Consider the following 55801-nt stretch of genomic DNA (forward strand, 5'->3'; position numbering starts at 1 on the left):
AACACGACCACCCTGTATACGCCCAACTGCTGCGCGAAGCTGCGCCGGAACTGGAAGTGCTGACCAGCGGTGATTCCGCGGAACTGGCCCGACAGGCCGCCGAGTGTCCGGTCTGGCTCGGCCAGCCTGACCTGCTGGCGACCTTGCTGCGTCAGGGCCATCAACCGCAATGGCTGCAATCGACCTGGGCGGGCATCACGCCACTGCTGGCCGATGGCCTGCCACGCCACTATCGTCTGACCCGCGCTGTGGGGATATTCGGTCAGGTCATGGCCGAGTACGTGCTCACCTACATGCTCGGTCATGAACGGGAGGTGCTGGCACGGCTGGTCAGCCAGGTCGAGCGCAAGTGGGACAGTCGCCATGGTCAGAGCCTGGCGGGACGCAAGGTACTGATCGTCGGCACTGGTGATATCGGGCAGACGGTGGCGCAGTTCCTCGTACCCTTTGGTGTCGAGTTGTATGGCGTCGCCAGTGAGGCCCGTGAGCAGGCACCGTTTGTCGAAGTCGGTTCGCTGGCCGACCTGCCACGTTTGGTCGGTCAAGTGGACTACGTGGTCAATTTGCTGCCAAATACCCCGAACACTCACGATATCTACAATGCGGCGCTGTTCAAGCAATTCAAGCCGACCGGGTTGTTCATCAACGTCGGGCGCGGTGTGGCAGTGGTCGATGCGGATCTGGTGGAAGCCTTGAAAGAAGGCCATCTGGCGGGCGCCGTGATTGACGTCTGCCGCCAGGAGCCACTGCCGCAGCGCCATCCGTTCTGGACAGCCTGGGGCTTGCTGCTGACCGGCCACAGTTCGGCGCCGACTTCGCCATCCTTGATGGTGAAGCTGTTTATCGAGAACCTGCGGGCCTATCAGGCAGGTGAGGCGTTGCGCGGGGAAGTGGATTTCGATCGCGGGTATTAAATCCGCCATGACCCCTGTAGGAGCGAGCCTGCTCGCGATGGTGTGTCAGTCGACACCAATGTGGCTGACACTCCATCGCGAGCAGGCTCGCTCCTACAGTAGATCTATGATGTGGATTAAAGGGTGAAATCACCTTCAGCAGCCAGCTCGCTCAGCGGACGGCGCGGGCTTGGTTCTTCGCGGGCTTGCAGGTACTCGGCCAGGGTAGCTTTGTCACCCAGTTTGCCAATTGCGACGGCAGCATGCAGTGCATAGCCCTCGGGGACGTTCAGCTCCTTGCGGGTCAGTTCCTGATCGAAACCGGCCATGCCGTGGGTGTGCCAGCCGCTGATGCTCGCTTGCAGCGCCAGGTGGCCCCAGGCCGAACCGGTGTCGAAGGTGTGCCACAGGGCCGGGGTTTCTTCGCTGGCGCCGGGCGCCGTGAAGGTAGTCTTCGAGATCACGATTACCAGGGCCGAGGCGTGTTGCGCCCAGCTGCGGTTGAATTCGTTCAGCAGGCCCAGGTAACGCTCCCAGTTCGGCGTGTCGCGACGCGCGTAAAGAAAGCGCCAGGGTTGCGAGTTGTAGGCCGACGGCGCCCAGCGTGCGGCTTCGAAGAAACTCAGCAGGGTTTCTTCGGGGATGGTTTCACCGGTGAAAGCGCGAGGTGACCAGCGGTCGGTGAATTGAGGGTGGATGGCGTAATCGGCAACGCGTGGGTTTGCACTCATCAAGAGATTCCTTGCTACGTTTGAAAGTGAGGGACGTCTGAAACCTGCGGGCACAGTTGGGCTGGGCGATAAGGTTCCTCGAGAGCCGTGGCGGATCACCGTAATGCAACGCGGTCGGCGTTAATGGCAGGCAGGTCTGGCTCCTTGCGACTGGCAAAGCTACTTGTCGACGCAAAAACTGACAAGCCCCCGATCTACCGGCAGTCGCCAGTGCTTGGCCCGCAGAGCTGCGGGCACTAGACTGGCGGCCTTTTCACCACCTGATGTTGATGCTTGAGCCATGGCCGCCAAAGTCGAACCGTTCTGGATACGCAAAACCCTCGATCAACTCGATCAAGAGGAGTGGGAATCGCTGTGCGACGGTTGCGGCCTGTGCTGTCTGCAAAAACTTGAAGATGAAGACGACAACAGCGTCTATTACACGCGTATCGCCTGCAAACTGCTGGACCTGAAAACCTGCCAGTGCAGCGATTACCCGAACCGTCGCGACTCGGTGCCGGACTGCATCCAGCTCACACCGGGCAAGGCTGACGAATTCAAATGGCTGCCGCCAACCTGCGGCTATCGCCTGGTCAGCGAGGGCAAGGACTTGCCGTTGTGGCATCACCTGGTGTGCGGGGATCGCGATGCGGTGCATCACGAACGCATTTCCCAGTCCGGGCGCATGCTCGCCGAAGGCAGCGTCCCCGAAGATGATTGGGAAGACCATCTGATTTTCCGCGCGGGTTAAGTTTCAACAAGGAGTGTGTATGGCTGTGGGATGGCGGCGGGCGCTGGTCGTTGGGCTTCTGACCCTGAGCTCACCCGTGTGGGCGGCGAAGAAGGTTGATCTGGATTACCACGTGCGCTTGATACCGCAAAGTGACCAGGCTGAAGTACGCCTTACGCTGGCGCAAGGATCGGCGGTCCGTAGCCTGGATTTCGACCTGGGCGACGGCAGTCATTACAGCGATTTCAAGGCCGACGGCCAGTGGCAGCTGACACCGGGTACACAGACCCGCGGTGTCTGGCACCCGGCCACAGACAAGGCCAGCCTGACCTACCGTGTACGCATCAGCCACGGCCGCAAGAGCGGCAGCTTCGACACCCGAATGACCCCGACCTGGGCATTGCTGCGCGGTGACGATCTGGTGCCTGCCGCCAAACTCGATCAGCAGGACGGCATCGAACTGGTGTCACGCCTGGAATTCGAGCTGCCCAACGGCTGGAAAAGCGTCGAAACCGCCTGGCCGCGAATCGGCAAGAACAAGTTCCGCATCGACAACGTCTCCCGATTGTTCGACCGGCCTACCGGTTGGATGCTCGCCGGCCATCTTGGCAGCCGTCGCACCCGGCTGGGAGAAACCGAAGTCACCGTGGCCTCGCCCCAAGGTCAGGGTATGCGGCGTATGGATGTGTTGACCCTGCTGACGTTTGTCTGGCCACAAGTACAAGCCGTGTTCCCTCGCCATCCCACCAAGCTGTTGATTGTCGGCGCCAGCGATCCGATGTGGCGCGGCAGTCTCGCCGCGCACGAGTCGATCTACTTGAACAGTCGCTTGCCACTGGTCAGCGAAAACGGCAGCAGTGCGCTGGTGCGAGAGTTGGCACAGCTGTTCGGACGGATCAACGACGGTCAGCGCAGTGACTGGATCAGCGAAGGTTTTGCCGAGTACTACGCCATCGAACTGGTGCGCCGCGCCGGTGGCATGAGTGACGAGCGTTACCAGAGTTTGCAGGGACGCTTGGCGAAGGACGGTCAGGCCGTCACCACCTTGCGCGGCGAGCAGATCAACCCGGCACAGATTTCAAAAGCGGTGGTGCTGTTGCAGGAGCTGGATCGCGAGATTCGCCTGAAGACCCGCAACAAGCGTTCACTGGATGATGTGCTGCGGGCAGCGATGCGGCTGGAAAGTGTGGATACCAAGGAGTTTGTGCAGCTCAGTGAGAGCGTGATTGGCGACTCCTCCAGGGTCCTTGATACCGAGTTGATTCAGTAACATCGCCATCGCTGGCAAGCCAGCTCCCACAGTAATTGGTGTGATCAATAATGCTGTGTGCACCACATTACCTGTGGGAGCGGGCTTGCCCGCGAAGGGGCCATCAGACTCGCTGTACGATCCGGATCAGACCCCGGCTTTCGGCGACTTCAACGAATCATTACCTGTCACCGTCGCGGTTTTGGTCGCCGCCTCGGCATTGGCCTTCAATTGTTTCAAGTCTTCACTGGCTCGCTGGATTTTCGCCCGCACGTTATCCATGTCCTGGCGGCTTTTTTCCAGCAGGCTTTTCACCGAGCTATGACCGGTGATGCCGCGGGCCAGGGCCACGCCGCCGATGGCCACCTGGATCAAGCCGAAGAGGCCGCCACGACGCAGGCCCTTGCCCACCATCACCACGCCACCAGCCAGGGAACCGATGCGCTCCCAACCTTGAACGTTGTGGTCGGTAGGGGTCTGGAACGGGGTGGATTCGATGCGTTCTACGCGTTTGAGTTCGCTCATGATACGTCTCCAGGCGGGAAGGGCTGTTCGGTCATGGATAGTTAAGCTGACTGCCGCAGCGGCCAGCTTGTTCCATCGGATGTTCGGCAACTCAGCGGAATTTCGGCCCCGAACGGGTATTGAGGCCCTTGGCCATGCGGTCGTACAGCACGACGTTGACCGTGGCGGCCAGGTTCATGCAGCCGGTGGTCGGGATGTAGACCACGTCTTCGCACCAGTCACGGATCTCTTTATCCAGTGAGCCGTCTTCCGGGCCGAAGATGTACAGCGCGCGGTCCGGGTGGGTGTATTCGGGCAACGGGCGGGCGCCGTCGACCAGCTCCACGGCGACCGGAACACAGTTCAGCGGCAGGATTTTCTTCAGGTCGTCGATGCCGATCAGCGGGATGTCGTAATGGACGCGCTTGGTATCGGTGACGAAATCGGCGGCGCGCTCATAGCGCTTGCCGGTGTAGAACACCGATGCCACGCCGTAGCAACCAGCGGCGCGCATCACCGAACCGACGTTCTCCGGTGATTTGGGGTTATACAAACCAATGCAGCTGTACCGTTTGTCTGCCACGAGCGGGGTGCCTTTCGGGAAAAAAGCGCGATTATACGGGGATTGGCAGGCCGTGGTCAGTTTGGAGATTGGCGGTGTCCGGGTGATCGCTATCGCTGGCAAGTCGAATCGTCGCACCGCAGCTCCCACAGGGGCTGAGGTGTATACAGAACGCGTGATCACCCCAATCACTGTGGGAGCTGCGGTGCGACGATTCGACTTGCCAGCGATGAGGCCGGGACTGTCGCCGAAAATTATTCTTCTTTCTTCATCAACCCGGCCAGCGCCGCAAACGGATTATGCGTCGCCTTGGCAATTTTCGGGGTGCTCAACGAGCCCTCACCGAAATACTGCTGGTCGGTATAACGCGAGTGTTCGTTATCGTGGCAGTACAAGCACAACAGCTCCCAGTTCGAACCATCCTGCGGATTGTTGTCGTGGTTGTGGTCGCGGTGGTGCACGGTCAGCTCACTGAGACGTTTGCCGGAAAACTCACGGGCGCAACGGCCACACACGTGCGGGTACATTTTCAGGGCCTTGTCGCGGTAGCCCATTTCCTTGTCACGCTGGTTGTCGGCGAGGATGCGGTCCAGCTTCGAGGTGTTGGTTGGGGTGGACGAACTCATGGGTTCACCTTTGTAGAAAGACTAATGACGGTATAGGTGGAGTTTAGCTCAGCCCTTGAGCTTCTCGGCAATCCAGATGGTGTGGCGAGTGCCCTTGTTGCCGTGGGCGAAGACCTGCACTTCCTCGGCCTTGAATCCGGCTTTTTTCAGTTTGTCGGAAAACTGCCGGTCGGCGCTGGCAGACCACACCGCCAATACACCTTTGGGCCGCAGGGCCTTGGCGCAGGCGCTCAGGCCGCCGGCGGAGTAGAGCCAGCTATTGGCCTTCTGGGTCAGGCCTTCGGGGCCGTTATCGACGTCGAGCATGATCGCATCGAAACCTTGTGGTTCGGCTTGCAGTACTTTGGCCACATCTTCCATGCGGATGACGGTGCGTGGGTCAAGCAACGGGTTTCCGGCCTTCTCGCCCAACGGCCCGCGATTCCATTCCACCACACCCGGAACCAATTCGGCGACCACCACTTCAGCCGTCTTGCCCAGGTGCTTGAGCGCCGAGGCGAGGGTGAAGCCCATGCCCAGGCCACCGATCAATACCCGCGAATTCGGGCGCCCGGCGACCTTGCGGCAAGGGATCTCGGCCAGGGCGTCCTCGGAGCCGTGCATGCGTGTATTCATCAGTTGTCCGCCGTCACCGCCCTGGATCTTGATGACGAAATCTTCGCCGTACTCGAACAGGCACAGGGCACCGCCGTTCTCGGGAATAGGGGTGGTGTCGAGCAGGACGAAACGTTTCATGGGGCTCACTTGAGGAAAAAATGGCAGCAGAGGGGAAGGCAAACGGACGCCGTTGGGAGTAGCCTGCAAATGACAACAAGGCCAACGGAGCCATTGATGAAGCGCACCATTCTAACGGTCATTACCCTGGCCGCGCTTTCGATTACTGCAGTGCAGGCCCAGCCGATGCAAATCACGCCCGTCAGTCCAGCGCCGACGCCCGGTTCGCCTGGCACCGCAACGCCCACGCCCTACCCGCAAATCTCCCCCGCGCCGGTGCCCAAGGTCGGCCCTGGCAGCAGCGGTCCGCCGTTGGTCCCTATCGAGATGCCGAACCCGCCGACCAAGGATCAGCCGGTGCCGGGGATCGAGCAAAATCCGCCGAAGGTCAAGTCGCCAGGCGGTTAAACCTGCTGCGCAAGCAGTTGCCCATCGGCCATGCGCAGGCGCTTGGACAGGGACACGGCGAGGGCACGGATGATCTTGCCGGCGATTTTCGGTGCATCGTTGAGCATCTTTTCCAGGGAATCCTTGCCCAGGTTGAGCAACTGACAGTCACTCGCCGCCACGCAACTGGCCGAGCGACGCTCGCCGTCGAGTACAGCCATTTCGCCGAACGAGCGGCCACTGCGCAACGTGGCAATGGTCACTTGCTGCCCGTCGCTGGTGGTCTTTTGCACAGCCACCTGACCGGTGTGAATGATGCACATGAAACTGCCGGCATCGCCCTCATGGAAAATCTCTTCACCCTGGGCGATGGTGCTGATGCTGAAATAGCCCGAGGCCGCGGCGAAGTCCACCGGCAGCAGCTGGTTGAACAGGCCGCAATCCATCAGCCAGTCGCGAATTTCATTGTTCAAAAAGGTCGGTTCTGACATGTCGTGCGGTCTTTGTTGTTGTGTCTGTTTTCCGGGTTTGACATTGCCCTGTAGGAGCAAAGCTTGCTCGCGATGGCGGCATGTCAGTCAACATTGATGTTGAATGTTGCGGCCTCATCGCGAGCAAGCTTTGCTCCCACGGGGGCAGTGTTGTTTTCGGCGTTGAGGTACGGATTTAAGACCGGCACTTCAGGCCGAGTTCCTCAGGCAACACCCAAAACCTTGAACAAAAATGCATATTCGAGCGCTACGTCACGCAATCCCTGGTATCGACCGCTCATCCCGCCGTGTCCGGCGCCCAGCTCGGTCTTGAGCAGCAGGGGATTGGTGTCGGTTTTGGTCGCGCGTAATTTGGCCACCCATTTGGCCGCTTCCCAATACTGGACGCGGCTGTCGTTGTAGCCGGCAATCACCAGGGTCGCCGGATATGCCTGTGCGCAGACGTTTTCGTACGGGGCGTAGGCCTTGATCCGATCATAGACGTCCGGTTCCTGCGGGTTGCCCCACTCGTCGTATTCGGTGACGGTCAATGGCAGCTCCGGGTCGAGCATGGTGTTGAGCACATCGACGAACGGCACTTCGGCTATCGCGGCACCGAACAGTTCCGGCCGTTGATTGAGCACAGCCCCGATCAACAAACCACCGGCACTGCCACCGCTGATTGCCAATTGTGGCGCGGTGGTGAACCCGTTGGCGATCAAGTGCTCGGCACAGGCGATGAAGTCGCTGAACGTGTTTTGCTTGTGCTCCTGCTTGCCGGCGCGATACCAGGCCTCACCCAGCTCACCACCACCGCGCACGTGGGCGATGGCAAACGCCATGCCGCGATCGAGCAGGCTCAGGCGCGCGTGGGAGAACCACGGGTCGAGGCTTTCGCCATAGGCGCCGTAGCCGTACAGATAAAGGGGCGTTGGTTGACCCAGTGCTTCGCGTTTGACGACAAGGCTGATGGGAATTTTCGTACCGTCGGGCGCTGTAGCCCAAAGGCGCTGGCTGACGTAGGCATCGGCGTCGAACGGGCCGAGAACCGGGGTTTCCTTAAGCACTTTCTGCTCGCCATTGACCAGTTCCAGCTGGCGGATCTGCGCCGGGCGGTTCAGGGCTTCGTAGCGCAGGCGAATCCGTTCGCTGACGAATTCCAGACTGTTCTGCACATGCAGGCTGTAAGCCGCGTCTGGCAGTTGCACCCGGTAGCTCGGCAAGTCCCGGGGGTAGACTTCAATGATCGGCAAACCACCTTCACGCAGGCTCAAGGTCATGGCGCCGGCATTCAGGCTCATGCCGTCGATCATCACCGAGTCGCTATGGGGGATCAGGTTTTGCCAGGTCGATTCGATGGGGGCTACGCCAGTATCGATTGCGGTGTACAGGGCGAAGTTGATGCCGTCGCGGTTGGTGCGGATGAACCAGGCCCATTGGCCGTCGAGCGCGCCGTGGTCGACGTCGTACTCATGGTCTTCAACCCGGGGCGCGATGCAGGTAAAGGCCTGCTGCGGCTGGTTGGCGTCCAGCACCCAGACTTCGCTGGTGGTCTTGCTGCCCAGGGACAGCAGCAATTGCTGCTCGGAACTGGAACGGTAGCAATGCATGAAAAAGCGGCCGTCCGGCTCATGGAACACTTCTTCGGCCGCCGTGCCGTCCAGGCAGTAGCGGAATAGCTTGTGCGGGCGATGGGTGTCGTCCAGTTCGCCGAAAAACAGGGTCAGGCTGTCATTGGCCCACGTCATGCTGCCGTCGCAGTCCTGGAACTCCAGTTCGCTGACGCGACCGTCGGACAATTCCTTCACGAACAGTGTGTAGATCTCATCGCCCGAGGAATCGATGCTGTAGGCCAGGCGCTGGTGGTCCGGGCTGATGCTGAATGCGCCGAGAGAGAAGAAGCCGCCGTTGGCCAGCACGTTCGGGTCCAGCAGCAGTTGTTCCCGGCTTTCATCGAGGGTCAGGCTGTCATCGATCGGGCGCGGGCAGCGGTAGTGCCGGGCGTATTCGTCGCCCGCCGTGGTGCGGGTGTAATACAGGTACGGTCCCCAGGGGGAGGGCAGGGACAGGTCGGTTTCGAGAATCCGGCCCTTGATCTCTTCGAACAGGGTTTCCCGCAGCCCGGCCTGATCGGCGGTTTGCGCATCCTGATAGCGGTTTTCAGCCTTCAGGTAGTCGAGCACCGCATCGGTGTCGCGTTCCTGCAGCCAGGCATACGGGTCAGTACCCTCGTCCTTGCGGGCGATCGGGGCGTCGGAAGCGTTGGCGGATAGGGGCATGAAGGACTCTCGATAAATGTACGAAATAGGGGCTGCCACCTGCGGGAGCGCGCCTGCTCGCCAAGAGGCCGGCACATTCACTGTCAATGTTGACTGGCCCACCGCTTTCGCGAGCAGGCTCGCTCCCACATGGATTGCGCTTGGGGCAAGCCTGATGTGCGAAAAGCCGTTATCATAAGCGCCTCTTTGCCTGCCTTGCCATGGACACCATGACCGAGAACGACTATCTGATCGCTTGGGGCCTCTACGCCTTTGCCGCTTTGGGCTGCCTGTTGGTGTGGATGCGCATCACCCGCTGGATGTGGCGTTGGCTGCGCGAGCCGCTGCGGTTGCTGGTGGCGGTGCTGCTCTTCAGCCCGACCATCATTGACCCGGTGAAGGAAAAGGTCGCCCCGGCCATTGCCATTACCGCCCTGGACCTGTTGTTCAAGGTCGGCAACAACGCGTGGCGGGCGATTTCCGACCTGTTCATGTACGGCATGATCGCTTTCGGCATTTACCTGGTGTTCGTGGTGATCCGCTTCCCGATCGAACGCGCCTCCAGGGCACGCAAGGAGCAGGCTGCTGCTGCCAAAGCCGCGGCCCTCGCCGATGAGCCGGAAGAGGTGCATCCGTTCGGGGGGGCCGGGGATGATCGTTATGGTCGTCCACCGGTGCCAAGCAACCCCCAGCGTATGCGGGTCGAACCGCGTTTGTAACTTTTGCCCCTGGCTTGAAGCGAGAGTCCGAGCATGTGTGAGTTATTGGGCATGAGCGCCAATGTCCCGACCGATATCGTGTTCAGCTTCACCGGGCTGATGCAGCGTGGCGGGCGTACCGGTCCGCACCGGGATGGTTGGGGCATCGCTTTTTACGAAGGCCGGGGTTTGCGCCTGTTCCAGGACCCGGCGGCGAGTTGCGAGTCGGAAGTCGCGAACCTGGTGCAGCGCTACCCGATCAAGAGCGAAGTGGTGATCGGCCACATCCGCCAGGCCAACGTCGGCAAAGTCTGCTTATCCAACACGCATCCGTTCGTCCGTGAGTTGTGGGGCCGCAACTGGTGTTTTGCCCATAACGGCCAGTTGGCGGACTTCCAGCCGACTTTCAGCTTCTACCGTCCCGTGGGCGATACCGACAGCGAAGCGGCGTTCTGCGACTTGCTCAATCGCGTACGTGCCGCGTTCCCCGAGCCGGTCGAGGTCGAAGACCTGTTGCCGGACCTGGTGGCCGCCTGCGCCGAGTACCGCAGCAAAGGCGTATTCAATTGCCTGCTCAGCGACGGCGACTGGCTGTTCTGCTATTGCTCGACCAAGCTGGCGCAAATCACCCGTCGCGCACCCTTCGGCCCGGCGCGCTTGAAAGATGTCGATGTGATCGTCGATTTCCAGGCCGAAACCACGCCCAACGACGTGGTCACGGTCATCGCCACCGAACCCTTGACCGAAAACGAAACCTGGACCCGCTACGAACCGGGCCAATGGAGCCTGTGGCGACGCGGTGAATGCGTCAGCCAGGGCGTGACCGAATAAGGATCTGCTCCCCATGTTGCTCAGTTATCTACGGCTGGTGTTGTTCGCGGCGGGCCTGTTGATCGGTGTCCAGGTGCCGGGGTTCATCAACGATTACGCCAAGCGGGTCGAGGCGCATCTGATTGAAGCGCAGGCCGGCTTGAGTGGTTTTCAAGGCACGGCCAATCAGTTCTTCAAGGGTGATATGCAGGCACTGGTGGCCCATTACCGCGCCAGCGAAGACCCGATCTTTCGCAGTGACGCCGACAGCCTGAGCAACCTGCTGACCCGTCAGCTGGCGCTGGACAAGCAGTTCCAGGCGATGCAGGGCCCGTGGTACATCCGTTTCCTGCAAGTGGTGCTGGCGGCCGATCCGGACATTCGCCAGGAAACCTGGAATGGCTACAGCTACCAGATCCTGTTGACGCCGCAAGCGATGATCTGGGGCATGAGCGGCGCGTTGCTGTTGTCGTTTGGCCTGGAATGCCTGTTCCGCCTGATCGACTGGGTTGTGCTCGGCGGCAAGCGCCTGCGCCAGAGCCGGCCGATCGAAGAGCGGGATTTGCGCGGTCTTTAAGAACACCCTTTGTAGGAGCTGGCAAGCCAGCTCCTACAGGGTCGTCAACGATTCAGGACGATGTAGTTTTCGCCAACTCTGCGCGCATATTCCTCCAGCACCTGCTGGCACAACGCAACAATCTCCTCGACCCATTCCGCACCCACTCGCCACGACACCACCACCTGTAAATTCGGCGGACGTTGATCGATGGCCAGCAAGGTCAATTCCCCGCGCGCCAGTTCCTCGGCTACCAGTACCGGTGGCAAGGCGCCGATGCCGAAACCATCGCGCAACAACCGGGTAATCGCCGACACCGAATTCACGCAGTTCAGCCTTGGCGCCATGACGCCGTTGGCCTGCATCAGGGCAAGCACTTCCTGATGCGGATGGGAGTTTTTCGAGTAGGTGATGATCCGCTCATTGGCCAGATCGGCGACGCCTGAAAACTCACGGTTGTACAGCGAGTTGCTGGCGACGATCCAGCCCATGGGATGGCTGGCCAGTTCCAGGCTGCGCACGCTTTCCTGGCGCAACAGATCGGTTTGCAGGATGACGTCGAGAAAGCCCTTTTGCAGCTGATCGCAGAGGTTGAGCGACGTATCGGCCACCAACTCGATTTCCACCAAGGGGTAGTGATCGGTCATCTGCGCCACCAACGGGCTGAGCCAGGTGTGGATCACCGTGTCCATCACCCCGATACGCACACGCCCGGCCTTGCTGGAGCGGGTTTCGATCGACTGCTTGAGCGCTTGCATGGTGTCCATCATCTGCTCGGCGTAGTCGAGCACTTTCAGGCCTTCCGGCGTCAGGCTCACCCCCCGCGAATCGCGCAGGAACAGCTTCACCCCGAGCTCGCCTTCGAGCACGGCGATGCGGCTGGAAATCGACGCCTGGGTGGTAAAGAGCTTGTCGGCGGTCAGGCGGAAACTCTTGAGCCGGGCGACCCAGACGAAGGTCTCGAGAAACTTCAGGTTCATGGGATAAAGATTTCTTATGTCTAAGGCGGGTTTTTATTAGTTGGACGCGGCAGGGCGGTGCGCCCAAGAATCAGGCCATCCGGTTCCCACGATAGGCGTCGTCGGGGCTCAGAACAATACCAATAAAATCAGCGCGGAGATTTGCCATGAGTGCGCCCGACACCCCCTTGATTGCGAAAGCCACGGCTCGCCCGGGGCCTTTCGACTGGTATCGCAATATCAATCAGCAGGAACGCCGCACCTTCTGGAGCTGCAAGATCGGCTATGGCCTGGATGGCATGGACACCCAGATGCTCAGTTTCGTGGTGCCGACCCTGATTGCCATGTGGGGCATCAGCACCGGCCAGGCCGGGCTGATTCACACCAGTACGCTGATCGCTTCGGCCATCGGTGGCTGGGTGGCGGGCATTCTCTCCGATCGCATCGGTCGCGTACGCACCTTGCAACTGACGGTGCTGTGGTTCGCCTTCTTCACCTTCGTCTGCGGTTTTGCGCAAAACTACGAGCAACTGTTGGTCGCGCGCACCCTGATGGGCTTCGGTTTCGGCGGCGAATGGACGGCCGGTGCGGTGCTGATCGGCGAAGTCATTCGCGCCCAGGACCGCGGCAAGGCGGTGGGCATGGTGCAGTCCGGCTGGGCGTTGGGTTGGGGGCTGACCGCGATTCTGTATGCGCTGCTGTTCTCGGTCCTGCCACCGGAAGACGCGTGGCGCGCACTGTTCATTCTCGGCATCGTGCCGGCGATTTTCGTGATTTTCGTCCGTCGATTGGTGAAAGATCCGGAAATCTACCGTGAAGCCAAGGCCAAGGAAGCCCCGAGCAACCCGTCGAAGTTCTACGAGATCTTCGCCCCCCGCATGCTCTTCACCACGATTCGCGCTTCATTGCTGACCACCGGTGCGCTGGGCGGTTACTACGCGATCACGTCCTGGCTACCGACCTTTCTGAAAAACGAACGCGGTTTGAGCGTACTCAATACCAGCGGTTATCTGGCGATGGTGATCGTCGGTTCCTACGTCGGTTACGTCATCAGCGCCTACCTGACAGACATTCTCGGCCGGAAAAAGAACTTCATCCTGTTCGCGGTCGGTTCGTTCACCATTGTTTTGCTGTACACCCAAATGCCGGTCAGCAATGGTGTGATGCTGTGGCTGGGCTTTCCGTTGGGTTTTTTCGCCTCGGGGATTTTCAGCGGCATGGGGGCGTTCCTGACCGAGTTGTTCCCTACGCGCATTCGCGGTTCCGGTCAGGGTTTTTGCTACAACATCGGCCGGGCGCTGGCGGCGTTGTTCCCGCTATTGATCGGCCTGCTCAGCCAGACCGTGCCGCTGAGCGTGGGCATCGGTGCCTTTGCGGCAGTGTCCTACGGCGTGGTGATCCTTGCGGCCCTGAGCCTGCCGGAAACCCGCGGCAAGCAACTCGACGCGCAGTAACTGATAATCTGCGGGCATGTCTTACAGATATGTCCCGCAGCTAAAAAGAATAAAACCTACAGGAGTGTTCATCGTGAGCCGCCTGCTATTGAACTGCGACATCGGCGAGAGTTTCGGTAACTGGACCATGGGTCTGGACGCGGAAGTCATGCCCTTCATTGATTGCGCCAACATCGCCTGTGGCTTCCATGCCGGCGACCCGAGCATCATGCGCAAGACCGTCAGCCTGGCCCTCAGCCACGGCGTGCAGATCGGTGCTCATCCGGCCTATCAGGACCTGGTGGGGTTCGGCCGACGCTCCATGGCCTACGCCGCCCAGGAACTGCAGGACATCCTGCATTACCAGATCGGCGCCCTCGACGGTATCTGCCGGGCCCAGGGCGGCCGGGTCAGTTACGTCAAACCCCATGGCGCCATGTACAACGACATGATGGCCAACCCGGCACAGCTGCGTGCGGTGCTGCAGGCCGTGGCCGCTTATGACCGCAGCCTGCCCTTGATGTTGATGGCCACCCGCGACAACAGCGCCGCGCAGCAGATGGGTGATGAATACGGCGTGACCCTGTGGTTCGAAGCCTTCGCCGACCGTGCCTATGACAGTGCCGGCATGCTGGTGTCGCGAAGCTTGCCGGGAGCGGTGCATCACGACCCGGAGAAAATCATCGAGCAGGCGTTGATCATCGCCCGTGGCGACCGCCTCACCGCCAGCGACGGCAGCGCCCTGCATTTGCAGGCCAATACCCTGTGTGTGCACGGCGACAACGCCAGTTCGGTTGCGGCCGTAAGACGCATTCGTGACGCTTTGAATGAGTTGGGCGCGTCATGAAATGGCGGGTGGAAGTGGTCGCGCTCGATTGTTTGATGGTGCGTTTGTTCGATGAAATCGCCGAAGCCAACATGCCCTGGATGCTGGCGGCCAGTGAAAGCCTGCGGGCGGCCTTCGGCGGGCACCTGATCGATCTGGTGCCGTCCTACACGACGTTGATGGTGCATTACGACCTGACCGCGTTGAGTCCGGCCCAGGCACGGGAATTGATCGCCGAAGCGTTCATCGACCTGTCGCCCAACGCGCGGACCCGCGGTACCCGTCACGTGCTGCCGGTGTGGTACGACTTGAGCGTCGGCCCGGAGTTGCGTCTGTTGTCGCAGCGCAGCGGGCTGGCGATGGAGGAGGTGATCCGTCGTCACAGTGAGCGTGAATATCAGGTGTTCGCCCTGGGCTTCGCACCGGGGTTCGCCTTCATGGGGCTGGTGGACGAGGTGCTTGCCGCGCCGCGTCTGAACACACCCCGCAAGAAAGTCGCCGCCGGCAGTGTCGGCATCGCCGAACGGCAGACGGCCGCCTATCCGGTGGTGTCACCGGGTGGCTGGAACCTGATCGGCCGTACGCCGGCCAAATTGTTCGATCGCAACCGTGACGGCTACAGCCTGATGCAACCGGGTGACACCGTACGCTTCGAAGCCGTCGGCCATGCCGAGTTCATCAACCTGGGCGGTGACGACACGCCACTGGAGGCCCAGGCATGAGCCGTTTGACGATTGAAGCGAGTACACCGCTGTGCCTGTTGCAGGATGCCGGACGTTTCGGCGTGCGACATCTGGGCGTGACCCAGGGTGGAGGGTTGGATTGGCAGTCGATGTCCTGGGCCAACTGGCTGCTGGGTAACAGCCTTGATGCGGCGGTGATCGAAATCACCCTCGGCGGGTTTACGGTGGTGGCGCAAGACGATTGCCTGCTGGCGCTGGCCGGAGCGGATCTGGGGGCGCAGGTGGATGGCGAGCCACTCAAGCCCTGGCGCAGTTTCAGGTTGAATAAAGGTCAGCGGTTGCAATTCACCCAGCCATTGCTCGGCGCTCGCGCTTATTTGGCTGCGCCGGGTGGCTTCGATGCGCCGAAGGTGCTGGGCAGTCGTGCGACGGTGGTTCGTGAAGAACTCGGCGGTCTGGATGGAATGGGCCGTGCGCTGAGCAAAGGCTCGTGCTTGAGCTATTCGGGCAACTCGGTGATGTTGCTGCGGGAATTATCGCCAGAGCAGCGACCGGACCTGAGCCTCGATGCACCTTTGGATCTGGTACTCGGTGCACAAGTCGGTGAGTTCAGCGGACAGAGTCTGTTCGATGCGTTCAACAGTGTGTGGAGCCTCGACAGCCGGGCTGACCGGATGGGCATTCGCTTGTTAGGCGCGGCGTTGCAGTACCAGGGGAAACCGATGATTTCCGAAGGCATTCCACTGGGTGCGGTGCAGGTGCCACCGGACGGGCAGCCGATTGTGTTGCTCAATGATCGGCAGACCATTGGCGGGTATCCGCGTTTGGGGGCGTTGACGCCGTTGGCGCTGGCTCGGCTGGCGCAGTGCCTGCCGGGGGCGCAGGTGCGGTTGCGGCCGGTGGTGCAGGAGATTGCGCATCGAGAACAGGTCGAGTATTTGCGCCGGTATTTGAACCGCTAAAAGCATCGTGGGCAAGCCTTGCTCCCACAGGTTATGTGTGAAACCTGTGGGAGCAAGGCCTGCCCGCGATGGCGTCAGTCCAGACAACCGAGATTACTTGGAAAGAAACCGCATCCCCTCTTCAAGCCCCCGCAACGTCAGCGGATACATCTGGTCCTCGATCAAATCCCGAACAATATTGGTCGACGAGGTATAGCCCCAGGTGTCTTTCGGGTACGGATTGATCCAGATGAGCTTCTTGTACTTCTCCCTGAAACGCTGCATCCACACGTAACCGGCTTCTTCGTTCCAGTGCTCGACACTGCCACCGGCCTGGGTGATTTCGTAGGGCGCCATGGCGGCATCACCGATGAAGATCACTTTGTAGTCGGCGCCGTACTTGTGCAGCAGGTCCATGGTCGATGTGCGCTCGGACGTACGGCGCATGTTGTTCTTCCATACCGACTCATAGATGAAGTTGTGGAAGTAGAAATACTCCAGATGCTTGAACTCGGTCTTGCAAGCCGAGAACAGCTCTTCGCAGATCTTCACGTGGGCGTCCATCGAGCCGCCGATGTCGAACAACAGCAACAACTTGACCGTGTTGCGCCGCTCGGGGCGCATCTGGATATTCAGCAGGCCGGCATCGCGAGCGGTGTGGTCGATGGTGCCATCGATGTCCAGCTCCTCTGCCGCGCCCTGGCGGGCGAACTTGCGCAGGCGGCGCAGGGCGACCTTGATGTTGCGCGTGCCCAGTTCCACCGAGTCATCGAGGTTCTTGTACTCGCGCTGGTCCCAGACTTTGACGGCCCGGCCCTGGCGCTTGCCGGCGTCGCCGACCCGGATGCCTTCCGGGTTGAAACCACCAGAACCGAACGGGCTGGTGCCACCGGTGCCGATCCACTTGTTACCGCCGGCATGGCGTTCCTTCTGTTCTTCCAGGCGTTTCTTGAACTCTTCGATCAGTTTGTCCAGACCACCGAGGGACTGGATAGCGGCCCTTTCTTCGTCGGTCAGGGAGCGTTCGAACTCCTTGCGCAGCCAATCTTCGGGGATCAGTGCCTGCAAGTGGTCGTCTAGTTTTTCCAGACCATTGAAGTAGGCACTGAAGGCCCGGTCGAACTTGTCAAAATGCCGTTCGTCCTTCACCAGGATCGCCCGGGACAAGTAATAAAACTCGTCCATGTCGGCAAAGGTCACGCGCTGTTTCAGCGCGTTGATCAGGTCCAGCAGCTCGCGCACCGAGACGGGTACCTTGGCGGCGCGCATTTCATTGAACAGATTGAGCAGCATGGCGTTGGCCCTTGGTTAGCAGTGCTTAGCGAGAGCCGCGACGGCTCATGAACGCCAGGCGCTCAAGCAGTTGCACGTCCTGTTCGTTTTTCACCAAGGCGCCGGCCAGAGGCGGGATGGCCTTGGTCGGGTCGCGTTCGCGCAGTACCGCTTCGCCAATGTTGTCGGCCATCAGCAGTTTCAACCAGTCCACCAGTTCGGAGGTCGAGGGTTTCTTCTTCAGGCCCGGCACCTTGCGCACGTCGAAGAACACGTCCAGCGCTTCGCTGACCAGGTCTTTCTTGATGTCCGGGTAGTGCACGTCGACGATCCGCTGCATCGTGCTGCGATCCGGGAAGGCGATGTAGTGGAAGAAGCAGCGGCGCAGGAAGGCGTCCGGCAGCTCTTTTTCGTTGTTGGAGGTAATGATGATGATCGGGCGCTTTTTCGCCTTGATGGTCTCGTCGATCTCGTAGACGTAGAACTCCATCTTGTCGAGTTCTTGCAGCAGGTCGTTGGGGAACTCGATGTCGGCCTTGTCGATTTCGTCGATCAGCAGGATCACTCGCTCTTCGGACTCGAAAGCCTCCCAGAGCTTGCCCTTCTTCAGATAGTTGCGAACGTCGTGAACCTTTTCCGTGCCGAGCTGCGAGTCACGCAGACGGCTGACCGCGTCGTACTCGTAGAGGCCTTGATGGGCCTTGGTGGTGGATTTGATATGCCAGGTGATCAGCTTGGCGCCAAAGGATTCGGCCAGTTGCTCGGCGAGCATGGTCTTGCCGGTGCCCGGTTCACCCTTGACCAGCAGTGGTCGCTCCAGGGTGATGGCGGCGTTGACCGCCAGCTTCAGGTCATCGGTGGCGACGTAGGCCTGGGTGCCTTCGAACTTCATCTGCTAATCCTCGAACGGTAATGCCGACCTGTGTGAGGCAGGGCGGTGCGCAATAAATGGTCAAGCCCGACTATAACTCGGTGTCCGGTCGACTGTGAACGCAGAAGGCTTATTCAGTCTCTGAATGGGGCGTCACATCTTGACTCAGTCTCGGCGGTGGGCCAGCATTGAGCTATCGCCATTTTGGCGATAGCTTGCGAGGCATGTCTACTAAATACCGATTTCGAGATACGTACCGCATTCAGTTGCGTGAAAAGGACCATCCGCCACCCCACATCCACCTGACCGGTGGCGGGCTGGATGTCATGCTGAGCCTGGAGACCGTCGAGGTAATGATGGGCAAGGCACCGCCACTGATTATCAAGGAAGCGCTGGAATGGATCAGGGCTGATCAAGCGCAATTGCTGGAGGATTGGAAACGATGTTACCCATGAAACGACCACGGCTGTCGGCGGTGCGGGTGCTGGAGGATTACCGTCTGGCGCTGACGTTTATCGACGGTCAACAATTGTCCCTCGATTTGAGCCGTGACCTGCAGGCTTTTCCGGGGTTGCAACCGTTGCTGGGGAGCGCTTTCGACGGTGCCGTACTGGGCGATGACGGATGGTGTGTGGAATGGCCTGAGGAGGATATCCAGATAGGCGCCGACACCTTGTACCTGGATGCGCTTGCGCAAAACGCATCGGACGAAAACACGCGGATTTTCATCGACTGGCGTGCTCGCACCGGACTGCCCCTCAATCAGGCCGCTGAGGCGTTGGGGGTGAGTGCTCGAAGCATCAGCCGCTACAGCAGTGGGCGAGAAGCCGTGCCGCGTTCATTGGCCCTGGCCTGTCTTGGCTGGGACTTCCTGCAACAGCAATCAAAGTCGTTAAGGGCAGCCGAAGAGAATGGCCGCTATACCATTACGCGCAAAAGTTAACCGGCATCCGGTTTCGGCCGTTCATAGCGGGCATTGAATGCCTCGATGAATCCATTGCGCAAAATCTGCAAAAACGCCTGGAACGCGCTGATATCTCGCTGGTGAACGCTGCCGCTCAATTCGACGCGGGTAGCAAACTGGTTCTTGCTCTGGTTTTTCAGCACGGTTTCGGAGCCGCCGACGAGGGCTTCCCAAATGGAACGGAAAATTCCCTTGTCCTTGTTTTCCACATCCTGCTGCCAATTGAATACGTCGACATCCCTCAGCAACGGCTTGATGTAGCCGGTCAATTTGGCTTTTTTGGCCTGCGCTTCGATCACTACATCGCCATGGCCGGCATTGAAATCGAACTTGCCGTAGGCCGAAGCGAAGTCGTTCAGACGCTTGAGCTCGATGTCTTTGGCCCGTAGACGAAATTCGAAATCTTCAAAGTTGCTCAGCGGGTCGAAGGTTGCGGTGGTTTCCAGCGGCGCATGCCCCAGTAGCAGCGCCTTGCCTTCGAAGCGGGCGTCACGCTTGCCTTTGGTGTCGACCACATTGGTCAGGTTGTAAATGCTGGCGTCGACCTTTGTGGCGTTCATGTTCACGGGAGGTTTGGAGTTGAAATTGCGAAAGCTGATCTTGCCGTCATCAATCCGCACTTCGTTCAAGGTAATCGGCAGCAATTTTCCCAATTGGGCACGCCAGTCTGTGCCTTGGCCGGTCTGGGAATTCTGTTTGTTGGCGCCGCCGTCGACGAAATTCACTTCAGGTTTGAAGAACTGCACTTTGGCCACCACGGCGTGGTCGTACCAGAGGGAATGCCAGCTGACGGAGAGGTCGATCAACGGCGCATTGACGAACGGCACGGGCACCTTGCCATCGACCTTGACGATTTTCAGGCCGTTGATTTTGTAGGCACCACGCCACAGGGCCAGGTCCACGTCTGTGATCTGGCCGCGGTAATCACCCATGTCCGCCAGTTTGTCATTGAGGTAGTCGCGCACCATGTAGGGCAGAGCGAAGTGCAGGGCAATCAGCAGCACAACGAGGCCGGCGAAGGCCCAAAGTGGCCAGCTGTATCGACGTTTCATGGTGGCAAATCTCTGGCGATCTAAAACCATTGACTGCGGCGATAACCGGACGTTCGACCTGACTGGACGACCACGGGCAACAGGCATACCTTTGTGCGCTTATTAAATGCTGTATCAAGGACCCAGCCATGAGCCGTATTTTCGCTGACAACGCCCACTCCATCGGCAATACGCCGCTGGTGCAGATCAACCGTATCGCGCCGCGCGGTGTGACCATCCTGGCCAAGATCGAAGGGCGCAACCCTGGTTATTCGGTCAAGTGCCGGATTGGCGCGAACATGATCTGGGACGCCGAAAGCACTGGCAAACTCAAGCCTGGCATGACCATTGTCGAGCCCACCTCCGGCAATACCGGCATTGGCCTGGCCTTCGTGGCGGCGGCGCGGGGCTACAAATTGATGCTGACCATGCCTTCATCCATGAGTATCGAGCGCCGCAAGGTGTTGAAAGCGCTGGGGGCGGAACTGGTGCTGACAGAACCGGCCAAGGGCATGAAGGGCGCGATCGAGAAGGCGGCTGAAATCGTTGCCAGCGATGCATCCCGGTATTTCATGCCAGCGCAGTTCGATAATCCGGCCAACCCCGCTATCCATGAAAAAACCACCGGCCCCGAGATCTGGAACGACACCGATGGTGCTGTTGATGTCTTGGTGTCCGGTGTCGGGACGGGTGGAACCATCACCGGCGTTTCGCGATATATCAAGAATACCCAGGGCAAGCCGATCATCTCTGTGGCAGTGGAGCCAGCGGTGTCGCCGGTGATCACCCAGGCGCTGGCCGGTGAGGAGATCAAGCCGAGCCCGCACAAGATCCAGGGTATCGGTGCCGGCTTTGTGCCGAAGAACCTGGACCTGTCGATCGTCGACCGGGTGGAATTGGTCAGTGACGAAGAATCCAAGACCATGGCCCTGCGATTGATGCAGGAAGAAGGAATTCTGTGCGGTATTTCCTGCGGCGCGGCGATGGCGGTGGCGGTACGGTTGGCCGAAACCCCGGAAATGCAGGGCAAGACGATCGTGGTGATCCTACCGGATTCCGGCGAGCGTTACCTGTCGAGCATGTTGTTCAGCGATCTGTTTACCGAGCAGGAGAACCAGCAGTAACGTTTTGCCAATAGGGCCGCAGGTTTTCCTGATGATTGGCTGACTCAGGTCAGCCAGCATTCAGGAGGTGTGTGTTAAGAAGTACTTTATTGCGCAATCCATAATACTGAATGTTTAAACAGGCGGGTTTTTCCCGAAGTGGGTAGTGTTTATCATGATGGCTGCCGCGTCGGGGTAATGGCGTTGCGCAGAGTGTCTCTATACCAAGGAGTTGTTGATGACCTTTTCCTTTGCCGCGAAGGCGTCGGTGTTGCTGCTGTTTCTCGGCAGTACGCTCTATGTGCATTTACGTGGCAAGGCGCGTTTGCCGGTACTGCGTCAATTCGTCAACCATTCGGCGCTGTTCGCACCCTATAACGCGTTGATGTACCTGTTCTCCGGCGTGCCTTCCAAACCCTATCTCGACCGCAGCAAATTCCCTGAACTGGACGTGCTCAAGGACAATTGGGAAGTCATTCGCGACGAAGCCATGCACCTGTTCGATGAGGGTTACATCCGCGCCGCCGAAAAGAACAACGATGCTGGATTCGGCTCGTTTTTCAAGAAGGGGTGGAAGCGTTTCTACCTCAAGTGGTACGACAAACCGTTGCCCTCGGCCGAACTCCTGTGCCCGAAAACCGTGGCACTGGTCAGCGGCATACCCAACGTCAAAGGCGCCATGTTCGCGCTGCTGCCGGGCGGAAGCCACCTCAACCCGCACCGCGACCCGTTCGCCGGCTCGCTGCGTTATCACCTGGGCCTGTCGACACCCAACTCCGACGACTGTCGCATCTTCGTCGACGGTCAGGTTTACGCCTGGCGCGATGGGGAAGACGTGATGTTTGATGAAACCTACGTGCACTGGGTCAAGAACGAAACCGAAAAGACCCGGGTCATCCTGTTTTGCGACATCGAACGACCACTGAGCAACCGCTTGATGACCCGCATCAACCGCTGGATCAGCGGCCTGCTGGGTCGCGCTACCGCACCGCAGAACCTCGATGACGAACGCGTTGGCGGGATCAATCAGGCTTATGCATGGAGCAAGAACTCCAGCGACAAGTTCAGCGGCGTGGTCAAGCAATGGAAGCGACGTAATCCGAAGGCTTATCGGGTATTGCGCCCGGTGCTGGCGGTGGTCGTGCTGACGTTGCTGGGCTATTGGTTGTTTGGTTGACGCAAACTCTCTGTAGGAGCGAGCTTGCTCCTACAGTGGTCCTTCAAGTTATTGCAATCCACGTCGAGCGCTGGTTATAGTCGGCGCACAGCGAGTTCCCGAACTCGCTTTTTCATCCTTCTACAAAAGATCAGCCCATGCCTGCATCCCTCATCAACGCGGTAGTCGATTCAGCGGTCAACGCTGGCGTCGTGCCGTGCGGGAATCAGCAGCCTGTGCAGATCAGTCATTACCCTCCACCTGTCAGTAGCACGCCGGTGTGCGCAGTCGTATCACCGCCGGGCGTTGGCGTTTGGGGCTGATCAGCGTTTCTCTGCTGACTCCCTGCACCCGCCTGAAAAAAACTACTGAATTTCAGCTTCGGCTGAATTGGCACTTTGCCTGACTACAGGTGGTATTCATGTTTGTCCTTTCTCAAAAGTCCGCGCTCGCGGCGGCTTCCACGAGCCTGTTCGTCCTGCTGTGGAGCAGCGGGGCGATCTTCTCCAAATGGGGGCTGGCCCATGCGGCGCCCTTTGCCTTTCTGCTGGTGCGCTTTGTCATCGCCTTGTGCGGTTTGCTGTTGCTGGTGCCGTTGCTCAAGCTGAAGTTGCCCAAGGGCGTAAAACCGATGCTGTATGCGATGGCCACAGGGGTGGTGTTGCTGGGGGCTTATCAGATTTTCTATCTGCTGGCCCTCGACCTGAAAGTCACGCCGGGCGTGATGGCGACGATCATGGGCGTGCAGCCGATTCTTACGGTGGTGATCATGGAACGTCAGCGATCGGCGAGCCGGATGTTTGGTCTGTCGCTCGGTCTGGCCGGGTTGATCATGGTGGTTTATCAGGGCATCGGTCTGGCCGGCATGTCGTTGGCCGGGATGCTCTTTGGTTTGCTGGCGCTGGCGAGCATGACGTTCGGCTCCATCATGCAGAAGCGCATCACCGACAATCCCCTCGGCACACTGCCGGTGCAATACCTCGCGGGTTTATTGCTTTGCGGGATCTTCGTGCCGTTCCAGCCGTTTCACTTCGAGCACAACAGCGGGTTTATCGTACCGGTGTTGTGGATGGGGCTGGTGGTGTCGGTACTGGCGACCCTGTTGCTGTACCGCTTGATCGCCCGAGGCAACCTGGTGAATGTCACCAGTCTGTTTTACCTGGTGCCGGCGGTGACGGCAGTGATGGACTACCTGTTTTTCGGTAATCGACTGGCGACGTTGAGCATGCTGGGCATGCTGTTGATCATCGTTGGCCTGGTGTTCGTGTTCCGTAAAACCGCGTAAACCCGCGTTGTAGTTTTCGGTGATGGAACCACCGCCTTCGCGAGCAGGCTCGCTCCCACAAGGTTTGGTTACAACCTGTGGGAGCGAGCCTGCTCGCGAAGGCGTCATCAACCTCACCGCGAAATTATCGGGCTGACACTTGAGCCTGCTTCACCACGGCCGGCTTCAACACCAACCACAACGCCGCTGCAATCAACACCCCACCATAAATGTGCGCCATCGACAGCGGCTCATCGAGAAACATCGCCCCCCACAACACCCCGAACAGCGGAATCAGGAAGGTCGTGGTCATCGATTTCACCGGGCCAATCGAGCTCAGCAGCCGGAAATAAATAATGTAGGCAAACGCCGTGCAACCCAGCCCCAGGCCCAGCAGCGACAGCCAAACGTTCCAGCCGCCCCAGCTCGCCGGTGGCTGGCTGATCACGCTGTAACCGAACAACGGCAACAGGAACAACGTCGCGCCGAGCATGCTGCCCAGTGCCGACAAGCGGCTGTCCAAACCACCGGCCTGATCGAGCCAGCGCCGGGCCAGGAATCCGGCAAAACCGTAGCATGTGGTGGCGAGCAGGCAGGCGACGGCCCCCATCAACAACCCGAGATCGAACGCCACCGGGCCCGCGCGGGTCAGCACACCGACGCCGAACAGCCCGAGAAAAACTCCGCCGAGTTTCGCGGCGGTGAGTCTTTCATGGAAAAACAGCCCGCCGATCAGCACGCCCATCAGCGGCGTGGTGGCGTTGAAAATCGACGAGTAACCGGCGGGCAGCACCTGTGCTGCAACGGAGTACAAGGTCGCCGGGATGCCGGAGTTGATCACCCCGAGCAGCATCACGGTCTTGAGTTTGCCTTTGAAATCCCAGCTGATGCGCATCAAGCCAAGAATCACCAGCAACCCGGCGGCGGCAATCGATACGCGGAAAAAAGCGGTAGGGATGCTGCCAATCACCGGGGCGATAATGCGCATGAACAGAAAACTCGCACCCCAAATGGCCGCCAGTGACAGTAAACGGAAAATATCGATGGGGTTCACAGTGCGTTCCTTCCTTGAGGGAGGGGCGAAAGTGTTGCTGAGTGCATGATCGATGGCAACCGAAAACCGGGCGTTTAATTCGCTGGAAAATTACGCTTCTCCTGCACCCGCTTCACTGGCTAAGCTCAGGGCTCACAAATTCCCGCAGAGGTCTCACTATGCCGCAGCATTGGCCAGCCGCCGACATCGCCCGATTGATCCTCGATGGCTTTGACGATTACCGCGAGCATTTCCGCCAGATCACTGACGGCGCCCGGGCGCGCTTCGAGCAGGCCCTGTGGCAGGAGACGCAGGTCGCCTCGGCGGCACGGATCAACCTCTATGAAGAAAAGGTCAGTGAAACGGTCGAGCGGCTGCGCATCGCATTCGACAGCGACACGCTGGATGTCAGCTGTTGGCCACTGGTCAAAAACGCCTACATCAGCCTGATCGACCTGCGTTTCGACGATGAACTGTCAGAGACCTGGTACAACTCGATTTTCTGCGGGCTGTTCAGCCATGACCTGATCAGCGACGGCTGCATGTTCATTCACACCACCCGGCCGAGCCTGCGGCGGGCCAGGGCCGCGCAAACCCGCACCTATAAACCCCAGGGTCAATTGTCGGGCATGCTGGCGAGCATCTTTGCCGACTACCGCTTCAGCGAGGATTACGCCGACCTGCCCGGTGACCTGCGCCGCCTCGAAGTGCAACTGCGCGAGAACCTGCCGGACTGGGTGTGCAAGGACCCGGATTTGAGCGTCGAGCTGTTTTCCTCGGTGCTCTACCGCAACAAGGGCGCGTATCTGGTGGGGCGTATCTACACCGCCGATGAGCAATGGCCGCTGGCGATCCCGCTGCTGCACCGCGAAGGTCGCGGCATTCAGATCGACGCGCTGATCACCGACGAAGCTGACGTATCGATCATTTTCTCCTTCACCCGCTCGTATTTCATGGTGGATGTGCCGGTGCCGGCGGAGTTCATCGGCTTTCTCAGGCGCATCCTGCCAGGCAAGCACATCGCCGAGCTGTACACTTCGATCGGCTTTTACAAGCACGGCAAGTCCGAGTTCTACCGGGCGCTGATCAATCACCTGGCCAATACCGACGACCAGTTCATCATGGCGCCGGGCGTGCGCGGCATGGTGATGACGGTGTTCACCCTGCCGGGGTTCAACACCGTATTCAAAATCATCAAGGACCGTTTTTCGCCGTCGAAAAACGTCGACCGCGCCACCGTGATCGAAAAGTATCGGCTGGTGAAAAGCGTCGATCGCGTAGGGCGCATGGCCGATACCCAGGAGTTTGCCGACTTCCGTTTCCCGCTGAGCAAATTCGATCCGGCCTGCCTGGAGGAACTGCTGGAAGTCGCGCCGTCCACGGTGTCGGTCGAAGGTGACACCGTGTTGATCCGCCACTGCTGGACCGAACGGCGGATGACGCCATTGAACCTGTACCTGGAAAATGCCAGCGAGGCGCAGGTTCGCGAGGCGTTGGAAGATTACGGTCTGGCGATCAAGCAATTGGCGGCGGCGAACATTTTTCCCGGCGACATGCTGCTGAAGAATTTTGGCGTCACCCGTCATGGTCGCGTGGTGTTCTACGACTATGACGAGATTTGCTTCCTCACCGAAGCCAACTTCCGTCACATTCCGGCACCGCGTACGCCCGAAGATGAAATGGCTTCGGAGCCGTGGTACTCAATCGGACCGCTGGACGTGTTCCCGGAAGAGTTTCCACCGTTCCTGTTTGCCGATGCCGGGCAGCGCAAGTTATTCGATCAGTTGCATGGCGAGTTGTACAACGCCGATTACTGGAAAAGCCTGCAAGAGGCGATTCGGGCGGGGAAGGTGATCGATGTGTTCCCGTATCGGCGCAAGGGCCTTGATAACGAATAACGCCACAACCCCTCCTGTAGGAGCGAGCTTGCTCGCGATGGTCGTTAACGGTGACGCGGGAAACCTGACACCCCGTGGCGTTCTTGAGTTCATCGCGAGCAAGCTCGCTCCTACAAGGGATCTCGTTCATCGTTCAAATCTGCGACAATCGCGCCCTTGCGCCACTAGACGACTGAATTGCGTACCCGATGACCGACGAATCGCCCTCCATCGACAAACTGCTGAAAAACCTCGATCACGCCATGCTCGCCGACCGCCACCGGCTGCGGCGGCAGTTGCTTGAGCTGCGCAAGAAACCCGATGAGGCCAAATTGGCCCAGTGGGTGGCGCGCATGCAGGCGTCCTGTGACCAGGTGCTGGCGCGCAAGGCCAGCCTGCCAGTGATTCGTTACGACGACAGCCTGCCGATCGCCGCCAAGCGCGACGAAATCAAGAAGGCGCTGGAAAAGCATCAGGTGCTGATCATCGCCGGCGAAACCGGCTCGGGTAAAACCACCCAGCTGCCGAAGATCTGCCTGGAAATCGGTCGCGGCCAGCATGGCCTGATCGGCCACACCCAGCCGCGCCGGATTGCCGCGCGCAGCGTTGCGAGTCGGGTGGCCGAAGAGCTGGGCACGCCGTTGGGCGCGCTGGTCGGTTATCAGGTGCGGTTCGAGGATCAGAGCGATTCCAACACCCTGATCAAGCTGATGACCGACGGTATTTTGCTGGCGGAAACCCAGAACGATCGCTATCTGGAACGCTACGACACGATCATCGTCGACGAAGCCCACGAACGCAGCCTCAACATCGACTTCCTGCTCGGTTATCTGAAAACCCTGCTGCCGCGCCGTCCGGACCTGAAAGTCATCATCACCTCGGCGACCATCGACCTGGAGCGCTTCTCCAAACACTTCGACGATGCACCGATAGTCGAGGTCTCCGGCCGAACCTTCCCGGTGGACACCTGGTATCGCCCGCTGACCCTGGAGCAGGACGAAGAGGGCAACCGCGTCGAAGACGACCTGACCGTGGATCAGGCGATTCTCGCCACTCTCGACGAAATCGCCGCCTATGAGCGCAGCGAACGCCGTAGTCCCGGCGACGTGCTGGTGTTCTTGCCCGGCGAGCGCGAGATTCGCGACGCCGCCGACATGTTGCGCAAGGCCCAGCTCAAGCACACCGAGATCCTGCCGCTGTACGCGCGCTTGTCGCCGGCCGAGCAGCAGCGGATTTTCCAGTCGCATCCGGGGCGTCGTGTGGTCCTGGCGACGAACGTCGCGGAAACCTCGCTCACGGTGCCGGGCATTCGCTACGTGATCGACAGCGGCACCGCGCGCATCAGCCGCTACAGCTACCGCGCCAAGGTTCAGCGCCTGCCCATCGAAGCGATTTCCCAGGCCAGCGCCAACCAGCGCAAGGGCCGTTGCGGACGGGTCGAGCCGGGCATCTGCGTGCGGCTGTACAGCGAAGAAGATTTCCTTGGGCGTCCGGAATTTACCGATCCGGAAATCCTGCGCACCAACCTCGCGGCCGTTATCTTGCAGATGCTGCACCTGCGCCTTGGCGAAGTGACTGCGTTTCCGTTCATCGAGCCGCCGGATGGCAAGGCCATCAGCGATGGTTACAACCTGCTGCAAGAACTCTCGGCGGTGGACCGCAACAGCCAGTTGACCCCGCTCGGTCGCCAGCTGGCACGGCTGCCCGTGGACCCGCGCATGGGGCGCATGCTGCTGGAAGCGGCGAAGCTCGGCAGCTTGCAGGAAGTGCTGATCGTCGCCAGCGCCATGTCGATCCAGGACCCGCGCGAACGCCCGCCGGAACGCCAGCAAGCGGCGGACCAGGCCCATGCACAATGGAAAGACGCCGACTCGGACTTCGCCGGGCTGGTCAACCTGTGGCGGGGTTTCGAAGAGCAGCGCCAGGCATTGACCGCCAGCCCGCTGCGCAACTGGTGCCGAAAGAATTTCCTCAACTACCTGCGTTTGCGCGAGTGGCGTGATTCCCATCGACAGTTGAGCCTGATCTGCCGCGACATGCAGCTGAGCCTCAACAAAGAGCCGGCGGATTACCCAAAACTGCACAAAGCGGTGCTGGTGGGGTTGCTCAGCCAGATCGGCCAGAAGACCGAAGACGGCGATTACCTCGGTGCCCGCCAGCGGCGCTTCTGGATTCATCCCTCATCGGGGATCGGCAAAAAACGTCCGCAATGGTTGATGACCGCCGAACTGGTGGAAACCACCAAACTCTATGCGCGCATGGTGGCGAAGATCGACGCCGACTGGATCGAACCGCTGGCCGGGCACCTGATCAAGAAAAATCACTTCGAGCCCCATTGGGAGAAGAAGCGCGGCCAGGTGGTCGCCTTCGAGCAGATCACCCTGTTCGGGTTGATCGTGGTCGGACGCCGCCCGGTACATTACGGGCCGGTAGACCCGGTGGTGTCGCGGGAGCTGTTTATCCGCGAAGGGCTGGTGCGTGGCGAGATCCAGTCCAAGGCCAAGTGCCTGACAGCGAACAAACAGTTGCTGGAGCAGCTCGATGAGCTGGAAGCCAAGGCTCGTCGTCGCGACATCCTCGCTGATGAGGAAACCCTGTACGCCTTCTACGATGCGCGGCTACCGGCGGAGATTCACCAGACCGCGACCTTCGACAGCTGGTACCGGATCAATAGCCAGAAAGACCCGCAGCTGCTGATCATGCGCGAAGAAGACGTGCTCGCCCGCGAAGCGAGTGAAGTCACTGCCCAACACTATCCGGACACCCTGCACATCGGCGATCTGGAGTTGGCGCTGAGTTACCACTTCGAACCGAACCACCCGCGCGACGGCGTGACCCTGCGTGTACCCGCGCCGCTGTTGCCGATGCTGCCGCCGGAACGTCTGGAATGGCTGGTGCCGGGTGTCATCGAAGCCAAATGCATTGCGCTGGTGCGTAACCTGCCCAAGGCCCTGCGCAAGAACTTCGTGCCGGTGCCGGACTTCGTCAAGGCTGCCTTGCAGCGCATGACCTTTGCCGAGGGGTCGTTGCCCCAGACCTTGGGTCGCGAGCTGCTGCGCATGACCGGCGCTCGTGTCAGCGATGAAGCCTGGGCCGAAGCGGCACAACAGGTGGAGAACCATCTGCGCATGAACCTGGAAATCGTCGACGCTCAGGGCAAGTTCCTGGGTGAAGGCCGAGATCTGGCCGAACTGACGGCGCGCTTCGCCGAAGCCAGCCAAGCGGCGCTGGCCGTACCGCAAACCGCGAAAAGCCAGCAACCGGTGGAGCCGAAAGTGTTCGCCGCCGTGGCCGAGAAAACCCAGCAAAAGATTGCCGGGCTGTCGATGACGGTCTACCCGGCGCTGGTGGAGGAGGGCGGTACGGTCAAGGAAGGGCGTTTTTCCACGCCGGCTGAAGCCGAGTTCCAGCACCGACGCGCTCTGCAGCGCTTGCTGATGCAGCAACTGGCGGAACCGGCGAAGTTCTTGCGCAGCAAGCTGCCGGGCCTGACCGAACTCGGTTTGCTGTACCGCGACATGGGGCGCGTTGACGCGCTGGTGGAAGACATTCTGCTGGCCAGCCTCGACAGCTGCATTCTCGACGGCGAAGACCCGTTGCCCCGTGATGGCGCCGGGCTGGCGTCGCTGGCCGAGCGCAAGCGCGGTGCCTGGACCGAACACGCCGAACGCGTGGCGAAGCTGACTCTGGAAATCCTCAAGCTCTGGCATGGTCTGCAAAAACGCTTCAAGGGCAAGATCGACCTGGCGCAAGCCGTGGCCCTGAACGACATCAAGCAGCAGCTCAGCCATCTGGTGTATCCGGGCTTTGTTCGCGAAACACCGATGCAATGGCTTAAGGAATTGCCGCGTTACCTCAAGGCCATCGAGCAGCGCTTTGAAAAGCTCGGATCTCAGGTGCAGAAGGACCGGGTATGGAGTGGCGAATTGGCCAATCTCTGGACTCAGTACCAGACCCGCGCCAACAAGCACGCCCAGGAAGGCAAGCGCGATCCGCAACTCGAGCTTTATCGCTGGTGGCTGGAGGAGTACCGGGTGTCGCTGTTCGCCCAGCAACTGGGAACCAAGGTGCCCATCTCCGACAAGCGCCTGAGCAAGCAGTGGACCCAGGTCGAGCCCTGAGCGGAAAACCTGTAGGAGCAAAGCTTGCTCGCGATAGCGATCTCAGGGACGCCATCGCGAGCAAGCTTTGCTCCCACAGGAATTGCGTTGTGCTTGAGAAAGGCGCCAAAAGCTGACGTTTATGGCAAACTTCGCGACCATAAACGCCGTTTTCGCGACCCAGAGCCTTCGGCCATGTTGCGTGACGGAATGAAGCGATGCCAGGTTTGCGTCCCCAGGATGGGAATAGACCCTTTGTGTATTGGTACTTCGGTGCCAATGCTTTCTGCCTGAACAGATTAGAGACACGACCATGCATAACGTCGTCATCAGCGGCACCGGCCTTTACACTCCGGCCAACAGCATCTCCAACGAAGAGCTGGTGCAGTCTTTCAATACGTATGTAGCGCAATTCAACGCCGACAACGCCGATGCCATTGCTCGCGGTGAAATCGAAGCGTTGACCGAATCCAGTGCGGCGTTCATCGAAAAAGCCTCCGGTATCAAGAGTCGCTATGTCATGGACAAGGACGGCATCCTCGACCCTCAACGCATGGCGCCGCGCCTGCCGGAGCGTTCCAACGACGAGTGGTCGGTACTTTGCCAAATGGCCATCGGCGCGGCCGAACAAGCCTTGCAACGCGCGGGCAAGACTGCGGCGGATATCGACGGCGTGATCGTCGCCTGTTCCAACCTGCAACGCGCCTACCCGGCGATCGCCATTGAAGTTCAGGAAGCGCTGGGCATCCAGGGTTTCGGTTTCGACATGAACGTGGCGTGTTCTTCGGCCACCTTCGGTATCCAGACCGCCGCCAACAGCGTCCAGCTGGGCCAGGCCCGGGCGATCCTGATGGTCAACCCGGAAGTCTGCACTGGCCACCTGAATTTCCGCGACCGCGACAGCCACTTCATCTTCGGTGACGCGGCCACTGCGGTGATCATCGAGCGCGCCGACCAGGCCACGTCCAAGTATCAGTTCGACATCGTCAGCACCAAGCTGCTGACCAAGTTCTCCAACAACATCCGCAACAACTTCGGCTTCCTCAACCGCGCAGCGGAAGAGGGCGTTGGTGCCAGGGACAAACTGTTTGTCCAGGAAGGTCGCAAGGTGTTCAAGGAAGTCTGCCCGATGGTTGCCGAGCTGATCGGTGCACATCTGGAAGAGAACCAGCTCAACATCAGCGATGTGAAGCGCTTCTGGCTGCACCAGGCCAACCTCAGCATGAACCACCTGATCGTCAAGAAGCTGCTGGGCCGCGATGCCACAGAGCAGGAAGCCCCGGTGATTCTGGACACCTACGCCAACACCAGCTCCGCCGGTTCCGTGATTGCGTTTCACAAGAATCAGGACGACCTTCCGGCGGGTTCGCTGGCGGTGCTCAGCTCGTTTGGCGCCGGTTACTCGATCGGTAGCGTGATTTTGCGCAAGCGCTGAGTCTTCAGCTCACCCGGAACCCTGTGGGAGCAAAGCTTGCTCGCGATGGCGGACATTCAGTCGACATCTCTATTGAATGTGCCGACGTAATCGCGAGTAAGCTTTGCTCCTACAGGGGGGAGTGATTTTTCAGGTTCGCGGCAAGCGAATGACCGCAGTCAACCCGCCCCCCGGGGTTTCTTCCAGGCTCAACTGCCCACCCAGCCGTTCCGCCGCTTCGCGGGCGATGGTCATCCCCAGGCCGACGCCACCGGAATTGCGATTGCGCGAACCTTCCAGGCGAAAGAACGGTTCGAACACCGCTTCGCGTTGCTCCGCGGCGATTCCCGGCCCGTGGTCAATGACCCGAATCAGCAGATGTTCGCGATGGTCTTCCAGGGAGATCAGCGCCTGGCCGGCATAACGCAAGGCGTTGTCCAGCAGGTTGTTGACGCAGGAGCGCAACGCCATCGGCTGAACTTGCAGCGGCGCGCAGTGGCCGCTGGCCTGAACATCGGCACCCTGGTCCTGGGCGTTTTCGCTCAGGGACTCCACCAACGCCTGCACATCCATCCACTGCGGCGCCTCACTGGTGCGCTGTTCGTGCAGGTAAGTGAGGGTGGCATCGAGCATGCTGATCATGTCGTCCAGGTCTTGGCGCATCTGGCCCTGCAACCTGTCATCGTCGATCTGTTCCAGCCGCAGCTTGAGCCGCGACAGCGGCGTGCGCAGGTCGTGGGACACCGCGCCGAGCATCCGTGAGCGTTGTTTTACTTGCTCGATGATGCGTCGCTGCATTTTGTTGAAGGTGTGCGCCGCTTGCCGCGCTTCCCGTGGGCCGGACTCCTCCAGTGGCGGGCTGTCGAGGTTTTCGCTCAGGCGCTCGGCCGCGTCGCTCAGCCGCTGAATCGGCCGGCTCAGTAATTTGGCGCCATACCAGGCGGCGATGATCAGTGAGATCAATTGAAACGTCAGCGGTACCAGCGGCCCGCCGAACCACGGCCGGGGTGGCCGATTGGCGAAACGCGGGGCCGGTGGCGGGATTTGGCCGTCAAAGCCTTCGGAGAACGCGGGTGGCGGCGGAGGGGGTGGTGGGCCGTAATGGTGAAACCAGGCAAAGGCCAGCAAATGCGCGAGGATGATCGCCAGCAACAGCACGCCAAACAGGCGGCCGAACAGCGTATCGAAGCGCCCGCGCATCAGCCGATGTCCCGGGCGTCGAACAGGTAACCTTCGCCGCGCACGGTTTTGATCAGTTGTGGTGCTTTCGGGTCATCACCGAGTTTCTGCCGCAGGCGTGACACCAGCAGGTCAATGCTGCGATCAAAGGCTTCGATCGAGCGGCCGCGGGCGGCGTCCAGCAATTGTTCGCGGCTCAGCACCCGGCGCGGACGTTCAATGAACACCCAGAGCAGGCGAAATTCGGCGTTGGACAGCGGCACCACCAGGCCATCGGCGGCAATCAACTGGCGCAGTACGCTGTTGAGCCGCCAGTTGTCGAAACGGATGTTCGCCCGTTGTTCGGTGCGATCATCGCGTACCCGGCGCAGGATGGTCTGGATGCGCGCCACCAGCTCCCGGGGTTCGAACGGCTTGGCCATGTAATCGTCGGCGCCCAGTTCCAGGCCGATGATCCGGTCGGTGGGTTCGCAACGGGCCGTGAGCATCAGAATCGGGATGTCCGACTCGGCGCGCAGCCAGCGGCACAGCGACAGGCCGTCTTCGCCGGGCAGCATCAGGTCCAGCACCACCACGTCGAAATGTTCCGCCTGCATGGCCAGGCGCATGGCCGCGCCATCGGTGACGCCGCTGGCGTGGATATTGAACCGGGCCAGGTAGTCGATCATCAGTTCGCGGATCGGGACGTCATCGTCGACGATCAGGGCGCGAATGCTCCAGCGTTTGTCGTCGCCAGGCGCTTTTTGCTCGTCGTTCACAGGTGCGTGGGTGTTGTGCATGCGTGCGTTCATCTGCCAGGTTGGCTGCCAACCACAAAGATAGGCCGCGAGGGAGTGGTTCCAGCATAGGCGTCCGGCCCGGGGGCGGGAAGTGCTGTTGTAAGGGCTTATTGCGGCTGGCGAGGGTAGCGGGAGAGGGTGTTGTGGGCATGTCAGCTATGTACCAGGTTCGACACAATGGCCGCAAAGGCTAGTCTTGCCTGAGCGATCTTGACGATTTACCGATCATCGGGTCCCGCAGCGGCGCTGGTTCCGCTACAATGCGCGCCGATTTCGACTTGCCTGAGAGCCCACTCATGTCCGCCTGCCAGACTCCTATCATCGTCGCCCTGGATTTCCCCACCCGTGACGCCGCACTGAAGCTGGCCGATCAGTTGGACCCGAAGCTGTGCCGGGTCAAAGTCGGTAAGGAACTGTTCACCAGCTGTGCATCGGAAATCGTTGGCACCCTGCGTGACAAGGGCTTCGAAGTGTTCCTGGACCTCAAGTTCCACGACATCCCCAACACCACCGCCATGGCCGTCAAGGCTGCAGCGGAAATGGGCGTGTGGATGGTCAACGTGCACTGCTCCGGTGGCCTGCGCATGATGGCAGCGTGCCGTGAGGTGCTGGACAAGCGCAGTGGCCCGCAGCCGCTGCTGATCGGCGTAACCGTGCTGACCAGTATGGAGCGCGAGGATCTGGCCGGTATCGGCCTGGATATCGAGCCGCAGGAACAGGTGCTGCGCCTGGCTGCCCTGGCGGAAAAAGCCGGAATGGACGGCCTGGTGTGCTCGGCCCTGGAAGCCCAAGCCCTGAAGTCGGCGCACCCATCGCTGCAACTGGTGACCCCGGGTATTCGCCCGGCCGGCAGCGCCCAGGATGACCAGCGCCGCATTCTGACCCCGCGTCAAGCCCTGGAAGCCGGTTCCGACTACCTGGTGATCGGCCGTCCGATCAGCCAGGCGGCGGACCCGGCGCAGGCGTTGGCCGACGTGGTGGCCGAACTCGCCTGATCAAACGCTGAACAACCCATTGTGGGAGCGAGCCTGCTCGCGAAGAGGGAGTGTCAGCCGACATCAATGTTGACTGATACACCGCTTTCGCGAGCAGGCTCGCTCCCACAGTTGTTTGGTGGTGATTTTGGTTATTGGGTTAGACCTTCAGCACCAACTTCCCGAAGTTCTCACCGCTGAACAACTTCATCAGCGTCTCCGGGAACGTCTCCAGTCCTTCCACGATGTCTTCCTTGCTCTTGAGCTGACCCTGGGCCATCCAGCCGGCCATCTCCTGCCCGGCGGCGGCGAACTGCGCGGCGTAATCCATCACTACAAAGCCTTCCATCCGCGCGCGGTTGACCAGTAGCGCCAGATAGTTGGCCGGACCCTTGACCGCTTCCTTGTTGTTGTACTGACTGATGGCGCCGCAGATCACTACCCGCGCTTTCATGTTCAAGCGGCTCAGCACCGCGTCGAGAATGTCGCCGCCGACGTTATCGAAGTACACATCGACGCCTTTAGGGCATTCGCGCTTGAGGCCGGCGATGACGTCTTCGTTCTTGTAGTCGATGGCGCCGTCGAATCCCAATTCATCGATCAGGAATTGGCACTTGTCCGCGCCGCCAGCGATGCCGACTACGCGGCAGCCCTTGATCTTGGCAATCTGCCCGGCAATGCTGCCCACCGCGCCGGCTGCGCCCGACAGCACCACGGTCTCGCCAGCCTTGGGTGCGCCGACGTCGAGCAGGGCGAAGTAAGCGGTCATGCCGGTCATGCCCAGCGCGGACAAGTAACGCGGCAGCGGTGCCAGTTTCGGATCGACCTTGTAGAAGCCACGCGGCTCACCGAGGAAATAATCCTGCACCCCCAGCGCCCCGTTGACGTAGTCCCCGACCGCGAACCCAGGGTTGTTCGAGGCCACGACCTTGCCGACACCCAGGGCGCGCATCACTTCACCCAGACCCACCGGCGGGATGTAGGACTTGCCCTCATTCATCCAGCCGCGCATGGCCGGGTCCAGCGAGAGGTATTCGTTTTTGACCAGGATCTGACCCGCAGCCGGCTCGCCGACCGGTACTTCCTGATAGGTGAAGGTCTCGCGGGTAGCCGCGCCAACGGGACGCTTGGCAAGCAGGAACTGGCGGTTGGTCTGGGTAGTCATGACAGGCGCTCAAGATGAATGAAGCCTTGTTGATAGCCCTTCATGGGCGATGCCGCAAGTTTGGCTGATACGGCGAATGCAGGTTGATCCAGAGCAGTGATAGTTAGTACGGCAGTCCCATCACTGCAACTCATGGGGGTTCAACCGGCCTTTTGATAGTGCTGCCGCGACAGGGCTCGCCGTGGCTAGACTGAAAAAATCCGATCTCCCGTAAACTTCTCTTCGAGGACATAACAATGAGCATGACGTTTTCCGGCCAGGTCGCCGTAGTGACGGGCGCCGCCAACGGTATTGGTCGCGCGACTGCCCAGGCGTTCGCCGCCGAGGGCTTGAAGGTGGTTGTGGCTGACATGGATACGGCAGGCGGCGAGGGGACGGTGGCGTTGATTCGGACGGCGGGCGGCGAAGCGACCTTCGTGCGCTGCAACGTCACTGTGGAAAACGACGTGAAAAACCTGATGGCGGAGGTGGTCAATACCTACGGCCGTCTCGACTATGCCTTCAACAATGCCGGTATCGAGATTGAAAAGGGCAAGCTGGCCGAAGGCACCGTCGACGAGTTCGATGCGATCATGGGCGTCAACGTCAAAGGTGTCTGGTTATGCATGAAGTACCAATTGCCGCTGCTGCTGGCCCAGGGGGGCGGCGCCATCGTCAATACCGCCTCGGTGGCCGGTCTCGGTGCCGCGCCGAAAATGAGTATCTACGCCGCCTCCAAGCACGCGGTGATCGGCCTGACCAAATCGGCGGCCATTGAATACGCCAAGAAAAAGATCCGGGTCAACGCGGTATGCCCGGCGGTGATCGACACCGACATGTTCCGTCGCGCCTATGAAGCCGACCCGAAGAAAGGCGAGTTCGCCAATGCCATGCACCCGGTGGGCCGTATCGGCAAGGTCGAGGAAATCGCCAGCGCGGTGCTGTACCTGTGCAGCGATGGCGCAGCGTTCACCACCGGGCACTCACTGGCTGTGGATGGTGGGGTTACGGCGTTCTGAAGCCACGCGCTGATACGCGGTCAAAATCGAACCTGTGGGAGCGAGCCTGCTCGCGAAGAGGGAGTGTCAGGCAACATCAATGTTGTCTGATACACCGCTTTCGCGAGCAGGCTCGCTCCCACAGGTTTTTCCTTTTCTGGAATAGGGCCTTTCCATGGTTCCTTGGAGACGGCTGGCAGTGTGTTTCAAATGATTGAAACCGGTGATCCTGACGGCGTTGTCGCACATCCCGGCCAACACTCCTGTGATTTACTGGTTTGCGCAAACCAACAGGAGTTGCTCGCTCATGGAATTGAGAATCGATCGACGGGCCTTGGTGCCAGTCGTGCAGCAAATCGTTGACGCGTTAACCTGCTGGATCCGTTGCAATGACGTAGCCCCCGGCACGCGTTTGCTTTCCGTGCGGAAAATCGCGCACATCAATTTGCTCAGTCAATCTTGTGTCGTCGAAGCCTGTGAGCGATTGGTCGTAAAAGGGGTGCTGGAGTCGCGTCATGCCGCCGGTTACGTCGTGGCTTCTCCAGTTTCGAGCTCGGCGCGGCAAACGCACACGCCCTTGTGCCAGTTGCCATTGGGCGATGGCGGCTTGCCCGAAAGCTGGCGCGAGACGGACGATCTGGCGTACGCAATCCGAGAGGTCAGTCGCACTGACATGGCCAGTTTGTTCAACTACAGTTCGCCGTTGGGCCTGCCCGCTTTGCGTCAACAGATACTGAAGTGGCTGAAACAGCGGAAAATCAATGTCGAAGACAGTCGAATCCTGACGACGGCGGGGGCCAGTCAGGGGCTGGACCTGATCGTGCGGACGCTGTTTAAACCGGGAGACTGCGTGGTGGTGGAAAGCCCCGGTTACCCAGCGTTGTTCGATCTGCTCAACCTGCACGGTATCAGCATGCTTGAGGTCCCACGAACTCCCTGCGGGCCGGACCTGGCCGCGTTGGAAGCGCTGATGCTCAAGCACCGTCCTCGCGGATTGTTCATCAACAGCTTCCATCACAATCCGACCGGTTGCAGCCTGACGCCCGAGGTGGCGCAGCGGGTTTTGCACATGGCGAAAGAACGGGGCGTGCAGGTGATCGAAGACGATGTTTATGCGGACCTGCACAGCGGCCCCGGCAAGCGCCTTGCCGCACTGGATGACGGAGTGATCTATGTAGGCAGCTATTCAAAAACCCTCAGCAGTTCCTTGCGGGTCGGTTTTGTAGTCGCCAGTGTCCAGATGATTGTGCGATTGGCCGAGGTCAAGATGATCAGCAGCATGGGCGCCTCGCGATTTTGCGAGTCGGTGGTGGCCTGCCTGTTGGCTAACGGCACCTATCGCCAATTGGTGCAGCGTCAGCGGCAGCGCTTGAACAGTGAACGCCAGGTGATATTGCAACTGCTCGAAGACGCCGGGTGGGAGGTGTTTGGCAAGCCTGTAGGAGGCCTGTTCATCTGGGCGCGGTCGCGGATGCAGGACGACGCTCAAGTGCGGGTTCAGGCCCGACGCTTCGGCGTCTTGCTGTCATCGACGACGGCCTTTAGCCCCACCGGCGCGGCCACTGACTGGCAGCGCATCAATGTGGCCTGTGCTTGTGATCCGCGAGCCCGGGCGTTTTTTCAGGCTACCGCTCCGGATCGACCTCAAGCGTTCTGAAAACGACGCAGACGTAGCTTTTTGCCATTATTCCGACGCCAGAGACTTGTGTTGCCACAGGCCCATTGCGAATCTCCGTCTACAGACTATGGCAGGGGACTAAGTGCAATGATTTCGGCCGTGCAAGGACGTTTTGCCAACCTCGGTATGGCAAAAAAACTGGGTATCGGGTTTGTGCTGGTGCTGTTGTTGACCGCCCTGGTGGCGGCTATCGGCGTGTGGTCCCTGCAAACCATCAGCCAGCGCTTCGACGGGCTCAAGCAGATGTCGTCGCTCAACAGCGGTTTGCTGAAGGTACGCCTGCTGGAGCAGGAGTATGCCTTGCACGGCAACTCGAAAACCGCTGACGCCCTGCACGAAGGCGTTGATGGCTTGATCGCCCTGGCCAACCAGCTCAAGACTGAATCTGCTGCGAACGTGCCGGTGATGAATGATGTCGAGCAGTCTCTCGGCGCCTACCGCAAGGCGTTCGACGAGTTTGTCTCGCTCAGTCAGGCCAAGGACCTGGCGCTGGAAATGGCCAGTTGGTCGGTCTCCAGCGTGGCCAATAACCTCGACGTGCTGCAGGCCGGGCTGGCCGATGACGGTACCTACACCCTGAAAAACTCAGAGGGCAAGGACGGTGCGCAATTCATCGAACAGGCCAGTCAGGTCAGTCAGGTGTCCCGGTTGATGCTGCAAGCCATGAACGAAGCGCGTGTGCGCCTGGACCAGAGCCGCAAGGGCGATGACAGCGCGGGGCAAGGCAAGATCGAGCAGGCGAGCCAGGCGTTGACCCAGGCCGAACAACTGAAAACCACGGTCAAGGATGAGGGGTACCAGACAGTCCTCAATGAAGTGATCGGCCATATCTCCAGTTTCAGCGACAAACTCGCCGAGTACACCGGCCTGCTGGAGCAGGAAAAGACCGTCTATCAGCAACTGCATCAACGCGCGGCCCAGGTGGTGGAGCGGGTCGATCAAGCCTATGTCGCCGAAGACCGGTCGATGCAGACTGAGCTGAAAAAGAACTCAATCTTGATCATCGGCTCTTCGGCACTGGCGTTGCTGGTTGGATTGATTGCAGCCTGGGTGATTACCCGGTTGATCGTGGGGCCGCTGCGCAGTGTGATTCGTGTGGCACAGCAGATTGCCTCAGGGGATTTGAGCGGGACGGTCGAAGTGACCCGTCGGGACGAAATCGGCCAGTTGATGCAGGCGATGCAGCAGATGGGGGCGGGATTGAGCCGCATTGTCAGTGGTTTGCAGGCGGGTATCGAACAGTTGGCCACTTCCGCGCAATCGCTCTCAGCGGTGACTGAGCAGACCAATCTTGAGGTCAGCAGCCAGAAGGAAGAAACCGAACAGGTCGCGACCGCAATGAACCAGATGACCGCCACCGTGCACGACGTGGCGCGTAACGCGGAAGAAGCCGCCGTGGCGGCGCAAACGGCGGACGGCAAGGTCGAAAGTGGCCAGCTTGTGGTGCGCCAGAGCATGGCCCGGATCGAACAACTGGCGGATTCGGCGACCTCGGCCAGTTCAAGCATCGAGAGCCTGAGCGCGGAAATCCAGAACATCGGCACCGTACTCAGTGTCATCAAAAGCGTGGCCGAACAAACCAACCTGCTGGCACTCAACGCGGCCATCGAGGCCGCACGGGCCGGCGAGCAGGGCAGGGGGTTTGCGGTGGTCGCCGATGAAGTGCGCGCACTGGCCAAACGGACCCAGCAATCGACCGAGGAAATCGAGCGATTGGTCAGCGCCTTGCGTTCGGCGGCGCAGACGTCGGTGCAGCAGATTCAGAGCAGTGGCGACCTGGTGAAACTGGCGGTCAGTGATGCGCTCCAAACCGAAAGTGCGCTGGGCAGTATTGCGGCGGCGGTGTCGTTGATTCAGCAGATGAACCAGCAGATCGCTGCCGCTGCCGAGGAGCAGAGTTCGGTGGCCGAGGAAATCAACCGCAGTGTCACGAGCATTCGTGCCAGTGCGGATCAATCTTCGCTGGCGATGCAGGGAAATGCGGCGTCGAGTATCGAGCTGGCGCAGTTGGGGGTTGAGTTGAAGGGGATGGTGGGGCATTTCAGGCTTTAATAGCTACACCGCCGGACCCTGTAGGAGCGAGCCTGCTCGCGATGGACGTGAACGATGACGAGGGCAGCCAGGATGAACGCGGCGGCGCTCTGACGTTCATCGCGAGCAAGCTCGCTCCTACACAGAGCAAAAAAAAGCCACCGGTCTCGGTGGCTTTTTTGCATTTGTTCGATGATCAGTCGTAGATCACTTTCTTCTTCCAGTCCGCATCGGCCTCGACGTCTTTGAGGCCCTCTGTCAATTGGTTCACTTCGCCTTCAACCGGGGCGATGCGATCCATGACTTGTGCGTTCGCACGGGCCAGGAGTTTTTCCAGGTATTCCAGTTGTTCGGCATAGATTTGTGGCTCCTGCTGCTTGCGCAGGTATTGCACCCCGCGTTCGAACGCCAGGCGCGCCTGGCCCGGCTGGTTCTGTTGCAGGGAATGCTGGCCAAGGTTGTTGAAGAATTCGATGTGCAACAGCACCAGAATATGGCGGACCTCGCGGATCCAGCGCTTGGCTTCGTTGGGCGGCAGGAAGCCGTCCTGTGCCGCGCGGGTGATCTGGCCGTGCAGGGCTTCAAGCAGGAAACGCACGTCCTTGGCCTTGGCCTCTGTCTGGATCGGTGCCGGCGGGTTGTTGACCGGGATCGATTCGCCTTGGGCTACCAGAGCCTCAAGCTCGGTAATCCGTGCCTTGAGGTTGGAGCTGGTCTTTTCCAGATTCAGCAAGCGCTGGCAGACATTCAATTCCAGACGGGTGAGCAGCAGCTTGAGTGCCGGTGTCATCAACTGACCGGGGAAGGTTTCGGTGATCTCGCCGCAACGACGCAGGCGGTCGTTGAGTTCAACCTTGGTACGGGCCCTTTCCAGCTTATTGTTTTCCACCACATGGTTGATGTAGCCAATGGCGATCAATAATGCGATCCCGGCTACAACGAGCAGGGTGATCATGAGTGGTGTCACCGGTAAGACCTCTTATAGGGTTCGCGTGCGAGTGTAGTGGCTTGGCATTTAAGCGCCTAGGGCCGCTCGACGAGTTGGTTCGACAAGGCTTAACCTGTATCGGCTGCAGCCTTGCTTTATAAATGCTGGCACTCACGGAGCAGATTGCCATCACTCATCATGGACTATAGCGTCTTGGCGGGCGTCAGAATATAGGCGCCAAACACCGGGCAGCGGAAAATCCGGATGGGTGCCAAAAAGCAGGGCCAAGTCATTGATTTAAAAAAATTTAATACAGGGGGTTGACGACCTCTCAATCCATCCATAGAATGCGCGCCACTTGCAGCGTAAAGCACACAGCGAAACGAAGCAGGGAGTGAATGTTGTAGTGTGTCCCCTTCGTCTAGTGGCCTAGGACACCGCCCTTTCACGGCGGTAACAGGGGTTCGAGTCCCCTAGGGGACGCCAATGCGGGAATAGCTCAGTTGGTAGAGCACGACCTTGCCAAGGTCGGGGTCGCGAGTTCGAGTCTCGTTTCCCGCTCCAATTTTAAACAGCGTTGCCTTCGGGCAGGGCTGAGTGAAACCAGAACCAAGTCTTAGGATGCGGTTCTGGACACCGAAACACACACCATGTGTTCCGGGTAGCGTGTCCCCTTCGTCTAGTGGCCTAGGACACCGCCCTTTCACGGCGGTAACAGGGGTTCGAGTCCCCTAGGGGACGCCATTTGCGGGAATAGCTCAGTTGGTAGAGCACGACCTTGCCAAGGTCGGGGTCGCGAGTTCGAGTCTCGTTTCCCGCTCCATATTTAACGAAAACGCCGCTCAATCGAGCGGCGTTTTTGTTTGTGCGTGATTTGTATCCAGCAGAAAAAAGAGCCCGCCAGTCAGACTGAGCGGGCTCTTTGCATTTCCGGCGATGTTACATCGACAGGATCAACCGCCCTGCAAACAGGATAAGAATCACGCCCATGGTGCGTTCGAACCAGTGCCCCATGCGCAGGAACAGCAACCTCACCTTGCTGCTTGAAAAGAACAGCGCAACGATCACAAACCATGATGCGTTCACAAAGCACATCCAGATACCGTACAGCGCCTGAATTTCCAGCGGTGTGGTGGTACTGATGAGGGTGGTGAAAATCGCCAGGAAAAACAGGGTAGCCTTCGGATTGGTGGCGTTGGTCAGAAAACCCGTACTGAATGCCTTTAGTAGTGTTTGTTCAATGACCGGCTCATCCGCATCGTTTTCGCCTTCAAGCACGGATTTGGGTTTGCTGCGCAGCAGGCTGATGCCCAGGTACAGAATATAGGCACCACCGATAACCTTGGCCACGGTCAGTAACCAGGGCGTTGTGTGCATCAACGCCCCGACGCCCAGCAGGGTGTACAGCACATGCACGGAAATGCCGGCACCAATGCCCAGCGCCGTGCAGATACCCACCCAGCGGCCAAAACGCACACTCTGGCGGATGGTTACGGCGAAATCCGGACCGGGGGCGACGACGGCCAGGAAATGGATCGTCGCCAGCGCCAGAAACTCGCCCAGGTAATTCGAAAACTGCATTTCAACTCCAGAAAGTAAGGGGTGAGGCGTTGCCGCGATAGCCGACAAAGAATGAAAGGCTCAATCGTGGATCGGCCACACCCGGCGTCACCGAGTGCATGCGGCGCGAATTGAACATGATGAAATCGCCTGGTTCGGGGCGAATCTCCAGGGTCGGAGTACCCAACAGGGCCGGATCGATGCCGTAACTGTCGCCGCGCATTTCGTCGAATTGTTCCGGGGATATGTCGTGGTCCCACATCTGTAGAACACCGCCTTCGGTGGGCATGTTCAGGTAGACGTTGCAGGCAAATTGCGCTTCCAGGCTCCTGGCTTGAAAACTGTCCGGGGCGTCCTTGGCGAAAATGTCGTGATGGGCGAGAAAACACACGCCGGGTTTCACCACCCGGGACAGTCCGACATACATCTTGCGGCCATAGAGGTTTTCCAGATGCGCACCCGCTGGCCAGGACTCATCGAGCATGCAGCGCAAAGTGTCGACCGGGGATGAGTAAGGCGCACAGCGGTTGCGCAATTCCGCGATGTTGCGGGTAGCGCGCTCGAAGTAATCCTCGATCAGCAGCGGCTGGTTTTCCGCTTCATAAAACGCCATGCCGATGCGACCGATGCTCGGCGCGTTGATATAGCCTTCAAAACCCGGCGCGAGGATCTTGTCGCCGATCTCGATCGCCAGCGGCGGGGCCAGCCAGCCTTTGATGCGGATGGCGAGGATTTCTTCGTTGGCCAGCTTTTTTATGCACGTCTCATCGAGACATTCGGCGTCGAGCATCATGTCTTGGGTCCATCCAGAGAAGCGTTAACGCAGCCTGCGAATGCAGGCTCCTGCTGTATCGGGCGATGCCGGCAGCGGCATCGCCGGAAAACTCAGTCCACGCGGTAGTGGACGGACAGCGTCCCTTTCTTGTGCGAAAGGGATTCGATCGTGACCGCGCCCAGATCCTTCAGGCTACGTACATGGGTGCCGCCGCAACCGTAGGCGGGCAGCTCACCGAAACCGATTTCCCGGGCACCTTCGCGCGACGAGGTCAGGCGCGGCAGGTCATGGGCGATCCACTGTGCAAGGCCGTGCTGCAGCGTTTGCACATCAACTTCCTGTGCGCAGTCCGCCGGTTTGAACTGCACTCTTGCTTCGCCCGGCCAGTGTTGTGCCTTGATCGGCATCCAGCCCATGGCCTGGACGAAGTGACCGATCAGGTGACCGGCGGAATGCATGCGCGTATTGAACCGGCGCCGTTCTTCGTCGACGCGAATCTGCGTCATGCCGGGTTCTACCGGGCGGTCGACGAAGTGGACGATCCGGTCCGGGTCCTGCACCACACGCAGTACCCGGCTTTCGCCGATCCAGCCGGTGTCACAGGGTTGTCCGCCACCTTGGGGGTGAAAAAGCGTTGCACGCAACACCACGGCGAATTCGTGCTCGTAGGGCGTGCATTCGAGGATTTCCACATTGGCCTTGAGGTCATCGCTGTGGAAAAAGAGGCGCAGCGTCATATTGCAGGCTCACATAAATGTTTCTAATTTTTATTATATGGAGCGTGCTGGTGCGTGATAATCCGGTCAAACATCAAAGGACTGTTGCTTCGTGAGCATAAATCTTCCACTACCGCTGCTGGGTGAAATGGCGATTTTCGTCAAAGTCGTCGAGACCGGCAGTTTTTCCGAAGCGGCCCGCCAACTGGGTTCTTCGCCTTCGGCGGTGAGTCGCAGTATTTCGCGACTGGAGAAGGCGCTGGCGATACGTCTGCTGCAACGAACCACGCGCAAACTGCGCCTGAGCGATGGTGGCGAGGAAGTGTTCAAGCGTTGTCAGGACATGGTCAGCGCGGCCCGGTCGGTGATGGAAATCAGTGGTCAGTTCACTGAGGAACCCGAGGGAGTGGTGCGTATCAGCGTCCCGAAAGCGGTTGGCCGAATCGTGATTCACCCGCATATGCCGGAGTTTCTGCGCCGTTATCCCAAAGTGGATGTGGAGATGTTGCTCGAGGATCGTCAGGTGGATCTGATCGACGATCACGTCGACCTGGCGATTCGTATCACCGATCGGCCGCCAGCGGGGCTGGTGGGGCGGCAATTGCTGACTATCGACCATTTGCTCTGTGCGACACCGCAGTATCTGGCCGAGCACGGAACGCCGACTCATCCCCATGACTTGCTCAACCACAGTTGCCTCTACCTGGGTGAAACGCCGAGCGATGCGCGCTGGAAGTTCAAGAAGGGCAACAAATCTGTGACTGTTGGTGTACGTGGGCGATATGCCGCCAATCATACGGGCGTACGTTTCGGTGCCGTATTGCAGCACATCGGCATTGGCAGCCTGCCATATTTCACGGCGCGGCGTGCCCTGGAGAAGGGGTTGATGGTGCAAGTGCTGCCGGACTGGACCTTTCTGGCGTCCTACCACGGAGGTGCCTGGTTGCTGCATTCGCCAACCCGATACCTGCCACCCAAGCTACGGGTGTTGATCGATTACCTGGTGGAGTGTCTGGAGAAGGAGCCGACGTTGGGGCGGCCGGGCAAGTCGAGCCCTCCGAATATTGCCGTTTCGGAGTATGAATTGCCTGAAAGTGATGGGTTATTCTGACCGGCCTCTTCGCGGGCAAGTCGGGTCGCCGCATCGCTTGCTCCCACAAGGGCTGTGTGGTGCACAAAGTTTGCGGTGCGCTCCTATCCTGTGGGAGCAAGGCTTGCCCGCGATGGCGTCCTCGGCAACCCACAAAAAAGGCCCGCATGTTCACCAGGCGGGCCTTTTGTGTTTCTGACCGTGGATCAGTGCTTGCTGTCCTGGTTCGACAATGCCAGCAGCTGTTTTTCCTGATTCCAGTCAAAGGGTTCGTCGTTCTGTTCGGCTTCGAAGCGACGTTCTTCCAGTGCCTGGTACAGGTCGATTTCATCATCGGGCATGTAATGCAGGCAGTCGCCGGCGAAGTACCACAGCAGGTCGCGTGGGACCAGGTGGGCGATTTGCGGATAGCGGGTGATCACCTGGCACAGGATGTCCTGGCCTAGGTATTGGCTTTCGATCGGGTCGACCGGCAGCAGGGCAAGCAGTTCGTCAAAACGCTCCAGGAACAAGGCATGGCTTTCGTCGGGAACCTGCTCGGCCTCACCCACGGCGACCAGGATGCTGCGCAGGTGGTCGAGCAAAACGAGATGATCGGCAACGATGTTGGACACGAGATAAGTCCTCAAGAGCAAAACGGGCGCGGGAGTATAAAGCTCCTGCGCCCTTTTTTACATGCCACACAAGGTTGGCTGGATCAGCGGACCTTCTCCTCGGTCAGCGCTATTTCCTTTTTATCGAAATCATCGACATCGATCACCTTGCGCCGTGCCGCCTCGGCCTCACGCAGGGTGTGTGCTTCGCCCGGTTGCAGTACTCCAGCTTCCAGCGCGGCATCGATGACATGCTCGCCGGCCACCGGTTTGACCTGACCGCTCTTGAGCGCCACGTGCAGTTTCTTTTGCAAGGGTTGTGCAGCGTTCAACAGATTGCAGGCGTGTTGCAGGGCGCCGACCGGATCTTCGTTCGATTGCGGGCGGTAGCAACCCCAAAGCACTTCTTCGAGGGTGGGATCGCCCTTGGCGCGACCGATCACCCCTGCGACCGCGGCACCGAGTTTGTCCGACGGCCCTTTGTGGCGGCGACCGAACGGGAACACGATCACCCGCAACAGGCACGCCATTACTTTGTTCGGGAAATTGTTCAGCAGTTCATCCATGGCCCGTTCGGCCTGGCCGAGACTTTCCTCCATGGCCCAGCAAAACAGCGGTTGCATGTGCTCCGGCGTATCAAGGTCGTTGTAGCGTTTGAGCGCGGCGCTGGCCAGGTACAGATTGCTCAATACATCGCCGAGCCGCGCCGAGAGACGTTCGCGACGTTTCAGTTCACCACCCAGCAACATCATGCTGAGATCGGCCAGTAGTGCGAAGGCGGCAGCCTGACGGTTGAGGGCACGGAAATAGCCCTGGCTGAGCTTGTCGCCCGGCACGTGTTCCAGATGACCGAAGCCGAGGTTGAGCACCAGCGTGCTGGCCGCGTTGCCCACGGCAAAACCGATGTGCCTGAGCAGCAGGTTGTCGAACTCGGTCAGTGCCTGATCCTTGTCCTCTCGGGTGGCCAGCGCCATTTCCTTGAGCACGAAGGGATGGCAACGGATGGCACCTTGGCCGAAGATCATCAGATTACGCGAGAGAATGTTCGCGCCTTCTACGGTGATGCAGATGGGTGCGCCTTGCCACATGCGTCCGAGATAATTTTTCGGCCCCATGATGATCGCCTTGCCACCATGCACATCCATCGCATGGCTGATGCACTCGCGACCGCGTTCGGTAAGTTGGTACTTGAGAATCGCCGACAGCACCGACGGTTTCTCACCCAGGTCCACCGCGTTGGCGGTCAGCATGCGCGCGGCGTCCATCATCCAGGCGTTGCCGCCGATGCGGGCCATGGCTTCCTGAATGCCTTCGAACGCCGCAATCGGCACATTGAACTGCTCGCGTATCTGCGCGTACTGCCCGGTCACCAGGCTGGTGAACTTGGCCATGCCGGTGCCCACCGCCGGCAGGGAGATCGAGCGCCCCACCGAAAGGCAATTCATCAGCATCATCCAGCCCTTGCCGAGCATTTCCTGGCCGCCGATCAGGAACTCCAGTGGTACGAACACGTCCTTGCCGGAGTTCGGGCCATTCATGAAGGCAGCACCCAGAGGCAAGTGCCGGCGACCGATTTCCACACCGGCAGTGTCGGTTGGAACCAGTGCCAGGCTGATGCCCAGGTCTTCTTTCTCACCCAACAGATGATCGGGGTCGTAGGCCTTGAACGCCAGGCCGAGCAGGGTGGCCACCGGGCCAAGGGTGATGTAGCGCTTTTCCCAGTTCAGGCGCAGGCCCAGGGTTTCCTGGCCTTCCCATTCACCCTTGCAGATCACCCCGGTGTCGGGCATGCCGCCGGCGTCGGAACCGGCCAGTGGCCCGGTCAGGGCAAAACACGGAATGTCGTCGCCGCGCGCCAGGCGTGGCAGGTAATGATTGCGCTGTTCGTCGGTGCCGTAGTGAAGCAGCAGTTCGGCCGGACCGAGGGAGTTGGGGACCATCACGGTGGAGGCGAGATCACCACTGTGGCTCGCCAGTTTCATCGCCACTTGCGAGTGGGCATAGGCCGAGAAACCCTTGCCGCCAAACTCCTTGGGAATGATCAGGGCGAAGAAGCCATTGTCCTTGATGTAGGTCCAGGCCTCGGCCGGCAGGTCCATGGTTTGACCGAGTTGCCAGTCGCTGACCATGGCGCAGAGTTCTTCGGTCGGGCCGTCGATGAACGCTTGTTCTTCTTCGCTCAATTGCGCCTTCGGGTAGGACAGCAGCTTGTTCCAGTCCGGACGCCCGCTGAACAGTTCTCCATCCCACCACACGGTGCCGGCTTCAATGGCGTCGCGTTCGGTTTGCGACATGGGCGGCAGGGTTTTCTGGAACCAGTTGAACATCGGCGCGCTGAAGAATTTGCGGCGCAGATCAGGCAATAACAGCGGTGCGGCCACGGCGGCGATCAGCACCCAGAAAATCAGCAGCAGCCAGCCCGGTGCGCGACTGAATGCGCCCATTGCCAGCAAGTAGACAGCCACAATGCCCAAGGCAGGCAGCGGCGCGACACGACGGTGGGCTAAATAAGCTATCCCGACAACCAGAACCAGTATCCACAACAGCAGCATATTTAATCCTCCGTGAAACCAGGGCGAACCAACCCACAGAGCTTAGACGGCATCCGTGAAACAGGGTGGTCGGGGCGAGGTGATTGAAAACGTGGGAAACTATGGATGATTTTGTAGGCCCGGATGAACGACAAACCGTGAAAAATCGTCCACAGAACGGGCGACAAAGCGTCCATATTTGGCCGAAACGTCGTTATCTCTGTGCTGAACCTCTCGCTAGACTCGGGGCTTCCCCAGGAGATTGCCCACATGCACGAGTACCTGAGCCCCGGCCGTTTCATCGATAGTGACCATCCCTCAGTGGTGGAGTTCGCCGAAAAACACCGTGGTGCCCGTCGCGACCCGATTGAGCAGGCGATCCATCTCTATTACGCAGTGCGCGAGGCGGTGCGCTACAACCCGTACACCTTCAGCCTCGATCCACAGACCCTGCGCGGCAGTTACGCACTGGCGACCGGGGAGAGTTATTGCGTGCCCAAGGCCGCGCTGTTGGCAGGCGCGGCGCGGCATTGCGGGATTGCGGCGCGCATTGGTCTGGCGGATGTGCGCAATCATTTATCGACGCCGCGCCTGCTCGAGTTGCTCAAGAGCGACGTGTTCGCCATGCACGGTTATACCGAGCTGTATCTGAACGGGCGCTGGGTCAAGGCCACGCCGGCGTTCAATCAAGGGTTGTGCGATTTATTCAATGTGGCACCGCTGGAGTTCGACGGAATAAACGACAGTGTCTTCCACCCCTTCAATCGCGACGGCGAGAAGCTGATGGAGTACCTGATCGACCACGGCCAGTTCACCGACGTGCCGGAAGCGTTCTTCTTCGAGCATCTGCGCAAGTGCTATCCGCATCTGTTCGGCGGGCAAACACAACCACTGCTGGGGGACATGCAGAGCGATTTGAGTCGCGCCTGATCCGGCGTATGCTGCCTGCGAATTCATCAATCGAGAGGCGGTCATGCTGAAGATCTGGGGTCGGAAAAATTCGTCGAATGTCAGAAAACCATTGTGGGCCGCCGAAGAACTTGGCCTGGCCTATGAAGCCATCGATGCGGGCGGCGCTTTTGGCGTCGTCGATACGCCCGAGTACCGCGCCATGAACCCCAATGGCCGCGTTCCGGTGATCGAAGACGACGGTTTCGTGTTGTGGGAATCCAATGCCATCGTTCGTTACCTGTTGGCCAGGCATGCAGCGGATACCCCGTGGTACCCGGCGGATTTACAGGCGCGGGCCACTGCCGACAAGTGGATGGACTGGACCACCTCCAGTTTTGCAGGTCCCTTCCGCACCGTGTTCTGGGGCGTCTTGCGTACCCCCGCAGATCAGCAGGACTGGCCCGCCATCAAGGCGGCGATCACGGAGTGCGACACACTGCTGGCAATGGCCGATCAGGCGCTGGCCGCCAAGCCCTACCTGTCCGGTGAGCAGATCGGCATGGGTGACATTCCCCTGGGCAGTTTTATTTATGCCTGGTTCGAGATGCCGATCGAGCGTGCACCGCAGCCGCATCTGGAGGCTTGGTACGCAAGGTTGAAACAGCGTCCGGCCTATCGCAAGGCGGTCATGACCGCGTTGACTTAATACTCACTATCGACACACTTGACTGTACTTGTGTGGCGGCGACAAGCACCATTGTGCTAATGCGTTGCGGTTGCGTTGATTGCCGCCCACCGTTACTTATCCCTTTCTTTCCTTCTTGGTGCGTAAATCCGATATGAGTTCCGCTCTGTCCATCCGGCAGCTAACCAAAACCTACGGCAACGGTTTCCAGGCCTTGAGTGGTATCGATCTGGACGTCGCCGAAGGTGACTTTTTCGCCTTGCTCGGCCCGAACGGCGCTGGCAAATCCACGACCATCGGCATCCTCTCGACCCTGGTGAACAAGACCAGCGGCACGGTGAATATCTTCGGTCACGACCTGGACAAGAACCCGGCGGCGCTCAAGCGTTCCATCGGCGTGGTGCCCCAGGAATTCAACTTCAACCAGTTCGAAAAGACCTTCGACATCGTCGTGACCCAGGCCGGTTACTACGGCATTCCCGCGAAAGTCGCCAAGGAACGCGCCGAGCAATACCTGACCCAGCTCGGCTTGTGGGACAAGCGCGATGTGCCGTCGCGCTCGCTGTCCGGCGGCATGAAGCGCCGGTTGATGATCGCCCGCGCGCTGGTTCACGAACCGCGCCTGTTGATCCTCGACGAACCGACTGCCGGGGTGGACATCGAACTGCGTCGCTCGATGTGGACCTTCCTCACCGAGCTGAACAAGAAGGGCATCACCATCATCCTCACCACCCATTATCTGGAGGAGGCTGAGCAGTTGTGCCGCAACATCGGCATCATCGACCACGGCACCATCGTCGAAAACACCAGCATGAAGCAGCTCCTGAGCCAACTGCATGTCGAGACCTTCCTGCTGGATTTGAAGAGCAGCCCGAGTGCACCACCTCAACTGATCGGCTACCCATCACGGTTGCTCGATGGTCACACCCTGGAAGTGCAGGTCGACAAAAGCATGGGCATCACTGCGCTGTTCACCCAGCTTGCCCAGCAGAACATCGAAGTGTTGAGCCTGCGTAACAAAACCAATCGCCTCGAGGAGTTATTCGTGTCCCTGGTGGAGAAAAATCTGTCGAAGGTGGCGGTATGAGTTCCGAGCTGCAACCCAACCTCGTAGCCCTCAACACCATCGTTTACCGAGAGGTCCGGCGCTTTACCCGGATCTGGCCGCAGACACTGCTGCCGCCGGCCATCACCATGGTTCTGTATTTCGTGATCTTCGGTAACCTGATCGGTCGGCAGATCGGTGATATGGGTGGCTTCACCTATATGGAGTACATCGTGCCGGGGCTGATCATGATGTCGGTGATCACCAACTCCTACGGCAACGTGGTGTCGAGTTTCTTCGGCAGCAAGTTCCAGCGTTCCATCGAAGAACTGATGGTGTCGCCGGTCTCGCCGCACACCATCCTGATCGGCTACACCCTGGGTGGCGTGCTGCGCGGGTTGATGGTCGGGATCATCGTGACGCTGTTGTCGCTGTTCTTCACCCATTTGCAAGTGCATCACCTGGGCGTGACCATTCTGGTGGTGGTGCTGACGGCGACGATCTTCTCGCTGCTGGGTTTCATCAACGCGGTGTTTGCGCGCAATTTCGACGACATCTCGATCATCCCGACCTTCGTGCTGACGCCGCTGACGTACCTGGGCGGGGTGTTTTACTCGATCTCGCTGCTGCCGCCGTTCTGGCAGACCGTGTCCCTGGCCAACCCGGTGCTGCACATGGTCAACGCGTTCCGCTACGGCATCCTTGGCGTGTCGGATATCCGCATCAGCATTGCGATTACGTTCATGCTGGTGGCGACCGTGATTCTGTATTTCGGTTGTGCGCGGTTGCTGGTGAGCGGGCGGGGGATGCGCACGTAATATCAATGGCTGCATTCCCCCTGTGGGAGCAAAGCTTGCTCGCGATGACGGTAGTCCAGTCATCAATGATGTCGCCTGATACTTTGCAATCGCGAGCAAGCTTTGCTCCTACAGGGTGTGCATTCACCACAAAAAACGGCCTCCCAATTGGAGGCCGTTTTGCATTCTCACATCCTGCTTTGCTTGCGCCGCTTCCACTGTCGCGCCACCCACCAGCGCCAATACATCATCACCAGACAATAGGCCAGCGCCCCAAGCACCAATCCCGTCACTACGGACCCCAGCAAAAACGGCTGCCACAAGGTCGAGAGCTCACCGCTGATCCATTCCCAGGTCAATTCGTCGGGCAGGTGTCGGGCGGGAACGTCCATCAGCCAGGCACCGGTCTGGTAGGTGCAGTAGAACACGGCGGGCATGGTGATCGGGTTGGTCAGCCAGACCAGGCTGACGGCAATCGGCATGTTGCCGCGCACGACGATCGCGAGGATGGCGGCGACCAGCATCTGCAACGGAATCGGCAGGAACGCCGCGAACAGACCGACCGCCATGGCACGGGCGACGGAATGGCGGTTGAGGTGCCAGAGGTTCGGGTCATGCAGCAGCGTGCCGAGAAAGCGTAAGGACTTGTGTTCCCTGATGCTGGTCGGATCTGGCATGTAACGTTTGAATAAGCGCCGGGGCATAAGGCTTCTCGGTCGGTTCAGGCGGCAAGTATGTCTGGATTCTATGAACCGCCCATTCAGACTTTGTGACAATTGATAACGACGGTCGTGCGCTCGACTGGCTATTCCTAGGGACGGGACTCTCAAGGACGGGCGTATGCGCACAGGGATGGCGGCGTTGGCGCTGGGTTTGCTGGCCCTGCGTTTTTTACCGGCGTTGCCGTCGGTCGGGTGGTGGCTGTTGATGCCGGTGGCGGGTTTGATGTTGCTGCCGTTCAGGACGTATCCGGTGGCGTTTTTCCTGTTCGGTTTGAGCTGGGCCTGTGCGCAGGCGCAATGGGCGCTGGATGATCGATTGCCGTCGAGTCTGGATGGCGAAACGCGCTGGATTGAAGGGCGGGTAACGGGATTGCCCCAGCACGGCGAGGCCGTCGTGCGATTCGAATTGGCCGATGCCCGGTCACGACACGCAAAGGTGCCGCGGCTCATGCGCCTGGCCTGGTACGACGGGCCGCCGGTGAACAGCGGTGAACGCTGGCGACTGGCGGTCAAGTTGAAGCGTCCTGCCGGTTTGCTCAATCCGCATGCCTTCGATCACGAGGCCTGGCTGCTGGTGCGTCGTATCGGCGCGACCGGGACTGTCAAGGACGGCGAGCGACTTTCCGAGGCACGATGGGCCTGGCGTGACGGTATTCGTCAGAAGTTGCAGACCGTGGATGCCCAGGGTCGAACCGGCGCGCTGACGGCATTGGTGCTGGGGGATGGTGCCGGGCTCAGTCGCGAAGACTGGCAAGTGTTGCAGGACACCGGGACCGTGCACCTGTTGGTGATTTCGGGGCAACACATCGGGTTGCTGGCGGGGCTGGTGTATTTGCTGATTGCCGGGCTTGCCCGTTATGGCCTGTGGCCAAACCGCCTGCCGTGGCTGCCCTGGGCCTGCGGTCTGGCATTCATGGCGGCCTTGGGTTATGGGCTGTTGGCCGGCTTCGAGGTGCCGGTGCGCCGTGCCTGCCTGATGATTGGTCTGGTGCTGTTGTGGCGTCTGCGATTTCGCCACCTCGGTGCCTGGTGGCCGCTGTTGCTGGCACTCAACGGCGTTTTGCTACTGGACCCGCTGGCCAGTCTGCAACCGGGATTCTGGTTGTCCTTCGGGGCGGTGGCGGTGCTGATCTTTACCTTCGGCGGTCGCCTGGGGCCCTGGCGATGGTGGCAAACCTGGACCCGCGCCCAATGGTTGATCGCCGTGGGCCTGGGTCCGTTATTGCTGGTGCTGGGGTTGCCGATCAGTCTCAGCGGACCGCTGGTCAATCTGCTGGCGGTGCCCTGGATCAGCCTGCTGGTGCTGCCACCAGCCTTGCTCGGGACCCTGCTGTTGCCCGTGCCTTATGTGGGGGACGGGCTGCTGTGGCTGGCCGGCGGAATGCTCGACTGGCTCTTCAAGGGGCTGACGGTGATGGCCGGGCAGATTCCCGCGTGGGTGCCCGTGGCGGTTCCCTGGTGGGCATGGAGCCTGGGGGCACTCGGCGCGATCCTGCTTTTGCTGCCCCAAGGCGTGCCGCTACGGCCCTTGGGTTGGCCTTTACTGCTGGTGCTGGTTTTTCCGACCCGACCCACCCTGCCTGAAGGCATGGCCGAAATCTGGCAGCTGGATGTGGGGCAGGGGCTGGCCATCCTGGTGCGCACTCGCCATCACGCGCTGCTCTATGACGCCGGGCCGCGTGTTGGCGATAACGATCTCGGTGAGCGTGTAGTACTGCCGACGTTGCGCAAACTGGGCGTGGACGGTCTTGACCTGATGCTGATCAGTCACGCCCACGCCGATCATGCCGGCGGGGCGCGGGCGGTCGCCAAGGGACTGCCGGTGAAGCGTGTCATCAGTGGCGAACCCGGGGAGCTGCCGACGGAACTGCAAGCCGGGGACTGCGAGTCCAGCCGGCAATGGACGTGGGACGGTGTGAACTTTGAACTCTGGCGATGGGCGGATGCCCGGGAAAGCAATCCAAAATCCTGCGTGCTGCAGATTGAAGCCAATGGCGAGCGATTGCTGCTGACCGGCGACATCGACACAGCGGCCGAACGAGCGCTGCTCGACAGTCCGTTGGCCGTGGCCACCGACTGGTTGCAATCGCCGCACCACGGCAGCCGCAGTTCGTCTTCCGCAGCGTTGCTCGCCACGTTGCAACCCAAGGCGGTGCTGATCTCCCGTGGCCAGGGCAATTCCTTCGGCCATCCCCATCCCTCCGTTATTGCACGCTATCGGGCCCGGGGCATGGCGATCCATGACAGCGCCGAACAGGGCGCCATCCGTCTGCAACTGGGGCACTTCAAACCGCCGTGGTCAATGCGTCAAGAACCGCGTTTCTGGCGCTCCGCGAAATGACCGCAGGTCATGAAAGCCCGACCGGATGCGACATCACGGTCTTCGGTGCGTCCAACCCCTATGTTAGAGTGGCGCACTTTTTCGAGGGGACTGTCACTGTGTGGGAATTGGTCAAATCCGGCGGCTGGATGATGCTGCCGATCATCCTGAGTTCCATCGCGGCAATGGCGATCGTTGCCGAGCGCCTCTGGACCCTGCGGGCCAGCCGCGTGACCCCGGAGCACTTGCTGGGTCAGGTCTGGGTGTGGAT

General features: G+C 60.0%; 52 protein-coding genes, 4 tRNA genes and 1 pseudogene (2 of these 57 only partly in view). 35 read left to right on the forward strand and 22 right to left on the reverse strand.

All coding sequences use genetic code 11. The features are described 5' to 3' along the window. Positions 1-914 carry the 3' portion of a D-2-hydroxyacid dehydrogenase gene (locus BJ917_RS14440; protein ID WP_096512978.1) on the forward strand. Its footprint begins 19 nt before the window's first position, so 914 of the gene's 933 nt are visible here — the last part of the coding sequence; its start codon lies off the left edge, out of view; it ends in the stop codon at positions 912-914. Positions 915-1030: 116 nt separating this feature from the next. On the opposite strand, the gene BJ917_RS14445 is transcribed toward BJ917_RS14440, so the two are convergent. Then, positions 1031-1624 (reverse strand): nitroreductase family protein, encoded by a 594-nt coding sequence (locus tag BJ917_RS14445; protein WP_096512977.1) that lies wholly within the window; start codon positions 1622-1624, stop codon positions 1031-1033. Between the two features lie 280 nt (positions 1625-1904). Between BJ917_RS14445 and BJ917_RS14450 the strand changes: the two genes are divergently transcribed. Both BJ917_RS14450 and BJ917_RS14455 read left to right on the forward strand, forming a co-directional pair. Beyond that, on the forward strand, positions 1905-2354 hold the full coding sequence (locus BJ917_RS14450) for a YcgN family cysteine cluster protein (RefSeq protein ID WP_095195502.1): 450 nt from the start codon (positions 1905-1907) through the stop codon (positions 2352-2354). 19 nt (positions 2355-2373) lie between these two features. Continuing rightward, on the forward strand, positions 2374-3603 hold the full coding sequence (locus BJ917_RS14455) for a hypothetical protein (RefSeq protein WP_096512976.1): 1230 nt from the start codon (positions 2374-2376) through the stop codon (positions 3601-3603). 126 nt (positions 3604-3729) lie between these two features. Here BJ917_RS14455 and BJ917_RS14460 read toward each other — a convergent pair whose 3' ends face one another. From BJ917_RS14460 to BJ917_RS14475, 4 genes are all read right to left on the reverse strand, one after another. Next, positions 3730-4107, reverse strand: a complete 378-nt coding sequence (locus tag BJ917_RS14460) for a DUF2892 domain-containing protein (protein ID WP_121103692.1) — start codon at positions 4105-4107, stop codon at positions 3730-3732. A gap of 91 nt (positions 4108-4198) precedes the next feature. After that, complete coding sequence (locus BJ917_RS14465; protein ID WP_046816778.1) at positions 4199-4669, reverse strand: RNA methyltransferase; 471 nt, start codon at positions 4667-4669, stop codon at positions 4199-4201. 233 nt (positions 4670-4902) lie between these two features. Further along, a complete protein-coding gene (locus BJ917_RS14470) occupies positions 4903-5274 on the reverse strand; it encodes a YajD family HNH nuclease (protein ID WP_053156205.1) in 372 nt (123 codons plus the stop codon). A 48-nt stretch (positions 5275-5322) separates the two neighbouring features. Then, on the reverse strand, positions 5323-6009 hold the full coding sequence (locus BJ917_RS14475; protein WP_007898703.1) for a spermidine synthase: 687 nt from the start codon (positions 6007-6009) through the stop codon (positions 5323-5325). Positions 6010-6105: 96 nt separating this feature from the next. Here BJ917_RS14475 and BJ917_RS14480 point away from each other — a divergent pair, with 96 nt between their 5' ends. Beyond that, the gene (locus BJ917_RS14480) at positions 6106-6396 is read left to right on the forward strand and encodes a hypothetical protein (RefSeq protein ID WP_096512974.1); all 291 of its coding nucleotides are present in this window, start codon (positions 6106-6108) and stop codon (positions 6394-6396) included. Here the strand turns inward: BJ917_RS14480 and BJ917_RS14485 are convergent. Then, on the reverse strand, positions 6393-6866 hold the full coding sequence (locus BJ917_RS14485) for a cyclic nucleotide-binding domain-containing protein (protein ID WP_096512973.1): 474 nt from the start codon (positions 6864-6866) through the stop codon (positions 6393-6395). The two genes, BJ917_RS14480 and BJ917_RS14485, sit on opposite strands and share 4 nt — an antisense overlap. A gap of 203 nt (positions 6867-7069) precedes the next feature. After that, on the reverse strand, positions 7070-9124 hold the full coding sequence (locus BJ917_RS14490) for a S9 family peptidase (protein ID WP_121103693.1): 2055 nt from the start codon (positions 9122-9124) through the stop codon (positions 7070-7072). Positions 9125-9324: 200 nt separating this feature from the next. On the opposite strand from BJ917_RS14490, the gene BJ917_RS14495 reads away from it, so the two are divergent. Genes BJ917_RS14495 through BJ917_RS14505 form a run of 3 tightly spaced genes read left to right on the forward strand, consistent with a single transcriptional unit; the run spans position 9325 to position 11188 of the window. Next, positions 9325-9822, forward strand: coding sequence for an MFS transporter (locus tag BJ917_RS14495; protein ID WP_096512971.1), 498 nt, complete (start codon positions 9325-9327; stop codon positions 9820-9822). 33 nt (positions 9823-9855) lie between these two features. Continuing rightward, positions 9856-10632: a class II glutamine amidotransferase gene (locus tag BJ917_RS14500; RefSeq protein WP_096512970.1), complete on the forward strand. Its 777-nt coding sequence runs from the start codon at positions 9856-9858 to the stop codon at positions 10630-10632. Positions 10633-10645: 13 nt separating this feature from the next. Then, positions 10646-11188, forward strand: a complete 543-nt coding sequence (locus tag BJ917_RS14505) for a DUF2937 family protein (protein WP_096512969.1) — start codon at positions 10646-10648, stop codon at positions 11186-11188. A gap of 44 nt (positions 11189-11232) precedes the next feature. Here the strand turns inward: BJ917_RS14505 and BJ917_RS14510 are convergent, their stop codons facing one another. Next, on the reverse strand, positions 11233-12147 hold the full coding sequence (locus tag BJ917_RS14510; RefSeq protein WP_096512968.1) for a LysR family transcriptional regulator: 915 nt from the start codon (positions 12145-12147) through the stop codon (positions 11233-11235). Positions 12148-12293: 146 nt separating this feature from the next. On the opposite strand from BJ917_RS14510, the gene BJ917_RS14515 reads away from it, so the two are divergent. From BJ917_RS14515 to BJ917_RS14530, 4 genes are all read left to right on the forward strand, one after another. Further along, positions 12294-13580 (forward strand): MFS transporter, encoded by a 1287-nt coding sequence (locus tag BJ917_RS14515; protein ID WP_121103694.1) that lies wholly within the window; start codon positions 12294-12296, stop codon positions 13578-13580. A gap of 73 nt (positions 13581-13653) precedes the next feature. Beyond that, positions 13654-14406 (forward strand): 5-oxoprolinase subunit PxpA, encoded by a 753-nt coding sequence (locus BJ917_RS14520; RefSeq protein ID WP_121103695.1) that lies wholly within the window; start codon positions 13654-13656, stop codon positions 14404-14406. Continuing rightward, positions 14403-15107: a 5-oxoprolinase subunit PxpB gene (pxpB, locus tag BJ917_RS14525; RefSeq protein ID WP_121103696.1), complete on the forward strand. Its 705-nt coding sequence runs from the start codon at positions 14403-14405 to the stop codon at positions 15105-15107. Before BJ917_RS14520 ends, pxpB begins: the two co-directional genes overlap by 4 nt. Then, positions 15104-16030, forward strand: a complete 927-nt coding sequence (locus tag BJ917_RS14530) for a biotin-dependent carboxyltransferase family protein (protein ID WP_121103697.1) — start codon at positions 15104-15106, stop codon at positions 16028-16030. The genes pxpB and BJ917_RS14530 overlap by 4 nt, the downstream gene beginning before the upstream one ends. 93 nt (positions 16031-16123) lie before the next feature. On the opposite strand, the gene BJ917_RS14535 is transcribed toward BJ917_RS14530, so the two are convergent. Together BJ917_RS14535 and BJ917_RS14540 are read right to left on the reverse strand one after the other, a co-directional pair. Next, complete coding sequence (locus BJ917_RS14535; RefSeq protein ID WP_096512963.1) at positions 16124-17302, reverse strand: VWA domain-containing protein; 1179 nt, start codon at positions 17300-17302, stop codon at positions 16124-16126. 25 nt (positions 17303-17327) lie between these two features. After that, positions 17328-18173, reverse strand: a complete 846-nt coding sequence (locus BJ917_RS14540; protein WP_096512962.1) for a MoxR family ATPase — start codon at positions 18171-18173, stop codon at positions 17328-17330. A 203-nt stretch (positions 18174-18376) separates the two neighbouring features. Between BJ917_RS14540 and BJ917_RS14545 the strand changes: the two genes are divergently transcribed. Continuing rightward, positions 18377-18607 carry a DUF4160 domain-containing protein gene (locus tag BJ917_RS14545; RefSeq protein WP_172901628.1) on the forward strand — a complete coding sequence of 77 codons (231 nt, stop codon included), beginning with the start codon at positions 18377-18379 and terminating at the stop codon, positions 18605-18607. Then, entirely contained in the window at positions 18595-19095 is a 501-nt protein-coding gene (locus BJ917_RS14550) for a DUF2442 domain-containing protein (protein ID WP_121103699.1), read from the forward strand. Before BJ917_RS14545 ends, BJ917_RS14550 begins: the two co-directional genes overlap by 13 nt. Here BJ917_RS14550 and BJ917_RS14555 read toward each other — a convergent pair. Then, positions 19092-20168 (reverse strand): DUF748 domain-containing protein, encoded by a 1077-nt coding sequence (locus tag BJ917_RS14555; RefSeq protein ID WP_121103700.1) that lies wholly within the window; start codon positions 20166-20168, stop codon positions 19092-19094. The two genes, BJ917_RS14550 and BJ917_RS14555, sit on opposite strands and share 4 nt — an antisense overlap. A gap of 128 nt (positions 20169-20296) precedes the next feature. Here BJ917_RS14555 and cysK point away from each other — a divergent pair, with 128 nt between their 5' ends. From cysK to BJ917_RS14570, 3 genes are all read left to right on the forward strand, one after another. Further along, on the forward strand, positions 20297-21271 hold the full coding sequence (gene cysK / locus BJ917_RS14560; RefSeq protein ID WP_096512958.1) for a cysteine synthase A: 975 nt from the start codon (positions 20297-20299) through the stop codon (positions 21269-21271). 217 nt (positions 21272-21488) lie between these two features. Next, positions 21489-22427, forward strand: coding sequence for an aspartyl/asparaginyl beta-hydroxylase domain-containing protein (locus tag BJ917_RS14565; protein WP_121103701.1), 939 nt, complete (start codon positions 21489-21491; stop codon positions 22425-22427). A 400-nt stretch (positions 22428-22827) separates the two neighbouring features. Further along, positions 22828-23691 (forward strand): DMT family transporter, encoded by an 864-nt coding sequence (locus BJ917_RS14570; protein ID WP_121103702.1) that lies wholly within the window; start codon positions 22828-22830, stop codon positions 23689-23691. Between the two features lie 124 nt (positions 23692-23815). Here BJ917_RS14570 and BJ917_RS14575 read toward each other — a convergent pair whose 3' ends face one another. Beyond that, a complete protein-coding gene (locus BJ917_RS14575) occupies positions 23816-24724 on the reverse strand; it encodes a DMT family transporter (RefSeq protein WP_096512955.1) in 909 nt (302 codons plus the stop codon). 158 nt (positions 24725-24882) lie between these two features. Here BJ917_RS14575 and aceK point away from each other — a divergent pair, with 158 nt between their 5' ends. The 3 genes from aceK (at position 24883) to BJ917_RS14590 (ending at position 32115) form a co-directional block, all read left to right on the forward strand. Then, on the forward strand, positions 24883-26601 hold the full coding sequence (gene aceK / locus BJ917_RS14580) for a bifunctional isocitrate dehydrogenase kinase/phosphatase (protein ID WP_096512954.1): 1719 nt from the start codon (positions 24883-24885) through the stop codon (positions 26599-26601). A gap of 188 nt (positions 26602-26789) precedes the next feature. Next, positions 26790-30701, forward strand: coding sequence for an ATP-dependent RNA helicase HrpA (hrpA, locus tag BJ917_RS14585; protein WP_121103703.1), 3912 nt, complete (start codon positions 26790-26792; stop codon positions 30699-30701). Between the two features lie 292 nt (positions 30702-30993). Then, positions 30994-32115, forward strand: coding sequence for a beta-ketoacyl-ACP synthase III (locus BJ917_RS14590; protein ID WP_096512952.1), 1122 nt, complete (start codon positions 30994-30996; stop codon positions 32113-32115). Between the two features lie 129 nt (positions 32116-32244). Here the strand turns inward: BJ917_RS14590 and BJ917_RS14595 are convergent, their stop codons facing one another. Together BJ917_RS14595 and BJ917_RS14600 are read right to left on the reverse strand one after the other, a co-directional pair. Next, positions 32245-33294, reverse strand: a complete 1050-nt coding sequence (locus BJ917_RS14595; protein ID WP_096512951.1) for a HAMP domain-containing sensor histidine kinase — start codon at positions 33292-33294, stop codon at positions 32245-32247. Next, positions 33294-34052: a response regulator gene (locus tag BJ917_RS14600; RefSeq protein ID WP_096512950.1), complete on the reverse strand. Its 759-nt coding sequence runs from the start codon at positions 34050-34052 to the stop codon at positions 33294-33296. The genes BJ917_RS14595 and BJ917_RS14600 overlap by 1 nt, the downstream gene beginning before the upstream one ends. A 296-nt stretch (positions 34053-34348) precedes the next feature. Between BJ917_RS14600 and pyrF the strand changes: the two genes are divergently transcribed. Beyond that, positions 34349-35047: an orotidine-5'-phosphate decarboxylase gene (pyrF, locus tag BJ917_RS14605; protein ID WP_172901627.1), complete on the forward strand. Its 699-nt coding sequence runs from the start codon at positions 34349-34351 to the stop codon at positions 35045-35047. 139 nt (positions 35048-35186) lie between these two features. On the opposite strand, the gene BJ917_RS14615 is transcribed toward pyrF, so the two are convergent. Further along, positions 35187-36191, reverse strand: a complete 1005-nt coding sequence (locus BJ917_RS14615; RefSeq protein ID WP_096512948.1) for an NADP-dependent oxidoreductase — start codon at positions 36189-36191, stop codon at positions 35187-35189. Positions 36192-36427: 236 nt separating this feature from the next. On the opposite strand from BJ917_RS14615, the gene BJ917_RS14620 reads away from it, so the two are divergent. The 4 genes and pseudogenes from BJ917_RS14620 (at position 36428) to BJ917_RS32720 (ending at position 40898) form a co-directional block, all read left to right on the forward strand. Then, a complete protein-coding gene (locus tag BJ917_RS14620) occupies positions 36428-37189 on the forward strand; it encodes an SDR family oxidoreductase (protein ID WP_096512947.1) in 762 nt (253 codons plus the stop codon). A 286-nt stretch (positions 37190-37475) separates the two neighbouring features. Continuing rightward, positions 37476-38825, forward strand: a complete 1350-nt coding sequence (locus BJ917_RS14625; RefSeq protein ID WP_121103704.1) for a PLP-dependent aminotransferase family protein — start codon at positions 37476-37478, stop codon at positions 38823-38825. A 987-nt stretch (positions 38826-39812) separates the two neighbouring features. Then, positions 39813-39989: pseudogene (locus BJ917_RS32715) on the forward strand (HAMP domain-containing protein); the annotation flags it as partial. Positions 39990-40193: 204 nt separating this feature from the next. After that, positions 40194-40898, forward strand: a complete 705-nt coding sequence (locus BJ917_RS32720) for a methyl-accepting chemotaxis protein (RefSeq protein ID WP_372237725.1) — start codon at positions 40194-40196, stop codon at positions 40896-40898. A gap of 175 nt (positions 40899-41073) precedes the next feature. Here the strand turns inward: BJ917_RS32720 and BJ917_RS14635 are convergent, their stop codons facing one another. Then, the gene (locus BJ917_RS14635) at positions 41074-41832 is read right to left on the reverse strand and encodes a hypothetical protein (RefSeq protein ID WP_172901626.1); all 759 of its coding nucleotides are present in this window, start codon (positions 41830-41832) and stop codon (positions 41074-41076) included. 383 nt (positions 41833-42215) lie between these two features. Here BJ917_RS14635 and BJ917_RS14640 point away from each other — a divergent pair. From BJ917_RS14640 to BJ917_RS14655, 4 genes are all read left to right on the forward strand, one after another. Then, positions 42216-42291 (forward strand) — tRNA-Glu (locus BJ917_RS14640). 2 nt (positions 42292-42293) lie between these two features. After that, a tRNA-Gly gene (locus tag BJ917_RS14645) sits at positions 42294-42369 on the forward strand. Between the two features lie 104 nt (positions 42370-42473). Beyond that, positions 42474-42549: transfer RNA gene (locus BJ917_RS14650), tRNA-Glu, on the forward strand. Positions 42550-42552: 3 nt separating this feature from the next. After that, positions 42553-42628 (forward strand) — tRNA-Gly (locus BJ917_RS14655). 116 nt (positions 42629-42744) lie between these two features. On the opposite strand, the gene BJ917_RS14660 is transcribed toward BJ917_RS14655, so the two are convergent. The 3 genes from BJ917_RS14660 to BJ917_RS14670 all read right to left on the reverse strand — a co-directional run bounded on the left by BJ917_RS14660 (position 42745) and on the right by BJ917_RS14670 (position 44877). Continuing rightward, positions 42745-43386, reverse strand: coding sequence for a LysE family translocator (locus tag BJ917_RS14660; protein ID WP_121103706.1), 642 nt, complete (start codon positions 43384-43386; stop codon positions 42745-42747). Between the two features lies 1 nt (position 43387). Next, on the reverse strand, positions 43388-44158 hold the full coding sequence (locus tag BJ917_RS14665) for a 2OG-Fe(II) oxygenase (protein WP_121103707.1): 771 nt from the start codon (positions 44156-44158) through the stop codon (positions 43388-43390). Positions 44159-44250: 92 nt separating this feature from the next. Next, positions 44251-44877 (reverse strand): hypothetical protein, encoded by a 627-nt coding sequence (locus BJ917_RS14670; protein ID WP_096512941.1) that lies wholly within the window; start codon positions 44875-44877, stop codon positions 44251-44253. Between the two features lie 91 nt (positions 44878-44968). Between BJ917_RS14670 and BJ917_RS14675 the strand changes: the two genes are divergently transcribed. Next, positions 44969-45967 carry a LysR family transcriptional regulator gene (locus BJ917_RS14675; protein ID WP_096512940.1) on the forward strand — a complete coding sequence of 333 codons (999 nt, stop codon included), beginning with the start codon at positions 44969-44971 and terminating at the stop codon, positions 45965-45967. A 185-nt stretch (positions 45968-46152) separates the two neighbouring features. Here BJ917_RS14675 and BJ917_RS14680 read toward each other — a convergent pair whose 3' ends face one another. Together BJ917_RS14680 and BJ917_RS14685 are read right to left on the reverse strand one after the other, a co-directional pair. Continuing rightward, on the reverse strand, positions 46153-46560 hold the full coding sequence (locus BJ917_RS14680; RefSeq protein WP_007972361.1) for a PA2817 family protein: 408 nt from the start codon (positions 46558-46560) through the stop codon (positions 46153-46155). An 83-nt stretch (positions 46561-46643) separates the two neighbouring features. After that, positions 46644-49091: an acyl-CoA dehydrogenase gene (locus BJ917_RS14685; RefSeq protein WP_121103708.1), complete on the reverse strand. Its 2448-nt coding sequence runs from the start codon at positions 49089-49091 to the stop codon at positions 46644-46646. Between the two features lie 249 nt (positions 49092-49340). On the opposite strand from BJ917_RS14685, the gene BJ917_RS14690 reads away from it, so the two are divergent. The 4 genes from BJ917_RS14690 to BJ917_RS14705 all read left to right on the forward strand — a co-directional run bounded on the left by BJ917_RS14690 (position 49341) and on the right by BJ917_RS14705 (position 52509). Beyond that, on the forward strand, positions 49341-50000 hold the full coding sequence (locus BJ917_RS14690) for a transglutaminase family protein (protein WP_121103709.1): 660 nt from the start codon (positions 49341-49343) through the stop codon (positions 49998-50000). A 43-nt stretch (positions 50001-50043) separates the two neighbouring features. Further along, on the forward strand, positions 50044-50667 hold the full coding sequence (locus BJ917_RS14695) for a glutathione S-transferase family protein (protein WP_121103710.1): 624 nt from the start codon (positions 50044-50046) through the stop codon (positions 50665-50667). 133 nt (positions 50668-50800) lie between these two features. Next, a complete protein-coding gene (locus BJ917_RS14700; RefSeq protein WP_096512936.1) occupies positions 50801-51733 on the forward strand; it encodes an ABC transporter ATP-binding protein in 933 nt (310 codons plus the stop codon). After that, complete coding sequence (locus BJ917_RS14705; protein WP_096512935.1) at positions 51730-52509, forward strand: ABC transporter permease; 780 nt, start codon at positions 51730-51732, stop codon at positions 52507-52509. Before BJ917_RS14700 ends, BJ917_RS14705 begins: the two co-directional genes overlap by 4 nt. A gap of 167 nt (positions 52510-52676) precedes the next feature. Here BJ917_RS14705 and BJ917_RS14710 read toward each other — a convergent pair whose 3' ends face one another. Next, positions 52677-53192: a DUF2062 domain-containing protein gene (locus tag BJ917_RS14710; protein WP_096512934.1), complete on the reverse strand. Its 516-nt coding sequence runs from the start codon at positions 53190-53192 to the stop codon at positions 52677-52679. Between the two features lie 136 nt (positions 53193-53328). On the opposite strand from BJ917_RS14710, the gene BJ917_RS14715 reads away from it, so the two are divergent. Both BJ917_RS14715 and BJ917_RS14720 read left to right on the forward strand, forming a co-directional pair. Continuing rightward, positions 53329-55551 (forward strand): DNA internalization-related competence protein ComEC/Rec2, encoded by a 2223-nt coding sequence (locus BJ917_RS14715; protein ID WP_121103711.1) that lies wholly within the window; start codon positions 53329-53331, stop codon positions 55549-55551. A 98-nt stretch (positions 55552-55649) separates the two neighbouring features. Then, a protein-coding gene (locus BJ917_RS14720) for a MotA/TolQ/ExbB proton channel family protein (RefSeq protein ID WP_172901686.1) crosses the window boundary here: on the forward strand, positions 55650-55801 show its beginning. It continues 484 nt past the right edge of the window; the window shows 152 of its 636 coding nt (coding positions 1-152); the start codon lies at positions 55650-55652; its stop codon lies off the right edge, out of view.

It is taken from the genome of Pseudomonas sp. WPR_5_2, from assembly GCF_003634475.1.
GTDB lineage: Bacteria > Pseudomonadota > Gammaproteobacteria > Pseudomonadales > Pseudomonadaceae > Aquipseudomonas > Aquipseudomonas izuensis.

Bases quoted from the DNA above. Each gene is read 5' to 3' on its own strand.
- BJ917_RS14445 (WP_096512977.1), bottom strand. From the start codon at position 1,624: ATGAGTGCAAACCCACGCGTTGCCGATTACGCCATCCACCCTCAATTC.
- BJ917_RS14450 (WP_095195502.1), top strand. From the start codon at position 1,905: ATGGCCGCCAAAGTCGAACCGTTCTGGATACGCAAAACCCTCGATCAA.
- BJ917_RS14455 (WP_096512976.1), top strand. From the start codon at position 2,374: ATGGCTGTGGGATGGCGGCGGGCGCTGGTCGTTGGGCTTCTGACCCTG.
- BJ917_RS14460 (WP_121103692.1), bottom strand. From the start codon at position 4,107: ATGAGCGAACTCAAACGCGTAGAACGCATCGAATCCACCCCGTTCCAG.
- BJ917_RS14470 (WP_053156205.1), bottom strand. From the start codon at position 5,274: ATGAGTTCGTCCACCCCAACCAACACCTCGAAGCTGGACCGCATCCTC.
- BJ917_RS14475 (WP_007898703.1), bottom strand. From the start codon at position 6,009: ATGAAACGTTTCGTCCTGCTCGACACCACCCCTATTCCCGAGAACGGC.
- BJ917_RS14480 (WP_096512974.1), top strand. From the start codon at position 6,106: ATGAAGCGCACCATTCTAACGGTCATTACCCTGGCCGCGCTTTCGATT.
- BJ917_RS14485 (WP_096512973.1), bottom strand. From the start codon at position 6,866: ATGTCAGAACCGACCTTTTTGAACAATGAAATTCGCGACTGGCTGATG.
- BJ917_RS14490 (WP_121103693.1), bottom strand. From the start codon at position 9,124: ATGCCCCTATCCGCCAACGCTTCCGACGCCCCGATCGCCCGCAAGGAC.
- BJ917_RS14495 (WP_096512971.1), top strand. From the start codon at position 9,325: ATGGACACCATGACCGAGAACGACTATCTGATCGCTTGGGGCCTCTAC.
- BJ917_RS14500 (WP_096512970.1), top strand. From the start codon at position 9,856: ATGTGTGAGTTATTGGGCATGAGCGCCAATGTCCCGACCGATATCGTG.
- BJ917_RS14505 (WP_096512969.1), top strand. From the start codon at position 10,646: ATGTTGCTCAGTTATCTACGGCTGGTGTTGTTCGCGGCGGGCCTGTTG.
- BJ917_RS14510 (WP_096512968.1), bottom strand. From the start codon at position 12,147: ATGAACCTGAAGTTTCTCGAGACCTTCGTCTGGGTCGCCCGGCTCAAG.
- BJ917_RS14515 (WP_121103694.1), top strand. From the start codon at position 12,294: ATGAGTGCGCCCGACACCCCCTTGATTGCGAAAGCCACGGCTCGCCCG.
- pxpB (WP_121103696.1), top strand. From the start codon at position 14,403: ATGAAATGGCGGGTGGAAGTGGTCGCGCTCGATTGTTTGATGGTGCGT.
- BJ917_RS14530 (WP_121103697.1), top strand. From the start codon at position 15,104: ATGAGCCGTTTGACGATTGAAGCGAGTACACCGCTGTGCCTGTTGCAG.
- BJ917_RS14535 (WP_096512963.1), bottom strand. From the start codon at position 17,302: ATGCTGCTCAATCTGTTCAATGAAATGCGCGCCGCCAAGGTACCCGTC.
- BJ917_RS14540 (WP_096512962.1), bottom strand. From the start codon at position 18,173: ATGAAGTTCGAAGGCACCCAGGCCTACGTCGCCACCGATGACCTGAAG.
- BJ917_RS14545 (WP_172901628.1), top strand. From the start codon at position 18,377: ATGTCTACTAAATACCGATTTCGAGATACGTACCGCATTCAGTTGCGT.
- BJ917_RS14550 (WP_121103699.1), top strand. From the start codon at position 18,595: ATGTTACCCATGAAACGACCACGGCTGTCGGCGGTGCGGGTGCTGGAG.
- BJ917_RS14555 (WP_121103700.1), bottom strand. From the start codon at position 20,168: ATGAAACGTCGATACAGCTGGCCACTTTGGGCCTTCGCCGGCCTCGTT.
- cysK (WP_096512958.1), top strand. From the start codon at position 20,297: ATGAGCCGTATTTTCGCTGACAACGCCCACTCCATCGGCAATACGCCG.
- BJ917_RS14565 (WP_121103701.1), top strand. From the start codon at position 21,489: ATGACCTTTTCCTTTGCCGCGAAGGCGTCGGTGTTGCTGCTGTTTCTC.
- BJ917_RS14570 (WP_121103702.1), top strand. From the start codon at position 22,828: ATGTTTGTCCTTTCTCAAAAGTCCGCGCTCGCGGCGGCTTCCACGAGC.
- aceK (WP_096512954.1), top strand. From the start codon at position 24,883: ATGCCGCAGCATTGGCCAGCCGCCGACATCGCCCGATTGATCCTCGAT.
- hrpA (WP_121103703.1), top strand. From the start codon at position 26,790: ATGACCGACGAATCGCCCTCCATCGACAAACTGCTGAAAAACCTCGAT.
- BJ917_RS14590 (WP_096512952.1), top strand. From the start codon at position 30,994: ATGCATAACGTCGTCATCAGCGGCACCGGCCTTTACACTCCGGCCAAC.
- BJ917_RS14595 (WP_096512951.1), bottom strand. From the start codon at position 33,294: ATGCGCGGGCGCTTCGATACGCTGTTCGGCCGCCTGTTTGGCGTGCTG.
- BJ917_RS14600 (WP_096512950.1), bottom strand. From the start codon at position 34,052: ATGCACAACACCCACGCACCTGTGAACGACGAGCAAAAAGCGCCTGGC.
- pyrF (WP_172901627.1), top strand. From the start codon at position 34,349: ATGTCCGCCTGCCAGACTCCTATCATCGTCGCCCTGGATTTCCCCACC.
- BJ917_RS14615 (WP_096512948.1), bottom strand. From the start codon at position 36,191: ATGACTACCCAGACCAACCGCCAGTTCCTGCTTGCCAAGCGTCCCGTT.
- BJ917_RS14620 (WP_096512947.1), top strand. From the start codon at position 36,428: ATGAGCATGACGTTTTCCGGCCAGGTCGCCGTAGTGACGGGCGCCGCC.
- BJ917_RS14625 (WP_121103704.1), top strand. From the start codon at position 37,476: ATGGAATTGAGAATCGATCGACGGGCCTTGGTGCCAGTCGTGCAGCAA.
- BJ917_RS32720 (WP_372237725.1), top strand. From the start codon at position 40,194: ATGACCGCCACCGTGCACGACGTGGCGCGTAACGCGGAAGAAGCCGCC.
- BJ917_RS14635 (WP_172901626.1), bottom strand. From the start codon at position 41,832: ATGATCACCCTGCTCGTTGTAGCCGGGATCGCATTATTGATCGCCATT.
- BJ917_RS14660 (WP_121103706.1), bottom strand. From the start codon at position 43,386: ATGCAGTTTTCGAATTACCTGGGCGAGTTTCTGGCGCTGGCGACGATC.
- BJ917_RS14665 (WP_121103707.1), bottom strand. From the start codon at position 44,158: ATGATGCTCGACGCCGAATGTCTCGATGAGACGTGCATAAAAAAGCTG.
- BJ917_RS14670 (WP_096512941.1), bottom strand. From the start codon at position 44,877: ATGACGCTGCGCCTCTTTTTCCACAGCGATGACCTCAAGGCCAATGTG.
- BJ917_RS14685 (WP_121103708.1), bottom strand. From the start codon at position 49,091: ATGCTGCTGTTGTGGATACTGGTTCTGGTTGTCGGGATAGCTTATTTA.
- BJ917_RS14690 (WP_121103709.1), top strand. From the start codon at position 49,341: ATGCACGAGTACCTGAGCCCCGGCCGTTTCATCGATAGTGACCATCCC.
- BJ917_RS14695 (WP_121103710.1), top strand. From the start codon at position 50,044: ATGCTGAAGATCTGGGGTCGGAAAAATTCGTCGAATGTCAGAAAACCA.
- BJ917_RS14700 (WP_096512936.1), top strand. From the start codon at position 50,801: ATGAGTTCCGCTCTGTCCATCCGGCAGCTAACCAAAACCTACGGCAAC.
- BJ917_RS14705 (WP_096512935.1), top strand. From the start codon at position 51,730: ATGAGTTCCGAGCTGCAACCCAACCTCGTAGCCCTCAACACCATCGTT.
- BJ917_RS14710 (WP_096512934.1), bottom strand. From the start codon at position 53,192: ATGCCCCGGCGCTTATTCAAACGTTACATGCCAGATCCGACCAGCATC.
- BJ917_RS14715 (WP_121103711.1), top strand. From the start codon at position 53,329: ATGCGCACAGGGATGGCGGCGTTGGCGCTGGGTTTGCTGGCCCTGCGT.